This window comes from Sporolactobacillus sp. BBK16-2 (genome assembly GCF_059878335.1).
In genome coordinates this window covers 1,151,108-1,208,778 of sequence record NZ_CM187611.1, presented here as the reverse complement: position 1 = coordinate 1,208,778, position 57,671 = coordinate 1,151,108, and the positions used below count along the sequence as shown (strand labels likewise).

51 protein-coding genes, 2 pseudogenes and 1 riboswitch (2 of these 54 running past the window's edge) are annotated in these 57,671 nt (G+C 43.1%); of the genes and pseudogenes, 13 read left to right on the top strand and 40 right to left on the bottom strand.

Going from position 1 to position 57,671, the window contains the following annotated elements; genetic code table 11:
• On the top strand, nucleotides 1-115 hold the final stretch of the coding sequence (locus tag AC6F33_RS06075) for an ABC transporter ATP-binding protein/permease (protein WP_480947519.1). Its footprint begins 1,826 nt before the window's first position; 115 of the gene's 1,941 nt are visible here — the last part of the coding sequence; the start codon falls outside the window, past its left edge; it ends in the stop codon at nucleotides 113-115.
• A 52-nt stretch (nucleotides 116-167) separates the two neighbouring features.
• Nucleotides 168-353: pseudogene (locus tag AC6F33_RS06070) on the top strand (GNAT family N-acetyltransferase); the annotation flags it as partial.
• Nucleotides 354-417: 64 nt separating this feature from the next.
• Here AC6F33_RS06070 and AC6F33_RS06065 read toward each other — a convergent pair.
• Both AC6F33_RS06065 and AC6F33_RS06060 read right to left on the bottom strand, forming a co-directional pair.
• Complete coding sequence (locus tag AC6F33_RS06065) at nucleotides 418-714, bottom strand: YggT family protein (protein ID WP_255746989.1); 297 nt, start codon at nucleotides 712-714, stop codon at nucleotides 418-420.
• 218 nt (nucleotides 715-932) lie between these two features.
• On the bottom strand, nucleotides 933-2,288 hold the full coding sequence (locus tag AC6F33_RS06060; RefSeq protein WP_255746987.1) for a glucose-6-phosphate isomerase: 1,356 nt from the start codon (nucleotides 2,286-2,288) through the stop codon (nucleotides 933-935).
• Between the two features lie 211 nt (nucleotides 2,289-2,499).
• Here AC6F33_RS06060 and AC6F33_RS06055 point away from each other — a divergent pair, with 211 nt between their 5' ends.
• Complete coding sequence (locus tag AC6F33_RS06055) at nucleotides 2,500-2,730, top strand: DUF378 domain-containing protein (protein ID WP_255746985.1); 231 nt, start codon at nucleotides 2,500-2,502, stop codon at nucleotides 2,728-2,730.
• A gap of 64 nt (nucleotides 2,731-2,794) precedes the next feature.
• Here the strand turns inward: AC6F33_RS06055 and asnB are convergent, their stop codons facing one another.
• The gene (asnB, locus tag AC6F33_RS06050; RefSeq protein WP_255746983.1) at nucleotides 2,795-4,681 is read right to left on the bottom strand and encodes an asparagine synthase (glutamine-hydrolyzing); all 1,887 of its coding nucleotides are present in this window, start codon (nucleotides 4,679-4,681) and stop codon (nucleotides 2,795-2,797) included.
• A 172-nt stretch (nucleotides 4,682-4,853) separates the two neighbouring features.
• Nucleotides 4,854-5,066 carry a helix-turn-helix domain-containing protein gene (locus AC6F33_RS06045; RefSeq protein ID WP_255746981.1) on the bottom strand — a complete coding sequence of 71 codons (213 nt, stop codon included), beginning with the start codon at nucleotides 5,064-5,066 and terminating at the stop codon, nucleotides 4,854-4,856.
• 168 nt (nucleotides 5,067-5,234) lie between these two features.
• Between AC6F33_RS06045 and AC6F33_RS06040 the strand changes: the two genes are divergently transcribed.
• A complete protein-coding gene (locus AC6F33_RS06040; RefSeq protein ID WP_255746979.1) occupies nucleotides 5,235-5,597 on the top strand; it encodes a helix-turn-helix domain-containing protein in 363 nt (120 codons plus the stop codon).
• 305 nt (nucleotides 5,598-5,902) lie between these two features.
• Here the strand turns inward: AC6F33_RS06040 and AC6F33_RS06035 are convergent, their stop codons facing one another.
• From AC6F33_RS06035 to AC6F33_RS06000, 8 genes and pseudogenes are all read right to left on the bottom strand, one after another.
• Entirely contained in the window at nucleotides 5,903-7,120 is a 1,218-nt protein-coding gene (locus AC6F33_RS06035; RefSeq protein WP_480947521.1) for an NAD(P)/FAD-dependent oxidoreductase, read from the bottom strand.
• Nucleotides 7,121-7,563: 443 nt separating this feature from the next.
• On the bottom strand, nucleotides 7,564-8,121 hold the full coding sequence (locus AC6F33_RS06030) for a YfbU family protein (RefSeq protein WP_255746974.1): 558 nt from the start codon (nucleotides 8,119-8,121) through the stop codon (nucleotides 7,564-7,566).
• Between the two features lie 133 nt (nucleotides 8,122-8,254).
• Nucleotides 8,255-9,663: pseudogene (locus tag AC6F33_RS06025) on the bottom strand (IS3 family transposase).
• Between the two features lie 205 nt (nucleotides 9,664-9,868).
• A complete protein-coding gene (locus AC6F33_RS06020) occupies nucleotides 9,869-10,237 on the bottom strand; it encodes a TIGR02328 family protein (RefSeq protein ID WP_255746972.1) in 369 nt (122 codons plus the stop codon).
• 111 nt (nucleotides 10,238-10,348) lie between these two features.
• The gene (locus AC6F33_RS06015) at nucleotides 10,349-10,714 is read right to left on the bottom strand and encodes a HesB/IscA family protein (protein WP_255746969.1); all 366 of its coding nucleotides are present in this window, start codon (nucleotides 10,712-10,714) and stop codon (nucleotides 10,349-10,351) included.
• A gap of 70 nt (nucleotides 10,715-10,784) precedes the next feature.
• A complete protein-coding gene (gene dapF / locus AC6F33_RS06010; protein ID WP_370645937.1) occupies nucleotides 10,785-11,657 on the bottom strand; it encodes a diaminopimelate epimerase in 873 nt (290 codons plus the stop codon).
• A 54-nt stretch (nucleotides 11,658-11,711) separates the two neighbouring features.
• On the bottom strand, nucleotides 11,712-11,942 hold the full coding sequence (locus AC6F33_RS06005) for a hypothetical protein (protein WP_255746964.1): 231 nt from the start codon (nucleotides 11,940-11,942) through the stop codon (nucleotides 11,712-11,714).
• A 39-nt stretch (nucleotides 11,943-11,981) separates the two neighbouring features.
• Complete coding sequence (locus AC6F33_RS06000; RefSeq protein WP_255746961.1) at nucleotides 11,982-12,299, bottom strand: DUF1462 family protein; 318 nt, start codon at nucleotides 12,297-12,299, stop codon at nucleotides 11,982-11,984.
• Nucleotides 12,300-12,477: 178 nt separating this feature from the next.
• Between AC6F33_RS06000 and AC6F33_RS05995 the strand changes: the two genes are divergently transcribed.
• Complete coding sequence (locus AC6F33_RS05995) at nucleotides 12,478-12,699, top strand: NifU family protein (protein ID WP_255746959.1); 222 nt, start codon at nucleotides 12,478-12,480, stop codon at nucleotides 12,697-12,699.
• 57 nt (nucleotides 12,700-12,756) lie between these two features.
• On the opposite strand, the gene AC6F33_RS05990 is transcribed toward AC6F33_RS05995, so the two are convergent.
• The 3 genes from AC6F33_RS05990 to AC6F33_RS05980 all read right to left on the bottom strand — a co-directional run bounded on the left by AC6F33_RS05990 (nucleotide 12,757) and on the right by AC6F33_RS05980 (nucleotide 15,258).
• Nucleotides 12,757-13,719 carry a YutH/CotS family kinase-like spore coat protein gene (locus AC6F33_RS05990; RefSeq protein WP_255746958.1) on the bottom strand — a complete coding sequence of 321 codons (963 nt, stop codon included), beginning with the start codon at nucleotides 13,717-13,719 and terminating at the stop codon, nucleotides 12,757-12,759.
• Between the two features lie 376 nt (nucleotides 13,720-14,095).
• Nucleotides 14,096-14,863 (bottom strand): 5' nucleotidase NucF, encoded by a 768-nt coding sequence (nucF, locus tag AC6F33_RS05985; RefSeq protein WP_255746957.1) that lies wholly within the window; start codon nucleotides 14,861-14,863, stop codon nucleotides 14,096-14,098.
• Between the two features lie 104 nt (nucleotides 14,864-14,967).
• Nucleotides 14,968-15,258 (bottom strand): YutD family protein, encoded by a 291-nt coding sequence (locus tag AC6F33_RS05980; RefSeq protein ID WP_255746956.1) that lies wholly within the window; start codon nucleotides 15,256-15,258, stop codon nucleotides 14,968-14,970.
• Nucleotides 15,259-15,516: 258 nt separating this feature from the next.
• Here AC6F33_RS05980 and AC6F33_RS05975 point away from each other — a divergent pair, with 258 nt between their 5' ends.
• The gene (locus AC6F33_RS05975) at nucleotides 15,517-16,509 is read left to right on the top strand and encodes a M23 family metallopeptidase (RefSeq protein WP_500777978.1); all 993 of its coding nucleotides are present in this window, start codon (nucleotides 15,517-15,519) and stop codon (nucleotides 16,507-16,509) included.
• A gap of 37 nt (nucleotides 16,510-16,546) precedes the next feature.
• Here AC6F33_RS05975 and yunB read toward each other — a convergent pair whose 3' ends face one another.
• From yunB to AC6F33_RS05900, 15 genes are all read right to left on the bottom strand, one after another.
• Nucleotides 16,547-17,368 carry a sporulation protein YunB gene (gene yunB / locus AC6F33_RS05970; RefSeq protein WP_255746952.1) on the bottom strand — a complete coding sequence of 274 codons (822 nt, stop codon included), beginning with the start codon at nucleotides 17,366-17,368 and terminating at the stop codon, nucleotides 16,547-16,549.
• Between the two features lie 127 nt (nucleotides 17,369-17,495).
• Nucleotides 17,496-17,798: a YunC family protein gene (locus tag AC6F33_RS05965; RefSeq protein WP_500777977.1), complete on the bottom strand. Its 303-nt coding sequence runs from the start codon at nucleotides 17,796-17,798 to the stop codon at nucleotides 17,496-17,498.
• A 55-nt stretch (nucleotides 17,799-17,853) separates the two neighbouring features.
• Complete coding sequence (locus tag AC6F33_RS05960) at nucleotides 17,854-19,230, bottom strand: bifunctional metallophosphatase/5'-nucleotidase (RefSeq protein ID WP_255746949.1); 1,377 nt, start codon at nucleotides 19,228-19,230, stop codon at nucleotides 17,854-17,856.
• 194 nt (nucleotides 19,231-19,424) lie between these two features.
• Nucleotides 19,425-20,828 carry a Fe-S cluster assembly protein SufB gene (sufB, locus tag AC6F33_RS05955; RefSeq protein WP_255746947.1) on the bottom strand — a complete coding sequence of 468 codons (1,404 nt, stop codon included), beginning with the start codon at nucleotides 20,826-20,828 and terminating at the stop codon, nucleotides 19,425-19,427.
• A 140-nt stretch (nucleotides 20,829-20,968) separates the two neighbouring features.
• Complete coding sequence (gene sufU, locus AC6F33_RS05950) at nucleotides 20,969-21,424, bottom strand: Fe-S cluster assembly sulfur transfer protein SufU (protein ID WP_255746945.1); 456 nt, start codon at nucleotides 21,422-21,424, stop codon at nucleotides 20,969-20,971.
• On the bottom strand, nucleotides 21,414-22,634 hold the full coding sequence (locus AC6F33_RS05945; protein WP_255746943.1) for an aminotransferase class V-fold PLP-dependent enzyme: 1,221 nt from the start codon (nucleotides 22,632-22,634) through the stop codon (nucleotides 21,414-21,416). The genes sufU and AC6F33_RS05945 overlap by 11 nt, the downstream gene beginning before the upstream one ends.
• A complete protein-coding gene (gene sufD / locus AC6F33_RS05940; protein WP_255746941.1) occupies nucleotides 22,634-23,941 on the bottom strand; it encodes a Fe-S cluster assembly protein SufD in 1,308 nt (435 codons plus the stop codon). Before sufD ends, AC6F33_RS05945 begins: the two co-directional genes overlap by 1 nt.
• Before the next feature lie 27 nt (nucleotides 23,942-23,968).
• The gene (sufC, locus tag AC6F33_RS05935) at nucleotides 23,969-24,751 is read right to left on the bottom strand and encodes a Fe-S cluster assembly ATPase SufC (RefSeq protein WP_255746939.1); all 783 of its coding nucleotides are present in this window, start codon (nucleotides 24,749-24,751) and stop codon (nucleotides 23,969-23,971) included.
• A 265-nt stretch (nucleotides 24,752-25,016) separates the two neighbouring features.
• A complete protein-coding gene (locus tag AC6F33_RS05930; protein WP_255746937.1) occupies nucleotides 25,017-25,856 on the bottom strand; it encodes a MetQ/NlpA family ABC transporter substrate-binding protein in 840 nt (279 codons plus the stop codon).
• A gap of 73 nt (nucleotides 25,857-25,929) precedes the next feature.
• Nucleotides 25,930-26,595, bottom strand: a complete 666-nt coding sequence (locus tag AC6F33_RS05925; protein WP_255746936.1) for a methionine ABC transporter permease — start codon at nucleotides 26,593-26,595, stop codon at nucleotides 25,930-25,932.
• On the bottom strand, nucleotides 26,588-27,607 hold the full coding sequence (locus tag AC6F33_RS05920; RefSeq protein ID WP_255746934.1) for a methionine ABC transporter ATP-binding protein: 1,020 nt from the start codon (nucleotides 27,605-27,607) through the stop codon (nucleotides 26,588-26,590). Before AC6F33_RS05920 ends, AC6F33_RS05925 begins: the two co-directional genes overlap by 8 nt.
• 152 nt (nucleotides 27,608-27,759) lie before the next feature.
• Nucleotides 27,760-27,873: riboswitch (SAM riboswitch) on the bottom strand.
• A gap of 141 nt (nucleotides 27,874-28,014) precedes the next feature.
• Entirely contained in the window at nucleotides 28,015-28,959 is a 945-nt protein-coding gene (locus AC6F33_RS05915) for an anti-sigma factor domain-containing protein (RefSeq protein WP_480952867.1), read from the bottom strand.
• Nucleotides 28,960-28,984: 25 nt separating this feature from the next.
• Nucleotides 28,985-29,743, bottom strand: a complete 759-nt coding sequence (sigI, locus tag AC6F33_RS05910; RefSeq protein ID WP_255746930.1) for an RNA polymerase sigma-I factor — start codon at nucleotides 29,741-29,743, stop codon at nucleotides 28,985-28,987.
• A 308-nt stretch (nucleotides 29,744-30,051) separates the two neighbouring features.
• On the bottom strand, nucleotides 30,052-30,432 hold the full coding sequence (gcvH, locus tag AC6F33_RS05905; protein ID WP_255746928.1) for a glycine cleavage system protein GcvH: 381 nt from the start codon (nucleotides 30,430-30,432) through the stop codon (nucleotides 30,052-30,054).
• 105 nt (nucleotides 30,433-30,537) lie between these two features.
• Nucleotides 30,538-30,906 (bottom strand): Spx/MgsR family RNA polymerase-binding regulatory protein, encoded by a 369-nt coding sequence (locus AC6F33_RS05900; protein ID WP_255746926.1) that lies wholly within the window; start codon nucleotides 30,904-30,906, stop codon nucleotides 30,538-30,540.
• A 163-nt stretch (nucleotides 30,907-31,069) separates the two neighbouring features.
• Here AC6F33_RS05900 and AC6F33_RS05895 point away from each other — a divergent pair, with 163 nt between their 5' ends.
• From AC6F33_RS05895 to AC6F33_RS05875, 5 genes are all read left to right on the top strand, one after another.
• Nucleotides 31,070-31,348, top strand: coding sequence for a hypothetical protein (locus AC6F33_RS05895; protein ID WP_255746924.1), 279 nt, complete (start codon nucleotides 31,070-31,072; stop codon nucleotides 31,346-31,348).
• Entirely contained in the window at nucleotides 31,348-31,683 is a 336-nt protein-coding gene (locus tag AC6F33_RS05890) for a spore coat protein (protein WP_255747088.1), read from the top strand. The genes AC6F33_RS05895 and AC6F33_RS05890 overlap by 1 nt, the downstream gene beginning before the upstream one ends.
• Before the next feature lie 173 nt (nucleotides 31,684-31,856).
• A complete protein-coding gene (locus AC6F33_RS05885) occupies nucleotides 31,857-33,842 on the top strand; it encodes a S9 family peptidase (protein WP_500777976.1) in 1,986 nt (661 codons plus the stop codon).
• 1,051 nt (nucleotides 33,843-34,893) lie between these two features.
• Nucleotides 34,894-35,703 (top strand): CAP domain-containing protein, encoded by an 810-nt coding sequence (locus AC6F33_RS05880; protein WP_255746920.1) that lies wholly within the window; start codon nucleotides 34,894-34,896, stop codon nucleotides 35,701-35,703.
• A 292-nt stretch (nucleotides 35,704-35,995) separates the two neighbouring features.
• Nucleotides 35,996-36,628: a GDSL-type esterase/lipase family protein gene (locus tag AC6F33_RS05875; protein WP_255746918.1), complete on the top strand. Its 633-nt coding sequence runs from the start codon at nucleotides 35,996-35,998 to the stop codon at nucleotides 36,626-36,628.
• 203 nt (nucleotides 36,629-36,831) lie between these two features.
• On the opposite strand, the gene AC6F33_RS05870 is transcribed toward AC6F33_RS05875, so the two are convergent.
• The 8 genes from AC6F33_RS05870 to gltB all read right to left on the bottom strand — a co-directional run bounded on the left by AC6F33_RS05870 (nucleotide 36,832) and on the right by gltB (nucleotide 51,491).
• Nucleotides 36,832-37,461, bottom strand: coding sequence for a YpjP family protein (locus tag AC6F33_RS05870; protein ID WP_255746916.1), 630 nt, complete (start codon nucleotides 37,459-37,461; stop codon nucleotides 36,832-36,834).
• Between the two features lie 188 nt (nucleotides 37,462-37,649).
• Entirely contained in the window at nucleotides 37,650-38,630 is a 981-nt protein-coding gene (gene nrdF, locus AC6F33_RS05865; RefSeq protein WP_255746915.1) for a class 1b ribonucleoside-diphosphate reductase subunit beta, read from the bottom strand.
• A 63-nt stretch (nucleotides 38,631-38,693) separates the two neighbouring features.
• Nucleotides 38,694-40,799: a class 1b ribonucleoside-diphosphate reductase subunit alpha gene (gene nrdE / locus AC6F33_RS05860; protein WP_255746913.1), complete on the bottom strand. Its 2,106-nt coding sequence runs from the start codon at nucleotides 40,797-40,799 to the stop codon at nucleotides 38,694-38,696.
• Complete coding sequence (nrdI, locus tag AC6F33_RS05855; RefSeq protein ID WP_255746911.1) at nucleotides 40,762-41,145, bottom strand: class Ib ribonucleoside-diphosphate reductase assembly flavoprotein NrdI; 384 nt, start codon at nucleotides 41,143-41,145, stop codon at nucleotides 40,762-40,764. Before nrdI ends, nrdE begins: the two co-directional genes overlap by 38 nt.
• A 281-nt stretch (nucleotides 41,146-41,426) precedes the next feature.
• Nucleotides 41,427-43,580 (bottom strand): RNA degradosome polyphosphate kinase, encoded by a 2,154-nt coding sequence (locus AC6F33_RS05850; protein ID WP_255746910.1) that lies wholly within the window; start codon nucleotides 43,578-43,580, stop codon nucleotides 41,427-41,429.
• A gap of 4 nt (nucleotides 43,581-43,584) precedes the next feature.
• Nucleotides 43,585-45,102: a Ppx/GppA phosphatase family protein gene (locus AC6F33_RS05845; RefSeq protein WP_255746909.1), complete on the bottom strand. Its 1,518-nt coding sequence runs from the start codon at nucleotides 45,100-45,102 to the stop codon at nucleotides 43,585-43,587.
• A gap of 323 nt (nucleotides 45,103-45,425) precedes the next feature.
• Nucleotides 45,426-46,886, bottom strand: coding sequence for a glutamate synthase subunit beta (locus AC6F33_RS05840; protein WP_255746908.1), 1,461 nt, complete (start codon nucleotides 46,884-46,886; stop codon nucleotides 45,426-45,428).
• A 54-nt stretch (nucleotides 46,887-46,940) separates the two neighbouring features.
• Nucleotides 46,941-51,491 (bottom strand): glutamate synthase large subunit, encoded by a 4,551-nt coding sequence (gene gltB / locus AC6F33_RS05835; RefSeq protein ID WP_255746907.1) that lies wholly within the window; start codon nucleotides 51,489-51,491, stop codon nucleotides 46,941-46,943.
• A gap of 185 nt (nucleotides 51,492-51,676) precedes the next feature.
• On the opposite strand from gltB, the gene gltC reads away from it, so the two are divergent.
• Nucleotides 51,677-52,582 (top strand): glutamate biosynthesis transcriptional regulator GltC, encoded by a 906-nt coding sequence (gltC, locus tag AC6F33_RS05830; protein ID WP_480952841.1) that lies wholly within the window; start codon nucleotides 51,677-51,679, stop codon nucleotides 52,580-52,582.
• A 45-nt stretch (nucleotides 52,583-52,627) separates the two neighbouring features.
• Here the strand turns inward: gltC and lipA are convergent, their stop codons facing one another.
• Complete coding sequence (gene lipA, locus AC6F33_RS05825) at nucleotides 52,628-53,557, bottom strand: lipoyl synthase (RefSeq protein ID WP_255746905.1); 930 nt, start codon at nucleotides 53,555-53,557, stop codon at nucleotides 52,628-52,630.
• Nucleotides 53,558-53,596: 39 nt separating this feature from the next.
• The gene (locus tag AC6F33_RS05820; RefSeq protein WP_255746904.1) at nucleotides 53,597-54,418 is read right to left on the bottom strand and encodes a lipoate--protein ligase family protein; all 822 of its coding nucleotides are present in this window, start codon (nucleotides 54,416-54,418) and stop codon (nucleotides 53,597-53,599) included.
• 618 nt (nucleotides 54,419-55,036) lie between these two features.
• Here AC6F33_RS05820 and AC6F33_RS05815 point away from each other — a divergent pair.
• Nucleotides 55,037-57,671 carry the 5' portion of a DEAD/DEAH box helicase gene (locus AC6F33_RS05815; RefSeq protein WP_500777975.1) on the top strand. Its footprint extends 440 nt past the window's final position, so 2,635 of the gene's 3,075 nt are visible here — the first part of the coding sequence; it begins with the start codon at nucleotides 55,037-55,039; its stop codon lies off the right edge, out of view.

Genomic DNA, 57,671 nt, shown 5'->3' with positions numbered 1-57,671 from the left:
CTTTGTCCTTTTCGGATTAATGATAAGCATACTGATCAGTGTCATTGCCGGCCTTGCCCCTTCTTCTAAGGCAGCCAACCTTGATCCGGTTGAATCATTACGTAAATTTGATTAACGGCTTCAATACGATCCCCTTTTATTTAAGGGGATTTTTTGTTACACTGTTTGCCTGGGCTGATCAACAAGGGATAAAAAGAATCATGTTGAATGTGCTTGAAACCAACACTAACGCCATTACTCTGTATAAAAAAATGGGATTTGCTGTTGAAGGCGTGCTCAGAGAAGACAAAAAGCTTTCCGATGGCAACTACTACAGCACTATAATTATGGGACGATTGAATAACCATCATTAATTGCGAGCAAAAGGTTGCACGTAAAAAAACGGAGCACCTACGCTCCGTTTTTCAGCAGTTATTCTTATTTTATTTTAAGGATGGCCAAGATCTTTTGGATCCCGAATCCGATAATGCTATACACAATTAAAGCGAAGACTGCAGAAAGATCGAGGCTGTGCTCATTAAAGACAATTGGATGAAAAATGCCTTGAAAAGGCTTAAGTATCGGCTCACTCAGACTGTTAAGCAGATTCACAAAAGGTGTCGGATTTGCACCGAAAAATTGCAGCAAGATATATAAAACAATGACAACTTGAACGAATGTTAAAAGGATGCTGATCAATTTGGGAAACATTCCGGTAGAGTTTCTTCGTTTCACGTGTCCTATTCCCTTCCTTTCCGAATCGTTTACAAAGCATGTCCGTCAAGGCATCACTGCACTATATGTTAAGGGATAATGTGACCTTAGTCAAACCCCAAACCGTTAATCACCTTTCCACCTTACACGAACAAACAGTCTATAACATACGGAATATCTCCAAAAAAAAAGAAGCTCCACCCCTTTATGAGGCAAAGCTTCTTATATTATCTGGAAAATCAATGATTCAATCGTGCTTCAAGTGTTGCTTTTTCTGCTTCATAGCCAGGCTTGCCGAGCAGTGCAAACATATTCTTTTTATATGCTTCAACACCCGGTTGATTAAATGGATTCACGCCGAGCAGATATCCGCTGATCGCAACTGCTTTTTCGAAGAAGTAAATCAGGTAACCAAAGTGATAGGCATTCAGTTCAGGAATGGTCACCACGAGCTGCGGCACTTGACCGTCCGTATGTGCAAGACGCACACCTTCAGCAGCTTTTTTATTAACGAAATCCATCGTCTTGTCAGCAAGAAAATTCAGGTTGTCCAAATTTCCTTTTTCTGCTTTGATCGTCACATTCTTTCTTGGTTCGCCTACAAGCACTGCCGTTTCAAACATTACGCGACGGCCTTCCTGTACAAATTGTCCAAGTGAATGAAGATCCGTACTGAAATCAGCTGAAGAAGGGTACAATCCCTTGAAGTCTTTGCCTTCACTTTCTCCGAAGAGCTGCTTCCACCATTCTGAGAAATAGTGCAGATGCGGTTCAAAGTTGACAAGCATCTCAACCGATTTGCCCTTATTGTATAGAATGTTACGAACCGCTGCATATTGATAAGCAGCGTTTTTGCTCAAATCAGGTTCGCTGAAGTCATTCTGTGCATCTCTTGCGCCGGTCATGAGTTCATCAATATCAATTCCGGAAGCAGCAATTGGCAGCAGACCGACTGCCGTCAGCACTGAAAAGCGTCCGCCGACGTCATCCGGAATAACAAAGGATTCGTACCCTTCGTTGTCAGCAAGAGTTTTTAACGCACCTTTTGCTTTATCTGTGGTCGCATAGATTCTGCCCTTTGCTTCTTCTTTACCGTACTTATTTTCAAGAAATTCACGGAATACGCGGAACGCGATCGCAGGTTCAGTCGTTGTTCCTGACTTAGAAATAACATTAACCGAAACATCCTTATCCTTGAGCACATCAAACAATTCATTCAAATAGGTTGAACTAATGCTGTTGCCTGCAAAGAATACCTGCGGTGTTTTGCGTTCTCCTTTCGGAAGAATGTTATAAAATGAGTGGTTAAGGGTTTCAATTGCCGCGCGGGCACCCAAATAGGATCCGCCGATACCAATAACTACTAAAACATCCGAATCTGATTTAATTTTCTCTGCTGCTTTCTTAATCCTGGAGAATTCTTCTTTATCATATGCAGTTGGGAGATCAAGCCAGCCAAGAAAATCATTGCCTGCTCCGGTTTTTTCATGAATTGCTTGATGAGCAGTCGATACTTGCGCTGTCAGATAATCCAATTCATGTTGTGCAAAAAATGAAAGTGCATTGCTGTAATCAAAAGCAACTTTCTTGCTCATTTCATCGGCCTCCAATACTCAAAATAATTCCTCCTTAACTGTACAAGACCATGAGGGCAAATTCAAGTCATGATTCCCTTTTCTTTCATCAAATTGCAAACGATTTCACAGATCATTCACTAATTATATTTTATTCAATCATCATTTTTATGAATAGATGTGGGAAAAAAAGCCATGCTAGTCATGCACGCACATAAAAGGAGGTACGGTTATGAGCGGTTTGCAGAAAACATGTCTCGTACTACTTATCATCGGCGGAATAAATTGGGGGTTAATCGGATTTTTTCGGTTTGACCTTGTCTCTGCGATATTCGGTGGATCAGGAACTGCACTTTCACGCCTCGTGTATGGGATTGTCGGCATTTGTGCCCTGTATTGCCTAACAATCTTATTTAGACCAAACGAAGGTCTGGAGCGCGAACGGGAAACTCAAACCCATTAAGCTTCAGCAACACAAAAAAGGATCCTTGCCCTAGATGCAAGGATCCTTTTTTCATTTCAATTTTTTATGATTGGAGCGCAGGCTCATGCTCCACACTTACTGTTTTCTCAATATAAATCTGATGCCAGAGCATGAACATTAAAACGGTCCAAATTTTTCTACTGTTATCGATTTTCCCACTGCAATGATCATCCAACAATTTAAGCACATATGACTTATTAATATAAGTATCCGTATCGCTGTCATGGATAATTTTAAGCGCCCAGTCATGCATTTCATCCTTCAGCCAGATGCGGATCGGTACTGGGAAGCCAAGCTTTTTTCTAAATAGAATCGAATCCGGAACAATACCACGCATGGCTTCACGGAACGCATATTTCGTTGTTCCCTGTGCAGTTTTAAGCGAGGCAGGCAGCGAGCGGGCAACATCAAACACATTTGTATCCAAGAATGGAACACGCAGCTCCAATGAATGCGCCATCGTCATCCGATCAGCAACCACAAGAATATCTCCGCGTAGCCATGTTTCAATATCAACGAGCTGCATTTGGTCCAATTTGTTGTTCCCAGAAGCTTTTTTATAGATTGGATTCGTGATATCCGTAAATGAAGTGTTCTCAGAAAAAGTCTTCAGTACATATTTCTTCTCTTCTTCATTGAAGATAAACGCATTTCCAACATATCGTTTGGAAAGCGGTGTCGTTCCTCTAAGCAGGTAGCTACGTCCTTTTAACGTATCAGGAAGTCTTGACGCAAGTGCGTGAAGCAAGTTTTTCCCAAGTTCAGGGACGGAGTCAAACCATTTCAGAGAAAGCGGTTCTCGATAAATATTATAGCCGCCGAACAGTTCGTCAGCTCCTTCTCCTGAAAGGACAACCTTCACTTGTTTTCTTGCCTCCCGGGCAACAAAATAATTCGGAATTGCTGCCGGATCGGCGAGCGGGTTATCCAAATGCCAAACGATCTTCGGCATCTCTTTCATACACATTTCGGGTGTAATCTCAAGCGCGTAATTTTCGACACCAAGCTTTTCCGCAGAGTCTCTTGCAACATCAACCTCATTGTAGCCTTTGCTTGCAAACCCTACTGTAAACGTTTTAATCTTTTCATTAAAACGTTTAGCCAAAGCAACAATTGATGTTGAATCAATACCGCTGGATAAGAAGGCACCAACCGGAACATCGCTTCTCATGTGTATTTTCACCGAATCAATAAGCACGTCCTGTATTTTCTTTTTTGCATCATCAATTGACTGATTGACAGGAGCAAACGTTGGATGCCAAAACGCCTTATTCTGCAACGGCTTGCCATTTTTTTTAATAAGGTAGTGTCCAGGCTCCAGACTTCTTACATTTCCCGCAAGCATATTGGGCTCAGGAACAAATTGAAAGGTGAGATAATATTGCAAAGCCTTCTCTTCGATCGGATGCGTCTCGTCGCTAATGAGCAGGCTTTTCATTTCGGAAGCGAAGAAAATCCCATTGTCCTGCTCCATATAATAAAATGGCTTAATACCAAAGTGATCACGTGCAGCAAATAAGGTTTTGTCCTGCTTATCCCAAATAATAAAAGCAAACATTCCTCGCAAATAGTTGACACAATCTAAACCGCGATCAGCGTATAGAGCGACAATGACTTCCGTGTCCGATGTCGTTTCAAAACTGAAACCTTTCATAATTAATTCATTGCGCAATTCAACGTAATTATAAACTTCGCCATTAAAAATAATGTAGTAACGATCATTTTCATATGGAAGCGGCTGATGTCCACCTGCAAGATCAATAATACTCAATCTGCGAAAGGCTAACTGTACCTGATTATCCGTATAATACCCCACATCATCGGGTCCCCTGTGATTAATAATCTCTGCTCGTGAGGTCATCGAATTTTGTTCATGATTATCCGGTTCCAAATGAGGATTTCTTGCGATATATCCGCAAAATCCGCACATTAAAAAGTCTCCTTTCAGAGATGGCTGGTGAATGACTCACAAGCAACATTCCCCGTCTCAACATCGAGTATAATTCCGATACTAAGTTTAGCATTGACTCGTACAAATTCAAAGTTTTGACTGGTTTCATTACTTGTAAACTTTCCCATCTTCTTAAGAGACCATCATCGTATCAATTTTCCGCCTGGTCAGTAAAGAGCTCTTGAATCGGTACATCTAGTACCACTGCCACTTTAGCGAGTGTCGCAGCACTTATTTTACTTCTGCCGCATTCAAGATAATAGTAACCATTGGCGCTTTGATATCCGATTCGTGTGGCCATTTCTTGCAATGACATTTTTGATTCTCTTAACTGTCTCATTCTGTTCAGGTCAACAGTCAGCATAGTGATCCTCCTCATTACCTTATTGGTAATTTTAGTTAGAATTATAGCATTAAGATCTAAATATCATCAATCATTTTTCCTATTTGTCAAACAAAACACTATTAAAAAGGGAACATGATAGAATTTTCTTGTTTAGTGATAAAGCAAAATGTAGGAGGATTACTCCTGATGGTTAACACGTTGGGCAGCAGAATCCGTTTCCTGCGCGATGAAAAAAGTGTATCGCAGCTTGAAATGGCGCGTCAATTAAATATTTCCAATGCGCAGCTGAGCCGCTACGAATCAGGAGATCGCAAACCAGATCCTGAAATGATTGTGCAAATTGCGGATTATCTTCGTGTTTCTACAGATTATTTACTTGGTCGCACTGGTTTGATAAATGAGTCTGCATTAGGGTACGGCAGTCAAGAAGATAAGGAATTACTTATGAAGGTCAAAAAGATTCCGGAACTTGACCATCTGATTGATCAAATGAACGAGAATCCTGAAAAGGCAAATCGGTTAATGCAAATTTGGAAATGGCTGAAATGAGCAACAGGAAGCTCATCGTAAATGCCTTCAATTTTAATAGAACTCATTATTTTCATGCAATACACCCTTCAATGCCCCCCAACCATTGCACTCTATTTTTCGTGTCTTCAATCAATCCCTTTACTTCACAAATGGTTAATTTATGAGCAAGAAACGTGTTGCCAGAGACAATCGGACTTTCTTCATAGGTCTCTATTAACTACTCTATGTAAACACATCATTTAAAAAAATAATAGTCCCTCCGGCTGGCAGATTTGCTTATCCGCCAAACTAGAGAGACTATAATTATTTAATCGGCACAATGCTTAAAGAAGATTTAATTTGCCCTTCTTCAGCACGAGTGGAACACCGCCAAGCATGAGCAGGTAGCGATCATCAATTACCTTTTTCATTGCCGCTGCAGGCTTGCCAGTCAATTTATGGTCAAACACGACACCGATCGCCTGTTTTTCACCAAGTGATGCCACTGTACCCTTAGGCTTGTATACAAACGGTTCAGTCGCTTCACCCTTAAGGATATGTTTCATATTTTTCGCCAAATTTTCGGCTTCTTGAATGGCAATCTGAGCCGTTGGCGGATAAGGACGTTCCGCATTAGGAGGGAAGACAACAGCGACATCTCCGATTGCGAAAATGTGATCGTCCTCTGAAGCACGAAGATCTGCACTTACCTGGATTTTGCCGCGGTTCGTTTCAAATCCGGATTCAGCAGGAATGTGGTTAGCTTTGACACCGCCTGTCCAAACAACGGTACCAGCCTGAATTTCTTCCAATTCTTCGCTGTCCTTCTTTTGAACCTTAACGCCTTCGGAGGTCGCTTCTTTAATAAACGTACTTAATTTAAATTCAACGCCTTTACTTTCCAAATAGTTTTGCGCATAATTTGCCAATTCCCGATCAAACGGAGGCAGAACAAAAGGCATACCTTCAACATCCACAATTCGTACTTTACTAGGATCAATATCATATTCCTTGCAAAGTGCCGGAATCCGGTCAACAAGCTCTCCCAAAAATTCAACACCGCTCAATCCAGCACCACCGACAACAATAGTCAAGTCGCTGTCTTTTGCATCCGGATCACTGTTGTAGCTTGCAAACCGATACTCGATGTGTTCGCGAATCTTACGTGCCGTGTTTACACTGCGAATAGCAAACGCATTTTCTTCCAATCCTTTGATACCGAATGTATTCGACTCAAATCCGAGTGAAATGACCAGATAATCATAATCAATCTCACCGTTTTTGAGCAATACTTTGTGATTCTCACGGTCAATAGACTGAACAGAATCTTGCACAAAATGTACACGTTTTGTGTTGATCACATTTTTAATCAACATTCTTGTGCGATCATGGTGAATCGTTCCCGCTGCAGCTTCGTGCAGCCAAGTTGTTTGATAATGATAATTATGCTTATTGACAAGCGTAATATCCGCATCTTCCACACTTAATTCTTTTGTGAGGCGCACGGTTGCCATCATACCGCCGTATCCGGCGCCAAGTATAACGATTTTCGGCTTACTCATGGTTGTTCACAGCCACCTTTTTCTTTTTATAAAAAATATAAATACAGTTATTAGGTTGGTTTGCCGATGCATAACATCGGCCGACTAATATGCTCACTCTCGTTGAACTGAATCCAGCAAGCAAACCATCAATGCAATTGAAGTTGATTCGTTTTCCTCTTAATAATATGTCTTTTTTGTTAACAATTCAAGGATAATTTGTGTCAAAAATATTTATAATACGAAATGGACAAATCTTCCTCACGGATAACAATACGCGTCAAAATGTACTTCATCAACCAATTTGATTGTCATCCATGTATTGCTAAAAAAATCCAAATTCCTCCATTGATGGATATGAAAATTTCCAAATTAAGATACAATAAAAGCACCTGAATGAACAGATGCCGTTAGGTTGCCGTCAAATCATCAGACAGCTTCTATAATTAAATTGATCTCTAGGTTCAGAAATTATGTCCCAAGACATAATTTAGTTCATCTACTGTTAGGAACACATTTTCAGATGAACTAAATTGTCCTTCTTTTTTAAGCGTGAACCATCTTTCTAAGAGTTGATTATACCGTGGCAATGTAGGAAAATGTGAATTCAAATCCTCTAATTTTTTATTTTTAATCAGCTCTTTTACTTCATTAAATTGATCGTATTTGTTAATTAAGCATTCAGTAAAGGCGTAATGCGAAGTTTCGTTATTTCCATCGAACCCACTAAAAACAACTTCACTTTCATCAATGCTATTCCGATCATCAACAGCTAATTGTTGATAGCTCGAATACAGACTTCGAAACATACTCAAGACATTAATTACTTTTTTCTCAATGTCTTCATCTATATTATCGTTTACATAACTAAAATAATCATTATAGATATATGGATATCCATTGATCAATGCTTCAATTATGCCATCAAACTCTGCCGTTGAATGGGTATCCAATTTTCTTAAGATGATATATTGATTAGCTAAAATGAGTCGTTCAGTTTTTGACAGCTTTATTTGTTCCATTGTTTACCATCTCCATTTTTGCAGGATATGATTAGTCATTCAACAGAACTTGAAATAATTCCTGCTTCATTCGAACGATCGATATTAAAAAAAAAGCACCTTTTGATGTGAACCCCAAAAGTTGGACATAGTTTTAAGCTACTTGCTCGGTGGTTGAAATCCGGTATTCAATCGGACTTAGACCCCCGAGTTTTTCTTTGATTCTAGACTCATTATAGTACTTAATCCACACACGCATCGCAGTTTCTAGCTCCTCATGTGTCTGATAGTGGTGTGAGGATACGGTTCCGGCTTTCATGAGATGGAAGAAACTCTCCATTTGGGCATTGTCCAGACAAGTCGCCTTTCGAGACATACTCTGACAAACACGATGCGATTTAAGTTCCTTGCGCCAAAGGTAATTTTGGTACTGGAAACCTTGATCTGTATGAACGTACGTGCGATAGTGATGTTCCGTTAGGCGTTCTAGAGCCTCATGAAGCGGTTTTAACGCAAAGGCTACTGTCGGATGATCACTTATATTAAAGGATAAAATTTCATCAGAATAAAGATCCATAACGGGTTCAAGATAAAGACGTTCGTTGGTTGTTTGATGTCCCCAACGAAATTCGGAAACGTCAGAGACAAGTTTTTGATAGGGTCGATCCGTCATGAACCGACGGTTCAAATGATTCTTAGCGACTTTGCCAACCGTACCTTTATACGAATTGTACTTACGGATTCTTTTGCTATAGGCCGTCGACTGAAGGCCTTCCGTTCTCATGATGCGCTGGACCTTTTTGTGATTCACTTTTAAATGGTGGCGTCGAAGTGTCAGGACAACACGACGATAGCCATAAGCTGGATTCTTCTGTTTTACAGCCTTTATTTCAGAGATCACAGGGTCCTCAGTATCTTTTTGCGCGCACTGTTTCTGATAGTAATAGACACTTTTCGGCAGGTTCACAACCCGTAGAATGTCATTCAGAGAGTGGTTCCGCCTTAGTTCAGTAACTACTTGCGTTTGTTCCGCTCGCGTTGCTCTCTCTGGCGAACTAAGGTGTCCAATTTTTTTAAGTACTCATTCTCAATCCGAAGCAGCTCATTTTCCTTCTCAAGATCCTTAAGCCGCTCCTGTTCAGGCTGATCAACATTTTTCAACTTGTCGTTCTTTTTAGCTGTACGCTTTGTAGGTTCATGTTTCCCCATAGGTGGACGTCCTCGCTTCGTTTTTAATCCATCCACACCCATTGATTCAAACCGCCGATCCCATTGATAAATCGTTGATGGCGAAGAGATGTTGAAATGAAGGGCTGCACGTTCGAGTGATGAATGGTTCTCCTTCATCCACTTTAATACGTTCAGTTTAAAATTGCAGGTATATTCCGGCCATTCATTCAATTTTTTAATGCCTGCAATGCCGTTTGTCTGGTAGCGATGCACCCAATTCAAGAGCGTTTGATGAGATCGAATCTGATACTTATGGCACAAGGAGGTGCTCCCCATCCCCTTAAGGTACTCACCGATCACCTTCGTCTTAAAATCAGTTGAGTATTTGGTCATAGTAAAACCCCCTAAAGTTGAATTTTATCGTCCAACTTTAGGGGGTCAGTTCATTTTAGTGATGAATCACTAAAAGGTGCTCGAAAAAAAAGACAGCCGCGAGTTTTTAGCTTTCCAAAATGAACGAAATCAATAGTCATTGTGAAAACCTAAAGAGCAGCTGACTAGGAATTGATTGATACACAATTTAATTTGCAAACTTTAGTTAAAGAGAGAGTTCAATACCTTTATTTTTCAAATTTAACAGGCAGGATTTCAAATAATCCTCATCATGCTCTGGATAAATAGGATCTTTTAAAGGTACGCATTCAAGTTCACTGTATTTTAAGCATTTTTTCCCACGAAAAAACGGATCTGCCCATTGCATATCAGGATTATATCCACGTTTCTTCATTTCTTTAATTACAATCATGTGAAACTGAAAAAGTTTGTATGGAGAATACTTAAAAACATAGTTAACGGTCGCATGCGGTCGGCCCCATCCATTTCCTCTTAGAGCTGCACATTCTCGATGTTGTCCTAGCAGTTGCTGTCTCGGTAAAAAGGGAATGAGTTTTTGATGCCAAAGTCTCAAGGGATCACGAACCTTTAAAGCAGTTTGCTGTACGTTTTAGAATTGAAAAGATAAGTCGCACCGTATTTAATAGTTAAATTTGCTAAATATGCTTCTAAGTAATCTGTTTTTTCAGCAGTCACACTGTTTTGCAGGCTGTCCTTCGTTGTCTGCAGTTTTAAATGAATGACCGCAGCCGCATGAAGAAATTGCGTTCGGATTATCGATTGTGAATCCGCCGCCGTCAAGATTTTGTTTGAAATCAATGGTGACTCCGTCGAGCATTGGCGCGCTGTTCTGGTCGACAACTACCTTAAAACCTTGGCCTTCAAAAGCGAGATCGCCGTCAATCATTTTATCATCGAATCCCATTCCGTAAGTCAGTCCGGAGCAGCCGCCGCCACCGACACCAACGCGGAGGAATAAGTTTTCTCCCGGTTCGTTCTCAATCATTTCCTTGACGCGAAAGCTGGCAGCATCAGTCAATGTAATATTCATTTCTTTCAGCTCCTTTTATGATTTAGTAACATTATATCGTGATGTGACCTGAATCACAAATAAACATCCTTTATGCCTGAAAATAGACCCCTTCACAAATCGTTTTTGCTTCACCGGTCATCATCACATGATTCGTATCGTTTCTCCATTCAATCTGTAAATCGCCGCCTTCAAGATGCACGGTTACCGGCACATTCTTTGCGACACGCTCTTCCAAAACAGAGGCAACAACACACGCGCATGCACCTGTACCGCATGCTTGAGTGATTCCTGATCCGCGTTCCCACACACGGTAGTTCACTTCCCGATCTGTAATCGGTTCAATGAAGCCGATATTAGCACCATTTGGAAAAAGAGGATCCGTATCGGCAAGCATCGCGCCAAGCTTGTGAATCGGCGCCTTAGCAATATCTTCCACAAAAAATAAGGCATGCGGATTTCCCATGGATACGGCAGTGAATGTATACCCCTTATCCTCAACGGATAGGGGCTCGCGAATAACCTTTTGTCCGCGTTTGTCTCCTGCTACAGGAATCCGCTCTCGTTCAAGAATCGGTTCTCCCATATCTACGGTCACCTCATCCACAACACCGTTCTGCACATGTACAACGGCCCATTTATTGCCAGAGCGGGTTTCAATTGCAAATCGTTTTGAATCGACCAGTTGATGCTCATAGGCGTATTTTGCGACACAACGAAGTCCATTCCCGCAATTCATCGCTTCGGAACCATCCTTGTTAAAGATACGCATTTGCACATCAGCGACAGTCGACGGCAAAATCAGAATTAAACCATCAGAACCAATCCCTTTATAAGGATCGGAAACGTGCTGTGAAAGTTCAGGAAAGGACGTGATCGATGATAAATCCCGCGTGATCCCGTCCAAATAGATGTAACAATTGCCAAGGCCATGCATTTTTGTAAACTGAATTTCCTGTCCCAAATTCATCACTCCAGTCCTATGTAAGCCGCTCAATATGATAGCGGTATGTCAGCGTCAGCGTAATACCTGTGTTGCCCAGATGTAATCACGATCCATCGTTTCAATAACGATTTTTTCATGACAGCAAGGCATAATTAGATTTGCTTTAATTCCCTCGAAAGCACCGTCAACAGCTTCTTTTTTAATCGAAAGCAAAACCGGCGATTTATGACAAAATGGACACTCTTCAAAATAGAGGTCGTTCGCAACCCTCTCATAGGGCCAGCTGTGATGAAAATCGAGCATATGATGTCCTCCTTTTTATCTGATCGATCGTGCGTATGCTTATTGGTTTGTTTGCCGAAGACACATACCGTGCTCAATTAAGTAGTGTACAATCGGCTTGAGTGTGATAAATCCCTCGCCAAGCACCTTCCCTTGTGATACCACAAGCGGATAAAAATAGTCATCGTCAAGAATTTTAGCACAATAGGCACGGTCTTCAGCTGTTTCCGGTTTATTAAGATCAATGTAACGGACTGAAATCGTTCCGTCAAATTTACGTGAAAGAGCTGCCTCCAGCCATTCAGCAGTTGCCTTTGCCGGCGGTGCCTGAACGCAGCTTGCGCAGACGGCTTCAGCTCCGTATACTGTTAGTTCCAATCCGTTCACCTCAAGATCACATGTAATTTACTAATTAATATAGCAAATTCACACGGCTGCGTCACTGATTTGATTTTTGACAATCGCTTCAGTTGTTGAACTGGTATGACTTATCAATAGATTTTCCAGATAAAAAAAGCTATAATGAGTCTAAATGCAACAGTGGAGGAGTGTGTGTATGTATAATCAAGTCGAAGAGGTACTGGAGAAGCTTCGTCCCTACCTGCTGCGCGATGGCGGAGATGTTGAATTGTTGGACGTGGAGAACGGCATTGTACGTGTCCGATTACTCGGCGCATGCGGCAATTGTCCAAGTTCGACACTCACGCTGAAAGCAGGCATCGAACGAGCACTCGTTGAAAATGTTCCCGGAATTAAAGAGCTTGAACAAGTCTTTTAAATAGAACTGGATAAAGCTGAGCACCGTTTGCTGAATTTGCGAACGGTGCTTTTTTTGTCATAATGGACGGGACAGCCATTCTGGGGCATAGAATCGATTTTTATAACGGTCTGCAAGAAATGAAAGCAGCCGCTCTTGATCCCTCACTTTTTCTTCTCCCTGGCGCAAAACCAATTCAAGGTCACGTTCGTTGGCATTTACGGAACCAGTAAAATATCGCTCACAGCATTCTATGAAGGTAAGCGGATAGAGAAGGCGTCCATACATCTTGGCAATTGCGGGCTCACTCAACGGAAAGCGCGCTTCGTAATCATCTAAAAAAGCTTTGGCTGTCAGCTCCGGATCACTTCGCACGCTTTGCCAAGCAAGTGTGCGAAGCCCTTCCGCCAAATCCCTGGATCGATCGTCAACAACCCAAAGAGCAGGATTATCTATAGGAAAACGTTCGTAATCGACAAATTGATCGTGTCCGATACAAAGCGGTTCCGCATTGGGGGAGTTGATGGATTCATCAACAGCCATCTGAATTGCATTTTCTGCACAGCCTGAAAAGTATGGAAAATGATCTACGAACACTTGCTCAAAAGACGAGCGCTGCCCTTCATTTTGACAAACATCATATTTTTTTTCCAATGTATCAAGTCGTTTCTCTAAGTTTTCTGTTCTCGATTGCCCTGTTGATTCGGGAAATGACGCCAAATCGACACCTGATGTCCGCGCGTGAAATTCTGCAAGCATTGCCCCGGCTGATCGTTCCAGCCGATCCGTTTGTAGTGGAGAATTCATCAGGACCCATGACTCTCCATTCACTTCCGTATCATAGCGGCCTTCACGGTTTCGCACCATTCGGCAGACCGGTAATCCGGCTTCGATCGCTAAATAATCCGCCCATCGTGCCAGCTGTTCTAAATTATGGTGATAAAATTGATTTATGGGATAAAAATAAAGCCTAATGGGTCCGTCTGTATTCTGCATATCGTAATCTTTGGCCACTACCGACCGCCAGTCAGGCATATTCATAATACGGCCGCCTCCATTGTCAGACTTCTACTTTATCCATTCTATTGATCAAAAGTATATTTCATCACCCGAACAAGCAATGATTTCCATAAGAAAAACCGAGCAAAAAGCGCCCGGTCTTTAATCTCCAGCCATGTGTGATTGGTTTGTGTCTTTACAGTGTTGAATCATCGCTTCGGTTGCTCGCTTGCCGCAGGCGTCTCGCACCTCCGCTTTGATTCTCGGTCAAGACACTGGTTTATTCGTTTAAATATGGGGTAAAATCTTATACTTTCTTTACTTGTTAAAAAACCGCATTAAAAATGCGGCCATATAAGCGGTTATTCAGTTAAAGAATTTGTTAAAAAATCATGATAATCGTCGTTATTAATGGCACTTATTCAAAGTTCCATTCACTTAGGGACTTTAATGCATACGAAGGCTGTACGGTCTTCGTCTTCAAAACTTCAGCAGACGTTACGCCAGTGTGAACAATGAGGGTATCAAGGCCCGCATTAATTCCTGCCATAATGTCTGTATCATAATTATCTCCGATCATGAGTGTGCGCTGCTTGGTTGTACCTAATTTCTCAAGCGCCAAATCGATGATAATCGGCTCCGGTTTCCCGATAAATACTGGCTTTACACCTGTGGACACAGTGATTACGGATGTCAGCGCTCCGTTTCCCGGTACCAGACCGCGTTCATTAGGAAGTGCGACATCCGGATTTGTGGAAACAAAGGCTGCACCGGAACGGACTGCCAGACATGCCTTCGCATATTTTTCATAGGTAATATGCCGATCCATACCAAATGCGACAAAATCAGGGTGCTCCTCTTCATAGGTAAAACCAGCGGCTTGCATCGCTTGCTGCAATCCTTGCTCACCAATGTAGAGCACTTTTGCGTTAGGCTTTTGCGCTTTTATATAGCTCGCTGTTGCAATGCTCGTTGTCAAGACGTCATCCGGCGTGCACGGAATACCAAACCCGGATAATTGATCGGCAACGGCTTCTTTCGTGCGCGTCGAATTATTAGTTACAAACAAATAACGCAGTCCTTTGCTTTTTAACGTCTTCACAAAGGTTACAGCTTCCGGTATTTCTTCTTTTCCCCAATAAACGGTACCATCAAGGTCAAGCAAAAATGCATCATACTTTTCCAACCGTCTCTACCTCCATGTTGTTTTACATTGCATCTTGTCTTTGAGCAAAATCAGACTTATCAATTGTCTGATTTTGTGCACACTAACAGACAAGGTTCATACGTTTATTTACCATCAATTTTTTTCAGTACAAAATAGGCACAGCCAAAGCTGCAATATTCAACAATGTAATCAACAAGTGTGCTTATTTTCGTATCAAAGGTTGATTTCGGATTATGGTTTTCATAGAAGCCGCGAAGCCTCAGCTGCTCATAACCCCAATCGCCGACTATGTAATCGAATTTGTTCAGGATTTCGCTGTATCGCTTTAAAAAGGCTTCCTCATTCCAGCCGTTCCGAACATCTTCTACAACTTCATATTTATGGTGTTCAACAGAAACGATTGAACCGGTCAATGGGATAACCTCCCCTCTTGATTGCCGTATAGCACATCATGGCATCTGCCCGCTTTTGGATGCAAAGCAGAGCATCATATCCGCATACTGTCCATTATAGCAGATCACGCGGCTTTCGTGAAAAGTGCAAAAACAAATCAATTTTACACAAAATAAGAAAGAAAAAAATTAAAGGAATGTAGTCTTCGCCTTCGCCAGAGGCTTGGCGAAGCCAAGTTTGCTAATAAAAATGAACGATGAAAGGATCGTTGTTAAATCATGTCGCTGCGGTCACGAATTATCTATAGCTTACTCATTATATTTTTTGTATCATCGCAAACCGTTCACGCACAAGTAAAGCCGGATACACAAGCTCAAGAGCGAAAGGCACTGTATTTAAAAACTGCATTGCTCACTGATGTTCCTTGGAATGTGCTTGCCGGATGCGACCAATATGCACGCAATATAAACGCGTTACGGCTTGAGAAAAAAAATAAAAATGAACTAATCAGCATTACCTTTCCAAAGCGCGTATGGGCAGGTCTGCTCAATCCTGATCTCAATGATGAGAATCCGAAAACCATTGCCTTATTCGGCGGTGTGGGTAAGGACGGGAATGGCGACGGCCATGCAAGTCTTGAAAGTCCTGAGGATCGGCTCTACACATTTGCCGAACAAATTGTTCAATCCGGACCAGGTGAAGAAAACATACGAATTGGCCTGTGGAACATCTATAACAGAGGCAAAGCCGTGGACCTTATCGAAGATTTTGCCCGACTCTTTGACTATGCAACGCCAGCTAAATTGGAACAGCACGCTTTTCCCGTCCCGACAAATTACAATTATGATTATGCCTCGACATGGGGCGCAAAGCGAGGATGGGGCGGAAATCGAATTCATGAAGGAACCGACATCTTCGCCGATTACGGAACACCAGTCCGTGCAACCGCTTATGGTGTCATCGAACTGATAGGCTGGAATAAATACGGTGGTTGGCGGATCGGCCTACGCGATCTGCATGGAAACTACCATTATTTTGCCCACTTGAACGGCTATGCACCCGGAATTCATCACAATGTTATTACGAAGCCAGGACAAGTCATTGGTTATGTCGGAAGCTCGGGATACGGTCCAAAAGGAACGATGGGAAAATTTCCGCCGCATTTGCATTATGGGCTGTACAGAGATAACGGACATGCAGAGTATTCTGTTGATCCGTACCCGGCATTAAGGATATGGGAACAGCAGGCAAATAAGAACGAATCCAAATGAGAACGCAACACTTGAGCGTGACTACGAGTGTTGCGTTTTACTGACCACTTTTCTTTTTTTCTTCTTTTTTAGGTGTCTCAATCGGTACTGCGGTCGAAATGCCGGATCCATTTGAGCTGTAATAGTAAGGAACACCGGGACTGAGACCTTTGCCGCCAAGCGGTATATGTTGCACAATTGTTTTCGTCTTCATTTCAAACGGAACAATAACATCAACCTTAATTTTGACATCAAGATACAACATAAACAGCGTGTTATTGATGCCCTCATTCTTATAGTTCCAACGGATGTCGCTCTCGACGTTACTGACCACATCCATTTCAACAGGAACACGCGGTCCGTAATTACTCAGCAATGCGTTATTTAGTACCTGCCCCAAAGGGATGTCGGCGATCAAAGCCTCACCATTATGATGCTTACTGTACACCAGATCATCGGCGTGACCATTAGTTAAGGAAATACGCCCTTTTTCAGCCGCTCTTAAAAACCAAAGAATTCGATTAGAAATAATTCCTTTTAAACGATTAGCTTCCTCAGTATTCAGATCGAAATCACTCACCGTATTCTCATCCGTACGGTGAGTGAGAATCAGTTTAGAGGGATCTATTTTCGGTAATTCATTAGGATCATTTTTCTCATTCACGTTGCTTAATACATTTTGCCCAATTCCATAATTGATCGCATAATTACTGATTTGTTCCGTTTGTGTGAGTGCGATACTCATTACGGCGGGTTTCATTTTCTCATTGACAATCCAAATTGCTAGGGAAACGCACAGAAAAAAAATGAAGAGTGAGAGAAACAGCGTATGCTTAATCGACATGTTCTTTCTTCTGTAGCGTCGGCTCGGTTTAAACATGACAACCCTCCTCCACATCATTTATATGACTGTGAAGGAGGGTTAAGTCTTTTTTCTATGGAAAACTCATGGTACATCATACATCTGAATGATTCCGCAAAATCTATTCAGATTTTGATTGAAGAAATTAGGCCATTTTTTTCAAAGCGTCAAAACCAATGGTACCTGCATGAATGCCAAGCTTTTCCGCACCGACCGTCACTTCTGCCAGTGGTGCATGCAGAAGATCGTCCAGAGTGCGGACACCGACTGCCTTTCCGGCCAGCACGTTTCGATCAGCGAGCTTATCATTAAGCAAATTCACATCCAGTGCACCACACATAATGTAGCCATTTTTCCCAGCAATCACAAGCAAAGTCGTTTTCGGTAATGAGACACTGATCCCTTGATACAGAATGCCATCAATTGTATAAGGTTGCACGTCAATCATTATTAAGCCTCCCTCCCCACCTATCCTATGGGGAGAGTGGGCAATGGGTGAATTGTCATTTTTCTTTAAGCAATTGACCGAGCCGCCATGCAAGCAGATCGCGCAATGTTTCCGGCAAATAGAAGCGCTGCTCAGCTTTGACAATCGGAGGAAGAAATGAGCCTAAGGTAAACATATCGATCGTACCGACACTATATCGCCTTAAGTTATCAATCGGCTGCCCGTGTATTCGGACATTAACCAGTGAATCTGAAATTATTTCATACGAAAGTCCGCTAAACACAAGCCGGCCAAGCATTTTACCGCGAAATCCGAATCCTTTTAATTCAAAGGTTTGAAAGTCTTTTTTCCGTCCGAGACGAATCATTTCAACAATTTCTTCCCCCGTCACTTCGACGCGGCATGGATTAATCGGGTGAGGACAGATGCGATGAATCATGAATCGCGTAACAGGACCTTTCAACAGGTGATCCAGTATAACACCCGCATTCACCATTCCGATATCTGCATCACACCACTTGCGAAGCGCATCAGCCATTAAGTCGGTTAATTCTGATTTTGCAAACCAGTCGACCGGATAATCGTGATCGAGCACGGCAATAACCTTCTGCATATTTGCAATGCCTTTTTGAGTCAGTTCGCGCACCTCATTGTTCGCGCTCTGATCAGATGGTTCACGAAGCGTTACAAGATCTGCACCTTTATAAACAACCTTTCTCTTTAGTTCATCATAATCAACGACGATATGACCGACGTATTGAAGAAACTTTCCGGTTTGGGCAATTAACGTACCGCTTACTATTTTTCCCTGTTCAAGCACATGATGCGTATGAGCACCGATAATAACATCGATTCCTTCAATTTCCCGTGCGACCTTTTCATCAAACGGCAAACCGACATGAGACAATAAAACGAGAACATCGACCTTGCCGCGTATCTGTGTCACCAGGTTCGTTAATTCGGAATATGGATCCTTAATGGTCCAACCAAGCTGGCTGTAAAAATGAGGAAAAGCAGCTGTCAACCCGATCAGACCAACCTTCACGCCCTGCATCTCCTGAATCACGTATGGCATGCACCATTGCGGACGCTTTCCGGTTTGCTGATCATAGAGATTGGCGAGCACAATCTTAAAACGTCTCATCAGATACGCAATGCTGAGTTGCTCTTTCGTAAATGTAATCCCCTCATTATTGCCAATGGTCACGTAGTCATAGTGTGCATCATTTAATAATTTTACGTTTCCTGTTCCGAGCAGCCCCTCTGTCATTGGATTTACACGGTCCATATGATCGCCTAAATCTAAGGTCAGAAACGGCTCTCCAGCTTCATTAAGGCGTTCTCGTTCCTGATTCAAGTAACGTACCAAGCAGCCCCACGAATCAAGATGGCTGTGAATATCATTTGTATGTAAAAAATGGAGTGTGATCAAACGTAAACCTCCCATTAAGAAACAAACCATGCAGCTTTTTAAAGCTGACATATCTATTTTATCCTCTGCAGCTTTTATTCTGTCAAGGAGGAGTCGCCTTTTTTAAATTTCTTTACCCAAAAAACACAAAACCTTTCAAACCGTCCGAAGGCGGATTGAAAGGTATCAATACTTGACTTGATCATCTATGCTTGTTAGCCGATCGAGCCTTCCATGTTATATTTAATCAGCCGGTTCATTTCGACTGCATACTCCATCGGGAGTTCTTTCGTAAACGGCTCAATGAAGCCCATAACGATCATTTCCGTCGCTTCTTGTTCGGTTAACCCTCGGCTCATCAAATAGAAGAGCTGTTCTTCGGAGACCTTGGAAACCTTCGCTTCATGTTCCATCGAAATATCCTTATTCAATACTTCATTATAAGGAATCGTATCCGATGTCGATTTATCATCCATGATCAAAGTGTCGCATTCAATATGGGCGCGGGAATTCTTCGCATTCGGTGCAAAATGAACCTTGCCTCGATAGGTTACATTACCGCCATTCTTAGCGATGGATTTCGAGATGATCGTTGATGATGTGTTCGGAGCCAGATGCATCATCTTTGATCCGGAATCTTGGTTCTGTCCCTTGCCGCCGATCGCGATTGTCAGCGTACTTCCCCGTGATCCTTCACCTTTTAGTACGACGGATGGGTACTTCATCGTAACGGCGGAACCGATGTTTCCGTCTACCCATTCCATCGTCGCATGTTCCTCACAGATCGCGCGCTGGGTAACAAGATTGTACACGTTGTTTGCCCAGTTTTGAATCGTTGTATAACGACAGTAAGCATCTTTGCACACATAGATTTCAACAATACCGCTGTGCAGTGAGCTGCTGGAATATACAGGCGCAGTACAGCCTTCAACATAATGTACAGAAGCACCTTGATCGACAATGATCAGCGTGCGTTCAAACTGACCCATGCTCTCTGAGTTAATGCGGAAATAGGCTTGAAGCGGTGTCTTGCAAACCACACCCTTCGGAATATAAACGAAGGATCCGCCGGACCAGCATGCTGCGTTCAACGCGGAAAATTTATTATCAGCAAAAGAAATCACTTTGCCAAAGTACTGTTTAAACAAATCTTCATGCTTTTGAAGCGCGGAATCTGTGTCAAGGAAAATGACACCATCTTTTTCAAGATCTTCCTTCATACTGTGATAGACAACCTCGGACTCATATTGCGCAGAAACACCTGCAAGGTATTTGCGCTCAGCTTCCGGGATACCCAGTTTATCAAAGGTATCCTTGATTTCACTCGGTACTTCATCCCAGGAACGGCCTTGGTTTTGTACCGGCTTCACATAATAGGTCAAGTCATCGAAGTTCAGTCCGCTTAAATCTGCGCCCCATTGCGGCATGGGTCTTTTATAAAAATGATGCAGTCCTTTCAAACGATAATTAAGCATCCATTCCGGTTCGTTTTTTTTCTTGGAAATTTCGCGTACGATGTCCTCAGTCAAACCACGCTTTGTTCGAAACACAGACACGTCTTTTTCCCGGAACCCATACTTATATTCTTCAATTTCGGGCAGCTGCTGTTCTGTAGCCATCGCGATATTCCTCCTTTTTCATCTTACTCAACGATACATCTGTATCGCCATTTATAATCACAGATACTTACTGATCTTAGTCAACAGTTGGCATGAGCAATTGCTTAGATTCAGTTTACCACAATTCACAGAATTGTTGATTATTGACGACTTTTTTCCTTATCCGCCTCACGTAATGCTTTCTCAACAGCTTTCCATGCTAAGGTCGCACATTTAATTCTAGCCGGGTATTGAGAAACACCGTGAAGTGCTTCAGCATCTCCGAGATCCAAATCATCATTATGCTCGCGCCCTTGAACCATTTCAGAGAAATCAAAGGTAAGCTGATGAATTTTATCAATCTCCAATCCCTTGATCGCCTCAGTCATCATAGAGGCGGAGGATTGACTAATGGCACATCCGGAGCCTAAATATTTTACATTGACAACCTTGTTGTCTTCTATTTCAAGTGACACTTGAATTTTATCGCCGCATGACGGATTATTCATGTTTACCGTCACACAGTGATTTCCCTCAAGTTCACCTTTGTTTCGTGGTTTTTTATAGTGATCCATAATAACGGAACGGTAAAGCTGGTCAAGATTATTAAACAACATGTCCAAAGAACTCCTTCGTTTCTTTAATTCCTTTGGCTAGTGCTTCAATTTCGTCCTCAGAATTGTAGAAATAAAAGCTTGCACGAACCGTTGATTCGCATTTTAAGCAGCTCATCAACGGCTGGGCACAGTGATGACCGGCACGAACAGCGATGCCCTCCGAGTCAAGCGCAGTCGATACGTCATGAGGATGTACGCCCTCAATATTGAATGAGATGAGTCCGGAGCGTTCGCTTGGCCCATATAATGTGACCCCTTCAATTTCTGAAAGCATATCGTAAGCCTTCGCTGTTATCTGTTCTTCATAATGCTGAATCGCATCCATACCGATACTCTGTAAGTAATCGATTGCCGCCCCAAGTCCGATTGCTCCGGCAATATGCGGCGTTCCGGCTTCAAGCTTCCAAGGAAGCTCTGCCCAGGTCGCACTCTGAAAACCAACTTCATCAATCATTTCTCCCCCGGTCTCAACCGGTTCCATGGCTTCAAGAAATTCTTGTTTGCCATACAGAATGCCGATGCCTGTTGGTCCGAGCATTTTATGTCCTGAAAAAGCGAAAAAATCCGCATCGAGATCTTGAACATCCACAGTCATATGCGGCGTGCTTTGCGCGCCGTCTACAACCATAATTGCGCCATGTTCATGAGCGATTTTCGCAATCTCTTTTACAGGATTAACAGTTCCCAGTACGTTGGAAACCTCCGTTACCGATACGATCTTTGTTTGATTCGTAATCGTTTTGCGGACTTTAGCAAGATCTAAAGTGCCGTCAGCTTCCATTGGAAAATAACGGAGTACAGCTCCCGTTTTCTTAGCAACCTGCTGCCAAGGAATCAGATTTGCGTGATGCTCCATTGGCGTGATCACAATCTCGTCTCCCTCGCTCAACCGCGCAAGACCATATCCGTAGGCAATCAAATTCAGGCTCTGAGTTGTACCCGTAGTATAAATGATTTCTTTTTCGCTGCTCGCATTGATAAAGCGGCGGATTTTTTCCCGTGCTTCCTCATAGCGGTCCGTTGCAATTGTACCCAACGTATGCACGCCGCGGTGTACATTGGAATTATAGGTCTCGTAATAATTAACCATTGTCTGAATGACGGAGACAGGTTTCTGAGAGGTCGCCGAATTATCCAAATAGACCAAATTGTGTCCATTGACTTGCTGCTTCAGGATAGGAAAATCTTGACGAATTGATTGAATATCCATTAGCCGACTTTCCTTTCAATTAAAGTTGTCAATTGTTTGCGCACACCTTCAATAGGAAGCAAATCAACAATCGGTGCAAGAAAACCTTCAACGATTAGTTTTTCCGCTAACTCCTGTTTAATGCCGCGGCTCATCAAATAGTAAAGCTGATCCGGATCTACTCTGCCAACAGATGCCGCATGTCCGGCGATAACGTCATATTCATCAATGAGCAGGATCGGATTCGCGTCACCGCGAGCTTCATCGCTGAGCATCAGGACACGCTGCGTCTGTTCACCATCGGCACCCGATGCACCATGTTCGATTTTCGTTCTTGCATTAAAAATGGAATTTGATGCATCTTTTTGCGCGGCACGGACAAGCAGCTGGCTTTGCGTTGCCTTACCCACATGACGCACATAATTATCGAAATTCTGTTTTTGAGACCCACTTCCGATACTTACTGCTTTAATGTCTGCAGCTGCTCCGTCTCCTTCGAGATTCGTTGCGTTCTCCGACAATGTGTTTCCGTCGTTCATCTGGCCAAGTGCCCATTGGATACGTCCGTCCTTTGCTACTTCTGCTTGGCGGCTGACATATGTGACAATCTGATCTGTAAATTCATCGACCGCGCCATATTTCACCTGTGCATTTTCACCTACAATAACTTCATTAACCAAGTTCGCCGCACCTTCGCCAACTGAGTTGTCGGAAAGATAGCTTTCTACAAAAGTAACCGAGCTGTTCTGTTCTGCAACGACTACCGTATGTGCCACGAGGCCGGAAGATGGGGCATCCTGATAATAAACAGCTTGGATCGGCTGCTCGATCACAACATTCTTTGGAATATAAAGAAAGGTACCACCATTAACCAGAGCTGCATTCAAAGCTGTCAGTTGATGTTTATCTATCGGTGTTGTCTTAAAATAGTAGTTCGCAAGCAAGTCGCCATGTTCCCGAATTGCTGTTGCCAAATCGGTATAAATAACGCCCTGATCAGTCAGTTCTTTTGAAAGTCTGCTGTAAACAGCAGAACTGTTTACATGAATCAGAACATTGCCTGCTTCTTCGCCGTTTTTCATCAGATTTTGAATACTATCAGGCAGCTCGCTTAATTGATTTACAGCACTGCTCCCGATCTGATAATTAAAGTTGGTAAAATTCCAATCTGCAATTCGTGTTTTTTCCGGCTTTGGAAGCGGAAGTTCTTCGGCTAGGCTCAAACCTTTTAACCGTGTATCTGAAAACCATTTCGGTTCTTTTCGTTCTTCAGCAAATTTTGTTAGTTCTTCCGCGTCGAATGGAAGATTTTTCAATTGCATGGACATCGTCACCCCTCCTCACATATGAAAACTTTATGCCTCAACCGTTTCATCATCAGTGATCCCAAGTTCAGCCTTCATGCCGTCATAACCCTCTTTTTCAAGTTGCAAGGCAAGTTCAGGTCCGCCGGTTTTCACAATACGTCCATTCATCATAATATGAACAAAATCAGGTTTAATATAATTTAGAAGCCGTTGATAGTGTGTAATAATCAAGCACCCGAAGTTTTCCGAACGCATTGAGTTAACACCTTTAGCCACCCATTTCAGAGCGTCGATATCCAAGCCGGAGTCAATTTCATCGAGTATTGCAAATTTCGGTTCGAGCATCATCAGCTGCAGAATCTCATTCCGTTTTTTCTCACCGCCGGAAAATCCTTCATTGACATAGCGTTCTGCGAAAGACTGATCCATTTCCAGCATCTGCATTTTCTTGTCCATCGTCTTGATGAACTTCATCAGCGGAATTTCATTGCCCTCTCCGCGTCTCCCATTGATCGCGGTTCTCAAGAAATCAGCATTGCTGACCCCGCTTACTTCGCTCGGATACTGCATGGCGAGAAACATTCCTGCCCTTGCGCGTTCATCAACGGCCATATCAAACAAGTTCTGATCGTCAAGATGTGCCTGTCCTGAGGTGACTTCATATTTCGGATGTCCCATCAATGCAGAAGCAACGGTTGATTTTCCGGTCCCGTTCGGTCCCATCAGGGCATGTATTTCTCCGCCCTTCATATTCAGATTAAATCCTTTAACAATGGACTTGCCTTCAACAGAAACGTGAAGATCGTTTATTTTTAATTCCGGTACAGTCATATCAAAACCTCCAATTTAAAAAGTCTAATTGCAGATTGAAATCCGTTCTCAATCTATTCTCATTATCATATTATATCAGATGTAAATAGATAGCAACCCAAAGGATAGTCCACAATTTACGAGTAAGTATGTATCCGTATTATACCGCTATTTTCAATTATCATAATAGAAGAATGAATAAAATATATAATATAATTTTTCCTGAACTAAATGAAAAATCGTCCAACAATTGCTGCTGGACGATTTTTTATTGTTCTTTATCTATTTATTCGGAAACAGGTAGAACCGCGCCTTTATATTTCTTATTGATAAAATCTTGGATCGTTTTAGAATGCAGCACATTGACTAGTTCTTTAATCGCTTTTTTATTTTGATCGCCTTTTCGCACGGCAATAATATTCGCATATGGAGAGGAAGCTCCTTCAAGGATCAAAGCATCTTTCTTTGGCTGCAATTTCGCTTGAAGTGCATAGTTTGTATTAATTGCATACAAGTCTGCCGCGCTGTTCTCATAAGCTTTCGGCAGAATGGCCGGATCGATCGGCTGCAAGAATTTCAGATGTTTGATATTGTCGAAATCCGTATAGTTCCCGTTTTTCTGAGCAAGTGTAGCAGCAATTGGATCAATACCGGATTTAATCTTCAAAAGTCCTTTTGATTGAAGAAGCAGTAAAATGCGTCCTTGTTCCGACTTGTTATTGCTGATCTGAACCGTTGCTCCGTCTTTCACTTCATCAACACTCTTGAATTTCTTGGAATAGATACCAAATGGTTCGATGTGGATTTTTCCTGCATTAACCAAATCCGTATTGTTTTGCTTATTATAAAGATCAAGGAATGGAACATGTTGGAAATAATTAGCATCCAATTGTTTTGATGCGAGTGCTTTGTTTGGCAGCACATAGTCCTGGAATACTTTTACCTTCAGGGTAATACCTTTCTTTTTTAACAATGGTGCGGCTTGCTTGAGAATTTCAGCATGAGGCACTGCCGACGCGCCAACAGTCAATGTTTGATTTTTCTCCGACTTTCCTGTTGATTGTCCGCATGCGGTAAGAATGAGAGCAAAAGCAAGAACTACAGCAAATACGATTGATTTTTTCATATTAACTCCCCCAAGTTCTGTTTGATTAATTTTAGTTACCATCATTTGTTTAATAAGTCAGCTTTTATGCTGTCTATCTCTTGTCAACACGGCGAGTAATATGATCGCCGACATACTGAATAATAAAGACAATCACTAGAATAATCACGGTCGCGATAAACGTAATTGTATTATTATTTGCTTGAAAACCTTCATTATAAGCAATAGTACCAAGTCCTCCGGCACCAACGACCCCGGCCATTGCCGTGTTGCCAATCAGTGCAATCAGCGTAACGGTCATTCCGGAAGATAGTGACGGCAGTGCTTCAGGAAGAAGTACTTTCCAAACAATGTGCCACTTGGTTGCACCCATTGCCTGAGCCGCTTCAATGACTCCCTTATCTACTTCTCTTAAACCGATCTCAACCAGCCGGGCATAAAACGGTGCCGCTCCGATAATGATCGAAGGCAGTGCCGCACTCGCTCCAATCATGGTCCCAATGATAATCACCGTAAGCGGGATCAAAAGAATGATCAAAATAATGAAAGGGATTGATCGAAACACATTGACGAATGAAGCAATAAACCTGTAGATAATCTGATTCTCATAGAGTCCGCCTTTTGCCGTTAAGTAAAGTAAAAGCCCTAAAGCGACTCCTAAAAAAAATGTAAACACACCGGAGATAGCTGTCATATAGAGCGTTTGACCGGTAGACAGCCACATACTTGGCCAATCAACATTTTGTAACCACTCAAACATTTTCCTTTGTCACCTCAACTCTCACGCCTTCTGAACGCAGAACGTTGATCGCTTTTCTAATGGATTCTGAAGCCCCTTGAATGGAAACGATTGTATGCTCCGATTGAGTGTTCGCTCCGTATGCTAATCCAAGCACCTTTACCGATAGGTTCGTGTTCCCGAGCAGCCGCGATAAGCTGTGTTGAAACGTGGCTTGGTCAGCAGCCGAAAGACTGATTACAGTTCCCTCAGTATGTATCACATCGGAAACTTTGATTTGAATCGGTGTACTTTTCCCAGTATGGTTGCCTACGAATTCTTGAGTAATGGTTTGTTGCGGATTCGAAAACACAGACTCAACTGTTCCTTGCTCAACAATTTTACCGCCGTCAAGCACAGCCACACGATCGCATATTTTTCGAATTACAGTCATTTCATGAGTAATCAGTATGATCGTCAGTCCAAGCGTCTTATTAATTTCCGACAGAAGGGTAAGAATTGAATCGGTTGTTTTTGGATCAAGTGCCGATGTCGCTTCATCACAAAGAAGGACCTTCGGATTGTTAGCCAGTGCTCGTGCAATGCCTACACGCTGTTTTTGACCGCCGCTCAGTTGTGATGGATACGCAGACTCTTTGCCTTCAAGTCCAACCATCCGAATCAATTCGGCAATCCGATCTTCTCTTTGTTTCTTTTTCAGCTTCGTTAATTCTAATGGGAAAGCAATATTCTCAGCAACAGTCCGCGACCACAGCAAGTTGAAATGCTGAAAGATCATTCCAATTGACCGACGTTCTTCACGCAGCTGGCGCTCATCCAAGTCTGTAAGACTTCGACCATCAATCGTGATCGTTCCTGACGTCGGTTTCTCAAGCAGATTAATCATCCGAATGAGTGTGCTCTTGCCGGCACCGCTATAGCCAATAATGCCGAACACTTCCCCTTCCTGAATAGCAAGGCTAACATCCGATAGTGCACGCACCGGACCCTGATCAGTCCGAAACGTTTTTTCAACATTGCTTAATTGAATCAACTTCGTTCACCGCTTTCAATTATTACAGTCGTAAAAACTTATCCTACGTTTTTACTTGGCATTTAATCTGTATTCTACTTGGTGGCATCCCTCTCTCCGATTTTTGTTTCAACCAATAAAAAAACCCGCCTTGAGAGAGGTGGGATTCGCCTCTCTCATCTGTCAGAAACATTTGTTTCTGAAGGAATTAGCACCTTTATTGCAACGATCTGCAATTAGGTTGCCGGGCATCATCGGGCCAGTCCCTCCGCCTCTCTGGATAAGAGTTTTTCTATTCAATTGAGTGTTAATAATTTACCACGCATAACTCAAGCTGTCAAACCATTTTTTCTCTTAACAGATACCCGATTATGCATATTAAAAAATCCAAGCAGATGTTTCTCTGCTTGGATCTTCATAGACAAAAATCAGGCATAACCCGCTATTCGAGTGTTCAAATAATTATAGCTGCTGTTCTCCCTGCTTTTAGCCGCCTCACCGACCTGAAAAGGATTTTGAAAGAGCGGTTTAAGTTGATTGGCCCTAAAGGACGCTTGCTCCGTAGATGGTCTGCTTCCTTGAGTATTATTCCGTTCTCTAATCAACGAATGCCATGGCAGTGAAACAGCTCCTGATACTTCGCGCATCTTCTCAGTGGATAATTGTTGGGCATCTTCAAGCGAGAGCGTCTTGCCGTACGCATTCGCTTGCAAATAAAGCAGATACTTTCCAACAGACAGGCCTCGTGCTTCGGCATCCTTTTTTCGTTCAAGAGATGCTTGAAGCCACTCAATTCCAATTCCGTTCGCTTGAAGGGATTGACTTGCTCCGCGATTAAAAGATGCGGTCAAGCCCTCTGTAAATACTGATTTTTGCGAGCGGCCGATTTGATTCGTCAAAACTGTTGTAACTAAACAAAGCGATCGCTTATCTGAAACGCCTTCGTTCCTCAGTTTTGAGAAGAGTGCTGAACTGAACTGCTGAAGAGGCATCTTTTGGACGACAGGGATACTCTGAAGCAGTTGTCTTGCTTCACTGTTTAAAGGCTGTACAGAGATAACCTGCATATTACGATCTACACTCGCTTCGATACTTGCCTTTAAATCAAAATACACATATGCAGCTACCGGCCCAGGAGGCGCATAAGTACTATGCGACAACGGAATAAAACAAAGCAGCGAAAATCCAAGTGCGATGATCGGCGTCAGTATCGATTTGGGAAGAAAGTTAAATCGGGCAAGGTGTTTGGAACGTACCGTTTGTCCAATAGAAAGATCAGCCATGCGTCTGAGCCTGACCGATTTGAAGTCGCCTTCATCAGTCAGAATGACAGCACGCCTCCCCTTTTTGGACACGAGTACACCCTGATTAATCAGTTTTCCTCCCCACCTTTCTCGGTCACTGAACCGTTTCTAATTCCGGTTCAATATATGACTTTAATGCACTGAACCCGCCAATATAGATCAGCGACAATGCTATTATATATTTTCGATTCCTTTCAATCGTTTTGCGGCTACACGATACAAATTGTAACAAATCTTTTATCGGCAGCTGCTTCTTTTTCTTTAAATAAGTTACTAATTCCTTGTGCTCAACCAGCCTTTTTGCCGATACTTTTGCATTTTCACGCGCATCCGCATGCTTCGGGCAATGCTTGCTCAACACATCAAATGTAATACCGTATTCGAGCAGCAGTGTTTGATAGCTTTCGATTTGCTCCATACGCTCGTTAATCCGCCGCTGCTCTTCAAAGTGATCAATAGCAGCTTGCTGTTCGATGAAACTTTCTTCCATCGTGTTTTCATCGGTCTGTTTTGTCTGATCCAAATAAATATGGCGTACTTGGCGGGATTCTTTGCGAATGAAATCAATAATTCTGCGTCGAATGACCATGTCTGCAAAAGTCAAAAACTTACTTCCCTGCCCTTTTTGGTACTGGTTAATTGCTTCGTTAAACGCAACTAAACCGATACTGAATTCATCCATTGTCTGATCTATAAAACGATTGCATACTTTAGAAACAACCTTTTTAATAAAAGGCTGGTATGATTCGATAATTGAGTTTCGCAAGGATTCATCGCCTTGCTGTACCTGAAAAATATTCGTTTCAAGCGAAATATTAAACGCTCCGCCTAATGTTAACTGGTTTGCGCTCATCAAAACACTCACCTCTCGCTTTGGTCTTTAAGTCTTTGATCAATTCCAAATGGTAAAAATCAAATCTGTTGACCATCTTTTTTTTACAATAACATGTCCCATGGAAATGTAGGACTATTGTCAAAAACTTTTGTTAATGTCCCATTGTTCGAGGATTTTGTCGAAAAAGCAAAAAACCCTTGCCTCATTTATACCATGCTTCCCTATTGAAAAGAAAGCGACAATCTGGTAACAAAAAGATGACAAGGATTATTAAACTATTTTGTGAGTGACTTTATAAGTGCCTTATTGCCTGCATATGCCTTTCGTTAACCGATCAATTTCTCATATGCTGCAGCATCCAGAAGATTATCAAAGCTTGACGCATCAACAGATTCGAGTTCAACCATCCAAGCTTTTTCATAAGGCGATTCATTAACAAATTCCGGTGAATCTTCAAGTTCCTCATTAATTGCTGCAACAACGCCGCTTACTGGCGCATAGAGTTCAGAAACCGTTTTTACCGATTCCACACTGCCGAATGAATCGCCTGAGCCAAGTTCCGCACCAATATCCGGAAGTTCAACAAAAACAATATCTCCGAGTTCTTTTTGAGCAAACTCTGTGATACCGATACGGACTTTACCATCCGCTTCTTTCTTAACCCATTCATGATCCTTTGAATACAGCAAATCTGTAGGTACACTCATTATTTTGCCTCCGTTTTCAGGTACTGGATATTCCTTACATCTTAACGATACTTCTATTATAGCGTAAAATTTGGCAGATAAAACAAATGAATTTCATTCACATTTTCAACGTTTCATCCATTCGTTTTCAAACAGTGTTTCGCTGAACCCAACCGTTGCTTTATTTTTGTCATAGACAAGCGGTCGTTTGATCAGCATACCGTCTTCAGCAAGCCATTCAAGCCATTTTTCTTCTGGTTCATTCTTCTTACGATTTTTAAAATCGCCTTCACGATAGTGCTTTCCGCTCGTGTTGAAAAATTTTCCGATCGGAAGCCCGCTTTTGTCAACCAATTGCCTCAGTACATCGTAGTCGGGCGGATGATCGGCAATATTGATTTCTTCATATGGAATTGAATGTTCATCCAGCCATTTCTTCGCTTTTCGGCACGTTCCGCATGGCGGATAGCTATACATGGTCAGCACTTTACTCATCCTTTCTCTTCCCCTAAATGATCTTCTTTTATTATACCTGCCGTCATGAACCATGCAAAAAACAACACAAAAAAACAGTTGCTTCAACCAAATTTTTTGATGCCGACCGGACATACTAACAGAGAGCACCGCCACCACAACTATATAGGAGTGTGAAAAACACATGAACATTCAGCAACAGAGCGGGCAGACTCCAATGAATTTCGCACAACCACCTGCGATTTTATCGACAAAGGATTTTCTTTACATTGAAGACATCCTGTCTTGGAACCTCGAGATCATTAAAAAAGCAAATGCTTACGCTTCATTGTGTCAGGATCAGGATGTGATTCAGGCGATGAATCGAACATGTCAGTTGCACATGCGTCATTATCAAAACATCCTCAATCATTTGGGTAAACATGTTCAAGCAACTGCGATGGCAGGGGGAATGGCACGATGATGGAAAAACAACCGGTACAATCCATGCCAATTCAAAACACAGAGACGCAAGTTCCTAAGACACCGCAGATGAATGATCGCGATTATCTGAATGATGTACTTCTTACGGAAAAATATCTGTGTACCTCTTACGTTCATGCGCTTCAGGAAGCCAGTCACCAATCGTTGTATCAGGATGTCAAAGGGGTTTTTGATCAGACATGCGATCATCAACGTGACCTCTTCAATTTGATGTTCAACAAAGGCTGGTACAAAATGGAGTCGCAAGATCCACAGAAAATCCAGCAGACACAGCAGCAGTTTATGCAGTATGCACAACAACAGTTTCCTAAATAAGCATTAATCAAAGCATGATCAAACCATCCTGATCTTATTCAGGGTGGCTTTTTTTCAAGCATGGAAAAGCTGACCAAAATAAAAGTTATGATGAAATCTTCTGACAGCTTGTTAAAAAAGGATGTCGTTTTATCGCTAATCACCTATAATTGAATGAAAGGAGGGGAATCAATTTGAGCAAGCGACTGATAACGATTGACGATTTAGCGGCATTTACTTTTGCCGGTTCTCCTGCACTTTCAGCGGATGGAACTCAGGCGGTCTATGTCGTAACGAAAACAGATGTAAAACGAAACGGATATTCTTCATCATTGTATTGTACAGATGGAGAACATGCCCCTAGACCACTGACCCATGCCTATAACGGAACGGGTTTAGAGAAACATCATAGTCCCTGTTTCTCCTCGGATGGAATGTATGTCTATTATCTTTCGAACCGAACAGGAACTGATCAAGTGTGGCGAATTCCTTTTTTGGGCGGAGAATCGGAACAAATCACCGATTTCGAAGATGGCACAAATGATTTTGCACTTTCCCCTGACGGGCACAAACTTGTCTGTCAAACAACATTAAAAGATAAGAAAGGCTCTGACAATCCGGATGTCACGGTGGTTACGCGACTCAGATATTTGCAGAACGGCAAAGGCTTTGTTGACGGAACAACAGCTCTGTATCTCCTCTCCATCGTAGACAAGCATAAGGAACTGATCACAAACCCACATTGCGACGCAGAACTTCCTGCCTTTTCACCAGACGGGTGCCGACTGTACTTCTGCATGGGTAATTCTCATCCGGATCAAAATGATTATCTTTTGGATTTATATGCTTATGATTTTTCCACGCGGACAACGGAACGCATTTATAAAGCACTAGGTTACATTGAGGATGTAAAAGTTTCACCGGACGGACAAATGGTTGCTCTCGCAGGAAATGAAGATGGAGAATGTACTCCGGAAAATATCAGTATTCTACTTGTGCCCGCAGCTGGTGGACCAGCAAAAAATCTAACTAAAAACGAACACCTGTCACTCGGCAGTTTTATTGGTACTGACGTTCGTTTTGATGCCGGCCACAATTTGATTCAATGGGCAACAGATGGTCAATCCCTAACATATCTCGTTCAAGACGGTGCAATCAGCGGATTAAAATCAATAACTTTAAATGGTGCAGTCTCTACCGTATTCATGCGTAAAAAAACTGTAATGACCTCATTTTCGATGAGCAATGACAAAATCATCGCAATTCTATCGACACCTCTTTCGACAGGAGATCTCTATTTCCTGGGAAATGGCGACACGATTCGACAAGTCAGCAATCATAATCAAGAGCTTTTCAAACAATTAGATTTGAATGAGCCGATTTCGTTTACATATGACGGTGCCGACAACTGGAAAATCGACGGCTGGGTGCTTATGCCCCCCAAAACCGCCAGAACTTCAGAAAAAGTACCGGTTGTTTTGGAAATTCACGGCGGACCGGCAGCTGCCTACGGCGACTCGTTCAACCATGAATTTCAATGTTTGGCAGCGCAGGGCTTCGCCGTCGTCTACACAAATCCGCGGGGGAGCCGCGGCTACGGTGCTGAATTCTGTGCCGGATGTTATGGTGACTGGGGCAGAAAGGACAAGATGGATATTCTTAAAGGACTCGATCACGTATTAGCGAATTTTCCGGAATGCGATCCTGATCGTCAATTTGTAACCGGCGGAAGCTACGGCGGATTTATGACGAATACGATTGTTGGGACAACGAACCGTTTCCGTGCAGCAGTCACACAACGATCCATCTGCAACCTCTATAATTTCTATGGAACGAGTGATATCGGCTATTACTTCCTTACTCGTTATTTTAATGGTGCTGATCTGTGGAACAATGAGGAAATGCTGATGCAACTTTCGCCGATTCGACAAACAAATCGAGTCAAAACACCGACTTGTATTATTCACAGTGAACAAGACCATCGCTGCCCGATTGAACAAGCAGAGCAATGGTATATCGCACTGCGCCGACTTGGTGTCGAAACACGCTTTGTACGAATAAAAGGAGAAAATCACGAGCTTTCACGAAGCGGAAAACCAAGAAATCGGCTTACTCGTCTTCAAGAAATCATCGATTGGTTTCAGCACTATAATTCGATTGCTTTGTCTCCCATTAAGTGATTGCCCCTTTAGCAAGACTTCATCGGAAGCAGCCGTCCGATCCACATCGGGCGGTTGTTTTTTTACACAAATAGGAAACATTCATGTCCCCCTTGAAGGGTGCTGGACACCGCTTAAATGAAAATACCATTGTGCTAAAGTACGATGATTACGTACAAAAGTATAAAATTATGCCGTGATGGCACTACGATTAGCGGCATTTCAGCACTAAGTTCATTTCAGACACGTAAGTGCGAGAGGCCTGCGGAGCGGCTCTGTTGATCGCAGGCCAAAGGAAACCCGCAGATATCAGCATGTCTGAGGAGGTCCTGAACTCCCGACAAGCGAGCAGCTGAAGTGTCGCTCAAATCACAAGGTTGATGGATCAAAGCTCCATTTGGAGTGAAGGAGCTTTCGCTAGTGTAAGGAACTTTCGCTAAATACGCATACGTCCTGTGAAAGTAGGTCCTGTATGCAACACGAAAGTCACCGCGTCCTGCGGAAGTAAGGATCGGGCTGTGCCCGGTTTTTCTTACAAGTAAAGAAAGTATAAGATTTTGTCTTGCTGGTATGATGATCAGCGTCATAGGATTCGGTTGGACGATCAGGTAAGCGCCTAATCTGAGAAATAAACGGAGAAATTCCGCTTAATTTGAAAATGAACGAAAAAAAAGCTTAAATAGACGGAGAAATTCCGCTTATCGAATCGAAAAACGTAAACATGGTAGGGTTTTGATTTGCATAAGCGGAAAAATTACCCTTATTTACCGGCGAAACAAGTGCCATGATGCATATAACCGGAAATTTTCCGCTTATTTTACTAATGAAGATCAGAATGCTTAATAGAAATAGAGGCGAGATGTAAGAACTTTCGTATGTTAGGACCGGGCGCTTTTTGCCCGGTTTTTCTTATATACTTAACTATTTCTTCTATAAAATGTCTGCAAAAAATAGGTTAACCAAACTCATGGGTAGATCTTCCACAAATCTGGTAACATCATGTAATTCAACCTTTTACCCCACTACCAATCTCCTAAACCCGAAACCTATTGACCAAGGAGGGAGTTACACAATGAAAAAGAAAGTAGTTGGTTTAACCATCGCAGGGATGCTTGCCCTGCCGCTCGTTATGGGAGGTGGCCAGGCACATGCGGCAACTCAAACAAAAGAAGAAATCTGCAAAGCTGCCGCAACAGACCTGCTCAACCCATGGAAATTGAAGGAGCAGCAAAATCCGAATTTGGAAGAGCTGCTGAAGAAACTCGGAATCACATTGGATTTCAGCCAAATTCAGGAACAGCTGGTGAATTTACCAGATGCAGATGCAGCTGAAAAGGCTGAAACTCCAAAGAAGGACGAAGACGCTCAAGCAGAAAAACCAGAGCAAGCGAAGCCTGCTGAACCGCAGCAATCTGAAGCACCGGCAAATTCTGAGAAACCTGCAGCCGATCATTCAGAAAAACCTTCGGACAACCAATCCTCAAACAGCGAAATGAACGCGTATGAGCAGAAGGTTGTTGATTTGACAAATCAGGAACGGACAAAAGCCGGTCTTCAGCCACTGAAGGCAGACAATAGCACTCTATCAAAAATGGCACGTGCCAAATCTCAAGATATGAGTGATAAAAATTACTTTGATCACCAGTCACCAACTTATGGTTCACCATTTGACATGATGAAAAAATTCGGTATCTCTTATAAATCTGCCGGTGAAAACATTGCCGCCGGTCAAAAAACACCTGAAGAAGTTGTACAAGGATGGATGAACAGTCCGGGCCACCGTGCAAATATTTTAAATGCAAGCTTTACTACAATCGGTGTCGGCTATGTTCAGGGCGGCTCCTACGGCTCCTACTGGACTCAGGAATTCATCGGTAACTAATCAACATCTATCACCACATTCAATAATCAACGATCCCAATAGAAAGCAGCGTTTCACTGTGTTTCACATGTGGACGCTGCTTTTTGCTTTGCTCCTTTTTACCTTCACCTAATCCGCCAGCAGAACATGTTCTGAAATCATGAATACACTGGTAAAGAAAACTTGCCGAGGCCGAGTCGTCGGATGCCAGTCGAACTTTGGCTTTTCTTATATTAGATTTCTGCTCTTAATTAGCTTTTATACTTTCTTTTTGTATATCAAAAAGACAACTTGTGAGCAGGAGGTGATCAAGTTGCGTTTGCATCCGCTTTACGTTGCTATTGGTGATTCACTAACTGTCGGAATTGGATCAACTTTCTTTCAACCGAACTTTGTTAAACTCTATCACCGCACACTTGAAGCCTATTATCAGACGCAGATTGAGCGACGTGTTTATGCAAGAAATGGAGCAACAACTGAGGAGATTCGTAATATACTTTCTCAGCCTGAAGTAGCTGAGTCGGTAAGTAATGCTTCATTCATTACATTGACCGGAGGAGGCAACGATTTTCTGAAGGCAGGAAGAATGTGGATGCGAACAGGCGATACGTCACCCATTATTGAGGCCTCTCAGGAGAGTCTGATCCATTTCGACCAGATGATCCAACGTATTGATACGCTCCATGCAAGCAACCCCAGCCCATTTATCGTTCGTGTGTTGAATTTGTATAACCCCTTGTTTTACATTCCAAATACCAATCACTGGCTGGAGGAATACACTAAACGGCTCACTGGTCTTGAACGCTATCCGTTTGTTCGCGTTGCCGATATATATCGTGCTTTTTCAGGACATGAACCGCAGCTACTCGGCTTCGACCACATTCATCCAAATCCAATCGGTTATCGCATCATGGCACAGATCACCGCGAATCTGGGCTTTGAATAGTTTCAATAACTTTTTTTCCGGCTGCTCATTCACAAATCCATTGCTTTCGGCTGATTTACATTAGAAAACTTGGCTTCGCCAAAACTTTGACAAAAGCGAAGACCTAGTATCCGGGTCGCCACAGGACGTGGCGTTATCCCGGATCGCTTATACTTTTTTATAGTACAAAAAACCGGAGCAATGCCCCGGTTTTTCCATTGGATTCATGCACGCCATTTTGGCGGCATATTCTTGCCCCAATATATCGTTTTTATCTCATGGTGCTGCTGAAAATCATCCAACGCCGTGTGATAATGAAAGTTAAAATAATAACCGTCAAGCGGCGGATGATCGCGCCGAACATGAAGTTTCAGGACCTCTTTGCCTGATTGCTTATTATACACATGCATGATCCGCTCGCCAAATCCCTGAGAAGGTGCATGAGTAACATCCAGTTCGCGAATCCATGCAAGGCTATGCACATCACCGATCTCCTGCAGTGCTTGAGCAAATGCAGGAACAATTTGTTCCGTGTATTGTCGATTAATTCGTTCCGTGATCCGTGATCCGAATTTAGTCGCACCCTGCTTTTCAGCTTCGCGTGCTGCGTAGCTTGAAAATCCGTCAAGCAAGTCTTCTTTGGAATCTTTCAGTTTCCAAGAATTATGACTCTCTTTTTTTGTTGCTAGTTCGGTTTCAAAACCAGAAGCTGCAACATCATTTCCTGCTTTTTGGACATTTTGCTTATCATTTTCCTTATCAAGGTAATGAGCAGGAAGAGTTGGGATAACCGTACCAAAGGTTAAGACCGCAACACAGGCGACCAAACTCTTTTTTATCCATTGAGGGATCACAGAACCAACCTCCAAACCAAACTTAGCTACACCTTATATTTCAGTTATTCGAATGCCGAACAACGAGTAGGTCAGTCACATAAAGATAAACTCAGTGCGAACAATTCCTAGTTCTTATTATACTAGAAATTTCTATTTTTTTCTCTAATATGAAAAAAGCCCCGAACACAATGGATCGGAACTTTTCTTTATACATTATCGAAATTGAAATCTTCATTAGTCAATGGTTCAATGTTCAGCGGAACAACATAATCGCCTTTTGTCGAGAAGAAGTCATGATTAATCGTGCTTGTATCGATTCCATTTAATACGATTTGACTCACCGGACGATGATCGTACTTGTCATCATAGCCTAAATTCTGCAAGGCACGGTTCGCGTTATAATATACATAATCCATCACTTCATTGGTTAACCCGATCTTCGTATAGATCTTTGCTGTATATATCTTCTCAACTTCAATTAATCGGTCAAGGAGCTCTTCTCTCTCATTGTCAGCTTTTTGGCGCTCTTCATCTGTAAGATCCTCACGATACAGACGTTGTGCGACCATACCCGTGAAGCTTCCGTGAATCGATTCATCTTGGATAATCTTGCGGATAATTTCACCGCTGGCGATCATGCGGCCCTGTCCTGATAAGAAGACCGGATAAAAGAAGCCGCTGTAAAAGGAAAAGCTCTCAAGAAAAACAGAGGCGCACATCGCCATATACCGTTTAAACGGTGTCACATTTTCCCGCTTATCGTAAAGCTGATTATACCAGTGTGCAATCAGACGGTATTTTTCCTGAAGTTCAGGTTGATTGTTCACCCACTCGCCTAAGTAATAATCCGTTTCCTTTGACGAAATCAACGTTGAAAAAATATGCGAATAGGATTTTGCATGAATATGCTCCATCATCCCCATCCAAGCAAAAACTGCTTGCTCATGCATATTGTCATGGTGAATGGCCACAAGCGGCATTCCGTTATCGCCTTGCTCACGATCAAGACCGGTGAGTCCGGAAAGCACTTCAACATAAGTTGCCCGCTCATCCTCATTCATTTTCGACCAGTCTGAAAGATCACGCGATACCTTAAACGCTTCCTCTGTCCAAAACTGGTTAATGTTTTGCTTCCAGTATACCTTTGCGATTTGATTGTCGCTGCTGTTCCAATTAATTGCCTTCATCGTAAATAATCCATCCTTCAATTGAACTTCTTGATCGTTAAAGCCTTAGAACGCTAATTGTGTTTAGACTGAGCAAGCCGTGCATTCTTCAGGCGACAAGAGCTGTGTTCGAGTATAGTAGAGAGATTTTAATCCCTTTTTGTGTGCATAGACATACAATCTTGCCAGTTGACGCGTGCTGGTCATGCTGTCGACATAAAGAATAGTCGATATTCCTTGGTCAACATGCGCTTGAATTTCAGCAATCATATCGATCACGCGGAACTGATTCGTTTGATACGCCGATTTGTAATACCACATGGTCTGCGGCGACAAGAACGGCATTGGATAGATTGTTTCACTGTTTCCGTATTTACGCCGTTCAATAACATTCACAACTGGCATGACCGAACTCGTTGCATTTTGCACATAACTGATCGATTGCGTTGGAGCGACTGCCAAACGATAGGCATTGTATAAGCCGTATTGCCCGACCTTTGCTTTGAGTTCTGTCCATTCTGCAGGAGTAGGAATATGAATACCCTTAAAGAGCTCCGCTGCTTTCTCTGTTTTCGGGCCGAAGAACTCATGCTCATATTTGGCAAAATACGTACCATCAGCGTAGTCCGATTTTTCGAAGCCCTTAAATGTTTTGCCGCGTTCTTTCGCGATCAGCATTGATTTTTCAATTGAATAGAAATTAACAAGCGAGAAGAACGTACGTGCAAAATCTCGAGCTTCTGCTGATTCATAGGCAAGCTGATTTTTTGCAAGATAGCCGTTTAAGTTCATCGCACCGAGACCGACAGAGTGCAGTTCACGGTTGGCAAGACTTACTCCCGGGGCGTTCGCAATTTCGGTCATCTCACTGACCTGAGTCAGTGCTTCAATACCTGCGTGTACCGAATCACGGATTTTTCCGGTCTCCATTACATTCACAATATTAAGTGAGCCGAGGATGCATGAAACATCGCGGCGAATGTCGTCAGGAACATTATAATCGTTAATTGTTGATGTCTCCTGCAGTTGAAAAATTTCAGTGCAGAGGTTCGACATCTTGATATCCCCTAGACGATGGAGCGGATGATTCTTGTTTGCATTGTCTTTATAGAAAATATAAGGATATCCGGATTGCATCTGCATTTGAGCAATCAAATTCAGAAATTCGCGTGTATCCGCGCTCTTCTTTTTAACAGCAGGATTAGCAACAAGCTTATCGTACATTTCATCCATATTCATATCATCAAGATGCTTTCCATATTCTTTGAAAACGGTGTAAGGTGCAAACATATAAAAAGGTTTGCCTGCCTCGGCAAGTTCAAAGAATTTACCCGGAACAATCAGACCAATCGACAATGTCGAGAGACGAATATCTTCATCAGCATTTTCTTTCTTTGTATCAAGGAATTCCGGAGCATCCCAATGAAAGATATTCAGATATGCTGCACCCGCGCCAGGCCGCTGTCCCAACTGATCCGCATAGGAGAATCCGAGTTGTAGCTTGCGTGCGACCGGAACTACACCTTTGGCGACACCCTCAACCCCTTTAATCGCTTCACCGCGTGCACGTATCTTTGAGAGATTAAGTGCAACACCGCCGCCGATTTTCGACAGCTGTTGAGAGGTACTCTCTATGTAATTAATAGAATTGAGCGAGTCATCCGCTTCGATCAAAAAGCAGGAAACCATTTCGCCGCGGCGTGCTTTTCCTGCATTAAGAAAAGTTGGCGTTGCCGGCTGATAGCGCTGCTCCATCATCGCACGCATCAAGCGAACGGCTAAATCATAATTTCCGCGCGCTAAGAACAGAGAAACAATGGCAACTCGTTCATCATAATTTTCAAGATAGTGAGATTTGTCATTGGTTTTCATCGCATAGTCACGATAAAATTTACTCACTGCCATGTAGGATTTGAACTGGAACTTATAGGCGACAGCCATCGAATGAATCTGTTCGATTTGCTCATCACTGTATTCAGCAAATACGTCATAATAATAGTGCTCGTCAACCAAATGGTGAAGCCGATCAAGTATACCATTAAAATGAATCGTCTTCGCGTGCACTTCCTCCATATAGACCTCAATAGCCTCTTTGTCTTTATCTAAACGGTAAAAACCGTCATCTCCGCGTGTCAGCACCTCATTGTTCAATTCAGTGTAAGACTTTGACTTTATCGCTTCGTTCGGCAAGTGCCTTCACCCTCTCTCGAAATTCATTGACATCTTTCTCAGTACCACCAAGCTCGAATTTATATAAAACTGGTACGTGGAACAACTCTGCAATTACATCTGCCGCATGTGCAAAATTATGACCCCAGTTTCGATTCCCGCTTGCTGCCACAGCAATGAGATATCTTCCGTTTCTTTTTAAATAGTCTTTCACTTGATCCGGAGCGTCACCAAATCCAATAGTATTTGTCACCAAAACATAAGGTTCATCAATAGGATCAGCACTGCTGATCGGTTGATGAGCGAGTCCTGTTTTAGCGAGAAACCTTTTGACGTTTCCTGTCATTGTTGCATATAAGATGCGCAAGCGAACGCTCCTCCTTCTATCAATGCAGTGAAGGTTTCAGCCACAAAAACCACTACATATAGTTTATGTTAAATAACATACCACAATATATAGTTATTTTTCAAGTGCAACGATCTATTACTTTAAAACGATATCTTTAATCATACGGCATGTCTCTCAGTGATTCAACACGTAAAAAGCACAGAAAAAGAGAGTACATTAATCTTGTTTGGCAAAAAAGCACCAGTGACAAGGGAAAATGCCTCTCGAACATTTTAGGATATTTTTTTATTTTATTCTATTTACTCATCTTCCGGATCAATTGATTCGTTCGTGTGCCCTTTAATTGGTGTAAAGGTTCGTTTTTCTCGAAGCGAATGATCACGACGAATGGTTCGCTGCTCTGCAAGTTTTGCCAGATGCTCCTGAACATTGAACGGAATTTTCCCTCGTCGATCCGGCTTCTCATAACGATGGTCACTGCCAAGCACACGCGTCTTCACATTGTCTCTCATCATTAAATCAAACAGGTCAATAATTGTTGTTTTAATTTGCTCATCCTCGATAGGAAACATTAGCTCGACACGTCGATTTAAGTTTCTCGGCATCAAATCTGCGCTTGCAAGAAAGGCCAGAGTCTCGCCTCCGTTGCCGAATAGATAGATTCGACTGTGTTCAAGATAACGACCAACGATCGAATGAACTTCTATCCGGTCGCTCACACCTGGTATACCTGTTCGAAGGCAGCAGATACCTCGAACAAGCAACTGAATGTCCACGCCTGCTGCCGATGCTCGATATAAGGCTTTGATAATGCCTTCATCCGACAATGCATTCATCTTTGCACGAATAAACGCAGGTTTGCCGCTTTGCGCATTCTTGATTTCCGTATCAATTAAATCGAGCAGACTGTTACGCAGCCATAGAGGTGCAATCACCAATTTATGAAAATAAGGAGGTTCTGAGTAACCGGAAAGCATGTTGAATACATTGGATGCATCAATACCCATCTGCTCGTTGCAAGTCAAAAGGCCCATGTCGGTATAAAAATGAGCAGTGATATCGTTATAGTTGCCTGTTCCAAAGTGCATGTAACGTTTAATACCGTCTTCTTCTCTGCGCACAACGAGCGCCATCTTGCAATGCGTTTTCAATCCGACCAGTCCATAGATAACATGACAGCCGGTTTTCTCCAGCTTCTGTGCCCAGTTAATATTATTTTCTTCGTCAAATCTCGCCTTCAGTTCAACGAGTACGGTCACCTGCTTGCCATTCTCAGCTGCCTTTTCCAAATAACGAATGATTGGAGAATTTCCTGAAACACGGTACAGAGTCATTTTAATGGCAAGCACGTGACGATCTCTTGAGGCTTGCCGAATCAGCTCAATCACCGGATCAAACGATTCGTACGGATGGTGGAGAAAAATATCTCCTGCACGCATGGCATGAAAAATGGAATGCTCCAGCAATTCATAGTGGACAAACGGACGATGCGGCGGATAAACCATGTCGCCCGGCTCTTTGATTTGTCCGGCAAGCTTTGATAAAAAGGTAAGGTCGATGGGACCGTTAACCCGATATACATTGTCAGCGCTGACTGAAAGCCGATCAAACAGCTTGGTCACGAGGCGTTCACTGATTCCCGCCTCCACATCAAGATGAATGACATTGCCTCGTTCACGAAGCCTTAGCTGTTTCTCAATTTCTTTCAGCAAATCCTCCGTGTCCTCTTCATCCACTTCAAGATCCATATCACGCATAACGCGGTAACATGATGCTTCATCAAGCTCATAACCAACAAAGAGCTGATTAAGATGCCTTCGAATGATGTTTTCAAGCAAAATAAAGCTTGTATGTCCTTCGCGATCCGGAAGCTTAACAACGCGCGGCAGCACGTTTGGTACCTGAACAGTAACAAATTCGCTTTGAGACGCTTTGCTGTCCTTTTTATGAATAAACGCCGCGATGTTGATACTTTTATTTAAAATCAGCGGAAAAGGACGCGACGAATCGACTGCCATCGGTGTCAGAACCGGATAAACTTCTCGGTTAAAATAATGGTCAATAAAATCAAGCTGTTTCTGGGAGAGTTCGTCTATATCCAGAATATGAATCTTATTCTCGTTAAGCATCTTCTTCAGCATTCGATTATAAGTCGTATACTGTTGATTGATCATTTGATGAGCCTTGGCGCTGATCGCTGACAACTGCTGATCTGCCCTTAAGCCAGAGGCATCCGGTTTGTTATAGCCTACGTTGACCATATCAATCAAAGACGCGACTCGCACCATAAAGAACTCGTCCAAATTACTTGCTGTGATTGATAAGAATTTTATCCGTTCGAGCAGCGGATTATCTTTATCTCTCGCCTCCTCAAGCACTCGCTCGTTAAAAAGCAGCCAGCTTAACTCACGATTGCTGAAATATTCCTCACGATCAAAATTATCCATTGCCATCCACCTATCCTCTTAAAATCGGTTTCAATCCAAATACTTCTTCAAAATAAGCCGCTTTTTCTTTAAACGTCTGCTTTTCCAGTGAAAGGTCATCATCAGAGCGGGCAGTAATTGTGACTTGATCGTTTTTCAATGAAACAGCGATACGCTCCACCTTTTGCTGACGGCTGTCATCCAGTGCATCAGCAATTCTTAACAGCGCCGCAAGCTTTGCAGCAATCAGTCTGCTTGTCGTAGGAAGCTTCCGAAAAGCAGACGAGTTGCTCGACGGCGTCTCCGCGCTATGATAGCGCGCGATATTAGCAATGATATCCCGTTCATTTTCTGAGATGCCGATGATTTCCGACGATTGAATAATGTAGTAAGAATGTATATAGTGGGCGTTCATATCAATGTAACTCCCAGTATCTTGCAAAATTGCAGCAAGCTGTAAAAGAAGTCTGTCCCTTTTATTCAGACCGTGCAGCCGTTTCAACCGATCAAATAAGTGAAGGGCAAAATTTTCAACACTGTTAATATGCTCCGTGTCGCAATTATAGCGTACAGAAATATTTCGAGCAGAAACAATGATGTCCTCTGTAAACGAGTGATCCAAAATATTCTTATGCATTTGTAATAATTCATGAACAATAATCCCATCGGCCAGATCGGCATCCGAAAGAATAATGCTTTCGGCTCCTGTAATCTCCAGTGTCATCTTCAAGATCATAGCAGATGGAAGCAGCTGCGATGCTGAATCGTAGGGCAACGTAAATTCCTTGGCCAACACCTGAGGAGGAATGGTCAAGATATGCTGATATAAATCATCGAAACGTTGACGGCTGATTATCTCGTCGCTTCCGCTCATAAACGCTTGTTTAAACGCGAGCAGATCGGTACCGACCAGCACAAAGTTGCGAATTGCGACTCCTTTTGGGGCAAATTGATGATAACCATCAATTTTACTACGAATATAATCCTCCATAATTTCCACAAAATCACCGGTTTTACTTTCCAAGTCACCAAGCAATTCACGGATACGAAGCGGACCAAGCTTGATATTTCGAGAAAAAATAAAATGGCCAGCATTATACACGGTCAATTGCATGCTGCCCGATCCGATGTCGATCATCATGGTGCCTTGTTGGATCAAGTCGCTGAACGTATCCGTGTTATAAGCGACAGCCTGATTATGAAGAAAACGCTCCTCAGCATTCGCCAGCCATTCAACATTGAGGCCGGTTTTAATTCGGATTTGTTCCTTTACATATTCAGCGTTTCTCGCCTCTTGAACCGAACTTGCTGCGACAGCACGATAATTGGTAACGCCGTAATCATCCAAAATTTGTACAAATCCGGCCAATTGACGGCAAGCCTGATCAACCGTTTGAAATTCAATCATCCTGTGGTTATAAATATCCGCGCCAATTGAAACGTCAGCTTTAACGTACTCAACGATCGACATTTTGGTCAGATCGGCAATTTTTAGAACAAGCGTCTGCAGCCCAACTGTGATCGATGCGAACAGTTTATGTCTCGCCACCGTCCTCACCCCATAACCTTAATCTCTTTTTCCAAATTCAAACACTTATTTCTTATTATACGGTATATTTCACTCTGTATGAGGAGCCGTTTCTATAATTTACAAAAATTTTACGTCGAAACAATGCGAAATTTGTCGCTTCAAAATAAAGATCAGATATTTTTGAATTAGGTTTTAAAGGATTTTGTTGTTCATACAATTTATTGGTTTATTCATGAACGGTAAACAACATAGTCGTTTCACATCACATGAATTAGAAAAAAGCCGACAAATGTCGGCTTTTATGAATGATGAATTTCACAATGAACTATTTATGAAATGATTTATTTGTGAAGCAAAGACAATTTCTTATCCAAATAAAGATCAACGGCAGCCGCTGCTTTGCGCCCCTCTTCAATCGCCCATACAATCAAGCTTGCTCCACGGCGAACATCGCCCGCTGCAAAGATACCTTCCTGGCTTGTCTGGTAGCTGCGTGAATCCGTTTCGATCACACGGCCTGAGGCGTCTTTAGTTACTTTGAAATCCTCAAATATTTTGTCTTCAGTGCCTTGGAAACCAATGGCGATGAGCACAAGATCGGCCTTCCAGCTTTTTTTAGCTGCATCATCCGTATCTTTCTTAAATGAACCGGTGATCAGCTCCTGCACATGTCCATCGGAATTTCCAATAAATTTCTGCGTTTCAACATAGTATTCACGCGGATCCTTTCCAAGTACCTCTTCAGCCTCTTCATAAGCATAATCCACCGAGAAAACATTTGGATGCTCCGGCCACGGATTATTGGCCATGCGTTGAGTTGGAAGCTTGCCGTGTTTGCCAAACTGAACAACACTTTTGCATTCTTGACGAATTGCCGTTGCCACACAATCTTCGCCTGTATCTCCGCCACCGATCACAATCACATGTTTTCCCTTTGCATCGAAATCAGGCTTTAGCGCTTCGCCATAGAGCAGGTGACGATTGCTTGCAGTCAAATACTGCATTGCCGGTGAAATACCCTTCAATTCGCGACCCTCGATCGACACCTCACGATGCTTGCCTGCGCCTGTGCAGAGAATCACTGCATCATAGTTTTCTTTTAGCGCTTCGACGCTGACTGTGTTTCCTACATCCGCATTTGTTCTAAAAAGAATACCTTCTTCTTCAAGCAAATGAACGCGACGGTCTACGACATCCTTTTCAATTTTCATGCTTGGAATACCATACATCAGCAAACCGCCTGGACGATCCGATCGTTCAAAAACAGTCACCTCATGACCAATTTTATTTAATTGGTCTGCGCAGGCGAGCCCCGCAGGTCCTGATCCGATCACAGCGACCTTTTTGCCCGTACGCCGTTTCGGCGGTTTCGGTACGACCCATCCTTCTTCAAAGGCACGGTCGATAATTGCTCGCTCTATGGATTTAATCGAAACCGGATCACTGACAAAGCCTGCGGTACATGATCCTTCACATGGAGCAGGACAGGCTTTCGATGTAAATTCAGGAAAATTATTTGTTTTCGCCAGACGGTCATAAGCTTCCTTCCAAAGCCCATGATAAACAAGGTCATTCCACTCAGGAATTAGATTGTGGATGGGGCATCCGGTTGTACCTCTGTTTATTGTGGTACCAATTTGACAGTAAGGAATACCGCAATCCATGCAGCGTGCCGCTTGCTCTTTTGCATCCTTTTCCACCAATGGAATTTTATATTCGCCCCAGTCATGCACACGTTCAACCGGCTTGCGTTCTTTTTGATTCTTTTTCTCTATATTCAGGAAACCCATTAATTGTCCCATAGGTAAACTTCATCCTTTCAAAATTTGTCCGCTGCAAAAGTCGGCGTCTTGAACTCAAACCGGTAAATAAGTGGAATTGCGCACACTTAAATTTCCTTGCTTTTTCAAGTAGAACGCTTGCTCCTTGGCTTGTTCTCCGGTCAATCCCTGCGATTCATACCGCGCAATTTGTTCAAGTATTGCTTCGTAGTCGCGCGGAATAATCTTGATCATTCGTTGGATGGATTCTTTCCAGTTCATGAGTACTTTTTTGGCTTTCGGACTGCCGGTATGATCCAAATGATTCTTAATCAACTGATAAACCTCATCCTGCTCCTGCTTATCCGTGAGCGGTTCGATATTTACCAATTCCTTATTAATTAGAGGAATCAGCTGATCACGTTCACCATCAGGAAGAACATAAGCAACACCGCCGGACATTCCAGCAGCAAAATTTCTTCCGATTGCACCAAGGACGACAACCCTGCCTCCGGTCATATATTCACAACCGTTCTCGCCGACTCCTTCGACAACAGCCTTAGCCCCGCTGTTGCGCACGCAAAAACGTCCGCCGGCGGTACCGCGCACATAAGCTTCACCGCTCGTTGCGCCAAACAAGGCAACATTTCCCATCATTGCTTGGGAATCTGAATCAACACCCTCAAGCTCTTCTGACTTAATAACTACTTTTCCTCCCGACAGTCCTTTGCCGACATAATCATTGGCATCTCCCGTCAAGATCATCGTTACACCTTTCGGAATGAATGCCGCAAAACTCTGTCCGGCACTCCCGGTAAAGGACAAAGTAATAGTGTCTTCAGGCAAGCCCTTACCTCCGGTCGAACGTGAAATGAAATAGCCAAGTGTCGATCCGACGGTTCGGTCGGAATTCTTTAATTTATAGACAAGTTGCACCGGACGCTTGTTTTCAATCGTCGGCAGACAGGTGGCAACCAAATTACGTTCGTCAAAACGGCGCTCGACGTGGTGCTCTTGAGCGCGGGCGAAGTAGCGTTTGGAAACATCGCTTTCTGCCTGATAAAGCAGGTCGGAGAGATCCAATGTGCGTGCTTTCCAGTGACTGTGTACTTCTTTTTTAATTCTGAGCAAATGCGCCTGTCCAATGACTTCATTAAGCGAACGATATCCCAGTTCAGCCAATTGTTCACGAATATCCTGAGCAATAAACGTCATAAAATGAACAATGTGATCCGGATTGCCCATAAAATTCTTGCGCAATTCCGGATTTTGCGTTGCGATGCCGACAGGACATGAATCAAGGTGACACGCGCGCATCATCAGGCAACCGAGAACCACAAGCGGTGCCGTAGCGAAACCGAACTCTTCCGCACCGAGACAAGCAGCAATCAAAACATCGCGCCCCGTCATCAATTTCCCATCAGTTTCAAGACGAACACGATCACGCAGACCGTTTTTCATCAAGGTTTGATGCGCTTCGGCAAGTCCGATTTCCCATGGAAGTCCGGCATGCTTAATACTTGTTTTGGATGCTGCGCCAGTCCCGCCGTCATGTCCGCTGATCAGAATTACGTCAGCTTTCCCTTTAGCAACACCAGCAGCAATGGTACCGACTCCGCCTTTCGCAACCAATTTAACGCTGATTCTCGCCTTTGGATTACTAGACTTCAAGTCATAGATCAATTGCGCCAAATCTTCAATTGAATAGATGTCATGATGCGGCGGCGGTGAAATTAGAGCAACCCCTGTTGTTGCATGACGGGTGCGGGCGATCCAAGGATATACTTTGCCGGCAGGCAGCTGTCCGCCTTCACCGGGCTTTGCACCTTGTGCCATCTTAATCTGCAGTTCGTCTGCTTCAGAGAGGTAATAGCTTGTTACCCCAAAACGTGCTGATGCTACTTGTTTTATTGCGCTGCGGCGCCAGTCGCCGTTCTGATCATGCGTAAATCGATCGGCATCCTCGCCACCTTCACCACTGTTGCTTTTCCCGCCGATACGATTCATTGCAATCGCCATTGCTTCATGTGCTTCTTTGCTGATCGATCCGTAGGACATTGCACCGGTTTTAAACCGTCTCAGAATGTTTTCAACAGGTTCAACCTCTTCAAGAGAGATCGGCTTTCGATCCTTTTCAAAAGTCAGCAAGCTCCGAATGGTCGAGAACGGCGCTTTGTCTACCATTTTTTTATAGTCTTTATACAATTGATAATCGTTTGTCCGTGCTGCCTGCTGAAGCGTATGCACAATCAGCGGTTCAATTTTATGCTGTTCCCCGCCTTGGCGCCATTGCATTGTACTGCCTGGGTCCAATGGCTTCATTTCTCCTTGTAGGCATTCCTCAACAGCCTTTTTATGGCGCAACAAGGTTTCCGTCTCAATTTCTTCCAGCCCAATACCGCCGATCTGTGATACCGTGCCCTTAAAATATTTATCAATAAGAGCATTTGACAAACCAAGCGCTTCAAACGTCTGCGCTCCACGATAACTTTGAATTGACGAAATGCCTACTTTAGACATGATTTTTACGATACCGCCAACGAGTGCTTTAATGTAATTTTGCTCCGCTTTTTCCTCGGACAGATCCAAATGATTCGATTTAATTAAAGAATGAACGGTATTAAGTGCCAAATACGGATGAATGGCATCGGCTCCATAGCCAAGTAATGCGGCTACCTGATGACTGTCTCTCGGTTCGCCTGAATCAACAATCAAACTGATTTGCGGCCGTGTTCCCTGATTGATTAAATGATGATGCAACGCACTGACCGCAAGAAGAGACGGAATCGGCAAATGATTTTGATCCACATCCCGATCCGAAAGAATAATCAACGACACATCATCATGGATCATTTCGTCCACATGCAGAATCAGCTGATCCACTGCTTTGGAAAGTCCGAATTTGCCCTCTTCGGCAAGATAAGTCAGTGCGACCGTACGCGTTTTTAATTCTTGGTGTTGAAGATCCTGAAATGCCTTTCGATCAAGGATTGGGTGCTTCAACCGAATTTGCGATGTCACATGCTTGCTTGGTTCAAGTAAGCTGATTTGCGGGCCAAGCCATGTTATTTTCGACATCACCCGTGCCTCTCGAATGGCATCGATCGGCGGATTTGTTACTTGTGAGAACCACTGCTTAAAGTAATCAAATAACAATTGCGACTTATTGGACAAGACCGCGAGCGGTGTGTCATTGCCCATCGAACCGGTTGGTTCCTTTCCTTGTTCCGCCATAGGCTGAATGGCTTTCGTTGCGTCTTCATAGGTATAGCCAAACACTTTTTGTTGAAAAAGACGCTTACTGTCGGGAAGAAGTACCCCGGTTCCATGCTGTCCGTTTAGCTTGATTACCGATTTTTTCAGAAGATCCGCGTAATGAATCGATGAACAGATTTCTTTCTTCAACTCATCGCTCGGTACAATACGCCCTTTTTCGGTATCGATGAGCAGCAGCTGGCCCGGTTTCAGATGACAGCGTTCTCGAATGTTTTCTGGTTTCAGATCGGCGACACCTACTTCAGACGAGAATACAACTTTATCGTCATTCGTGATGTAATAGCGTGCCGGTCTGAGGCCGTTGCGATCGAGAATTGCTCCAATTTGTTTTCCATTACAGAATCCAAGTGCCATAGGACCGTCCCATGGTTCCATCGTTCTGCTATGAAATTCATAGAAGTCACGCAGATAATCAGGGAGTCCGTTATCTCCCTCCCAAGGCTCAGGTACCATCATCATTACCGCATGTGGAAGTGAAAAACCATGATAGGTTAAAAATTCGAGTACATTATCAAAAATAGCCGAATCACTGCCCTCAGGATCAATAATCTGAGGAAGTTTTCCGTCATTTAAACGTTTCGCTTTGGCATTAAACCAGCTCATATTGCCGCGAATTGTATTGATTTCTCCATTGTGTACAATCATCCGGTTTGGGTGGGCTCGTTCCCAGCTTGGGAAGGTATTTGTGCTGTACCGTGAATGGACTAAGGCAAGCGCTGAAACAAAGCGTTCATCCTGCAAGTCTGTATAAAAAGCCGAAACCTCTTTTGCCCGAAGCATACCTTTATAAACAAGAGTTTGGCTTGAGAGGCTGGCAACATATATTTCATCATTAAGTTTTGCTTCAATGGCTTTTCTAAGCAAATACAATTTCGAATCCAGTACCGGCCCTGCGTCTTGATTCGCCGTGCCGATAAACATTTGGTACATATATGGCGCCTTGCTTCTTGCCAAACGGCTGATTTCGTTTTCGTCGATTGGAACATCGCGCTCGCCGTATATTCTTAGATTTCGTGCAGCAATGCAGGCTTTAATTTTGCCGATTGCAACCAATCGGCTCGAACGATCCTGGGGCATAAAAAACATGCCGACACCATAATGTCCTACAGGGGGAAGCTCAAAATCGCATACTTCCTGAAAATAACGGTCGGGAATTTGAACCAAAATTCCGGCTCCGTCGCCTGTTTTTCCATCGGCAGCCTTACCGGCTCTGTGATCGAGCCTTGCCAGCATCTCCAGCGCAGTCTTGACAATCTCATTAGACGCACGCCCTTTAATATCCGCGTACATACCGATTCCGCATGCATCATGTTCAAATTCCGGGCGGTAAAGTCCTTCCGGTTTCTCTCTCGTCTGAACTTTGCTCATCATAAACCTCATCCTTCCTTCTGTTCGCAATCACGCATCATATCTGTGTGAGTTTTCTGAAAACGTATTTTTTATCTCTTTATTAGGCCAAAAGTATGGTGATTTAATTTTACTCTTTCAATATCAATCTTTACAATATATAATTTAGAATAAATCAATCTCAATTTTAGATGAATGGTGTGCGAATAATGGAATTAAGGCAGATTCAATATTTTATAGAAGCGGCAACAAGGGAACATATAACACAAGCATCTGAAGCTTTGCATGTCGCGCAATCCGCGATCAGCCGTCAGATTGCGCTGCTTGAGGACGAACTCGGCGTTGCTCTTTTTTCGCGCAAAGGGCGCAACATTCAACTTACGCAAGCAGGAAAAATATTTCTGCAACATGCGGAACGGGGATTAATTGAATTTGAAAAAGCTCAAAAAAAGATTAAAGAATACCTTAATCCTGAAACGGGCTTGATCCGACTTGGAATTTCAACAAGTTTGTCGGTACACACCTTGCCTATTGTTTTGCAAAAATTTCATGACATACACCCAGGCATTGATTTCCAGCTCCATCAGGGCACGGTCCCCTACCTAATTAAATTGATTGAACAGGGCAGCATCGATCTTGCCTTTGCTTCGCCGGTTCCGAAGCACCATGACGTTGTACGCAGCAGCATCCTTTATACGGAGCGAATGGTTCTTCTCATGCCGAAACAGCATAAAAAAGCCGGACATGGATCAATTCCGCTGAGCCAACTCAAAAACGAACGATTTATCACATTTCGCAGCAAGCTTTCCCTTCAAGAATTATTCCGTGATGCGTGCAGACAGGCCGGATTTACTCCGAATATCGTTTTTGAAGGTGAGGACATGGACACAATTAAGAGCCTAGTCTCATCCAATTTCGGTATTGCCTTAATGCCTGAAAATGCTGCCGCATATAATCTTCCGGACGACGTCACTGCTCTTGCACTCAGCACTCCGAAAATATCGCGTTCCGTTGGCGTGATACGGCCGCGCGATCGTGATCTCGCTCCTTCCGAGCAGCTTTTTTCATCCTTTATTGACGACTTTTATGAACGATTGCATCGTTTCGGGCAATAAAGTGCCGCGTCTGAAGTAAACAAGACGCGGCGCTCTGATGTATTATTATTCAGTTCCGGTTTCTTTTTCAGATTGACGAATCAATTCGTCATGACGGCGACGTGAATCCTCTCCAACTTGTTCATCAGCATGATAAGATGAACGGGCCAGAGGTCCCGCTTCACAGTGTCTGAAACCTTTTGCAAGTGCGATTTCCTTAAGCTCATCGAATTCTTCCGGTGTATAGTAACGGATGACATCCAGATGCTTTCGAGTCGGCTGCAAATATTGGCCGATCACCATGATATCCACATGATTCGCAAGCAAATCATCCATTGCCTCAAGAATCTCTTCTTTAGTTTCACCAAGACCGACCATAATACTTGATTTTACAGGTGTATTTGGGCTCAGTTCCTTTACCCGTTTCAAAACCGCGAGTGAGCGATCGTAGGTGGCGATTGCACGAACACGTTTCGTAAGTCTTCGAACCGTTTCAATATTGTGATCGAAAATATCCGGTTTTGCATCCATGAGCGTCAGAATACTTTCATCATCGCCTTTCATGTCTGAAGGCAATACTTCAATGGTGCAATAGGGTGCCTTTCTTCGGATCGCACGAATAGTTTCTGCGAAAACAAATGCACCGCCATCCTTGAGATCGTCTCGGGCCACTGCGGTCACAACGACATGACGCAGACGCATCTTGCATACTGAATCTGCGACACGTTCCGGTTCGCGGAGATCCAGTTCTGTCGGTCTGCCGGTTTTGACCGCACAAAAACGGCATCCTCTCGTACATACGTCACCTAGAATCATAAATGTCGCAGTCCGGCGGGTTGCCCAGCATTCATGAATATTTGGGCATTTTGCTTCCTCACAAACCGTGTGCAAGCTCTCTTCCCTCATCAGATGTTTAATACCGCGATAGTCCTGATTCGTATTGATTCGTATCTTGAGCCAATCAGGTTTTCTCAAATAGGATCCGTGCTTTTCCACTGTTATTCCCCCTCGCGTTTTTCAATGACCGCTTTGCGCTTACCTGGATTTATTCCATTGGTCTGTTTCATACTTTTGTTCTGCCAGTGCCAAGACGTTTCGCTCATCGTCTTCAGTCAGTATCAGTGGCTGAAGCTTGATATCCAATCCTTCTTCAAAACCGTGATGGAAGGCCTCTTTGACTTCCTCTAAGTCAACGCTTCGCCCCAGTAGATCTTCCAGTGCAACCGCCTTACCGGAAAAGGCCCGTTTTGCCCGCTCCTTCAGCTTGGCGTTTGCATAATAAAAACAATCAAAGAGTTCGTCTTCATTAACTGAGATCGGAATTGATCCATGCTGAAGGATCATTCCCTTCTGCCTTGTCTGTGCGCTTCCTGCAGCCTTCCGTCCTTCAACGACCAGTTCATACCAGGATGCTTCCTCAAAGCACACTGGTGAATGGGCACTGCCCGGCTTTTTTTCGGGGATGGCAAGATCCGCACTTAATCCCATCGCTCTGAATCCTTCGAGCAATCCTTTGGACAAAACCCTGTAAGCCCCGACAACTGAGTGCGGCATGTCCGGATCATTTTCAGGAATAATGACACTATAAGTGAGTTCATTATGGTGGAGTACAGCGCGCCCACCAGTCAAGCGACGTACGCATTCAATGTGATGTGCCTTTGTTCCTTCCCAATCAATTTTTCCATCAGTCTTTTGAAAGTAGCCAATGGAGAGCCCCGGAGGATTCCAGCCATAGAAACGAAGGACTGGCTGCTTCCTGCCCTTTGCACCGCATTCAAGCAGATATTCATCAAGTGCCATGTTATACGCCGGTGAATTGACGCCTGAATCAATAAAATACCACTCTTTCTCTTTCATTTGCAATCCCGCCTTTACTTTCTGGCTCCAACACATCATTCCCGTGTTATTTAAAACACTCAATAATTAGAACTCATCGTTAAATCTGTGTACACAGAAAATGTTAGCGCTAACAATATTATGAACCTTACAAGTATAGTTTCATCACCATCTGTGCCATAATGTTATACAGCGCTCAATTAACTTCTCTGTTTATCATAACAAGAATTCAATAAAATTGCATGTGCCTATCCATCTCGTCAGCTGATTATCAGGAATTGAAGTATCTTCTTAATGATCGCTATGATACACTTATAGGATAGTAATTTTATGCAAATGCAAGCATTCAATGGTCTAAATCATTAAATCTATGGCCAGTTGTTTCTATATAATATAGAATTTTGATTTCAGTTTTTATTTTTGGCTTTGTTGCAGGATTTTGTTGTTCGTACTATATTATTGACCTATTCGTGAAAAGCCTAATTTGCTCTTCACATCTTTCAGCTTGCTGAAAAATATGCCGATTTGATGGCTCGAAGTATGAAAGCTTTTCCCCATCGTTCATCAACCCGGTGGTAAATGAGCCAATAAACAATATGATTGTTTAACATCACCAACTTTTTAAGGAGATCTTACTGGATGGATCGATTTCTTCAAATGACTTTTATTCCTCATATTGAGAATTCATGGAACTTTTTCATTTGGTTTACTGACATGAATGGTGAAGTCCTGCCCTTTCCGAACCGCTCCACAGACAACGCGGAGGTTCCCGAATGGCTGAGCGAAGCATCCTCATATCCTTTTTTCCCTTATAAAGCGAAGTTTATTGATGGTAAGAGCGACGCTGACGTTGACGGCGCTATTATGCCGATGACTGGCGTCTTTCGTTTGATCCATGACGGGGTTATTCGGGAAGATCAAAAGGGCATTTTACCCGGACTCACTGTACAATGGTTTCGCCAAATATCAGAAACTATAGATAGTCTATTAGAAAATGGACTTTTTTATCCCTTTTTCTATCATCTGAAGCGTGGAAAAGATGAGCAATGCTATTTCTGTCAATGGATACCCGATGCCCGCGTTCTCACTGATAGCGGGTTGTTTGCCGATTGGCTGAGCCGGTTGCCGCGCCTCGCATTCTCAATAGATGAGTTGCAGGATCAGAAGGTGCAGCAATGGGTTTACCTAATTGTCATCTATTGGCTGAACGCCATGATTCGTTCCAATCAAAAGACAGATTTAAGCAATCAGCTGATTGAGCTTGAGAATAGTGATCACGATTCATTTCTGAATCAATTCAAAAGCGGCAGTCCTCTTACTGGAACAGACAAACCATGGATGATCCTTCATGACCAGCAACAGATCGAACAAATGGATCAGTTAGAATTTGAACTTGCAGGATGGGTCCGCCCTGTTGCGTCTGCACAATCCGATTCATGGGAGCAGGCACTGTTGAACTATAAACGTGAACAAACTGAAGCCTATTTTGTTCCGGAAACAGCGAAAATAATCCTTAAGCCTGCGAATGCAGACAATTTGTTTTCTGCGTCATCCATTTGGGACTACACAATCAAAATTTCCGGCTGGCAAAATGGCAGGCTTGCAGAGCGTTCACCTGAAGAGACTGCCGGTCCGGTCTCGCTCACCCAAGAAAATTGGCTGTCCCAATGTTTCGATCGGATAAAAGGGCAAATACCGGAATCAATTGTTTCATTGTTCAAAGGCATTTCTGACGGCTGCATCTCAATACATGAGCTCTCGGAACTCTTTCAATACGAGCATATCCTTGCAGACGCCTCCATCCTTGTTGTTTTTCCGGAAAATGTTGCGATTCAAGATGCTCCGTCAGTAACTGTTGATTTGGATATTCATCAGAAAAAAAGCGGAAATGACGCATCACTATTCAGTTTAGATTCGCTGATCACTTATGATTGGCGTATTGCAATTGGAGACATTCAATTAAGTACCGACGAATTCAGACAACTTGTCCGCGCCAATCAACCGTTTATCTATCAAGGAAATCAGTGGATCCATTTGCCAGTTAATCAAATGATGAAGGCTTACGAAGAAATGGAAGATGCACTCAGCCTATTTGATAAAAAGCCGAGTGTTTCTGCAGCGATGAAAATTGAGGCAACCCGCCGCCGCAAACGAAACGGCCGAATCAATATTCATCTTGATTCGGAAATCGGCAATTATCTGAGCCAATTATTAAAAAAGCCTGCCCGCAGCGTTCAGCTGCCCGATGCATTTGTCGGCAGTCTGCGTTCCTACCAGAAACGAGGCTATACATGGCTCGTTAATTTGCGCCGCCAACATGTCGGAGGATGTCTTGCCGATGATATGGGACTGGGTAAAACGGTTCAAGCAATCGCCTATTTGGATTATATCAAGCAGCATTCCGAAGATTCACTTTCTGATTCCGCCCTTCCAAAAGGACCTGCTCTGATTATTTGTCCGACCTCGCTCGTTGCGAACTGGAAGCATGAATGCGCGACATTTTCGCCTCAGCTTGATCTGTATATTCATCACGGTACGGATCGTTTGCGCGGAAAATCGTTCCACGCGCGCCTTCGCGCATGCGATGTCGTCGTGACCAGTTATGCAATATACACAAAAGAAGCCAGCGAAATGCTGGGCTACAATTGGAGCTGTGTCATTCTTGATGAAGCGCAGGCGATCAAAAATCCGCACGCTCAAAAAACGCGTGCATTACGCCCGATTCAGACCGCACATCGTCTTGTATTGACGGGTACGCCTATTGAAAATCGTCTTGAAGAACTTTGGTCGATTATGGATTTCTTGAATCCGGGCTATCTCGGATCACTTGAACGTTTCCGAACTCAGTTTATTCATCCGATTGAGAAGAAAAACAACCGATCTAAAGGACGTCAGCTCACCCAAATGATTCGTCCTTTTCTCCTTCGACGTGAAAAAACAGATAAAAAGATTATTCGTGATCTGCCGGAAAAGGTTGAAGCAAAAAGGATCTGCAACTTGACAAAAAATCAAGCATCACTTTACCAATCCATAGTCAACAGATTGAAAAAGAACGTCGCGGAGACAGGCGGAATCCAGAGAAAAGGCCTGATTTTGTCGACGCTGACCAAACTGAAGCAGGTATGCGACCATCCTTCATTAGTCAGCGATCCGTCTGCAACCAGCGACCAGACGTCCGGTAAACTTGATTTATTGTTTCAAATACTTGATCCACTTTTTGAACAGGATGAGAAGGTTCTTCTTTTTACTCAATATGTAAAAATGGGGAAACTAC

Excerpts from the sequence above, each read along its gene's own strand:
- nrdF (WP_255746915.1), bottom strand. The coding sequence starts at position 38,630 with ATGAAGGCAATTAATTGGAACAGCAGCGACAATCAAATCGCAAAGGTA.
- asnB (WP_255746983.1), bottom strand. The coding sequence starts at position 4,681 with ATGTGCGGATTTTGCGGATATATCGCAAGAAATCCTCATTTGGAACCG.
- AC6F33_RS06030 (WP_255746974.1), bottom strand. The coding sequence starts at position 8,121 with ATGGAACAAATAAAGCTGTCAAAAACTGAACGACTCATTTTAGCTAAT.
- AC6F33_RS06045 (WP_255746981.1), bottom strand. The coding sequence starts at position 5,066 with ATGCTGACTGTTGACCTGAACAGAATGAGACAGTTAAGAGAATCAAAA.
- AC6F33_RS05945 (WP_255746943.1), bottom strand. The coding sequence starts at position 22,634 with ATGGATATTCAATCAATTCGTCAAGATTTTCCTATCCTGAAGCAGCAA.
- AC6F33_RS05895 (WP_255746924.1), top strand. The coding sequence starts at position 31,070 with ATGAACATTCAGCAACAGAGCGGGCAGACTCCAATGAATTTCGCACAA.
- sufC (WP_255746939.1), bottom strand. The coding sequence starts at position 24,751 with ATGACTGTACCGGAATTAAAAATAAACGATCTTCACGTTTCTGTTGAA.
- AC6F33_RS06005 (WP_255746964.1), bottom strand. The coding sequence starts at position 11,942 with ATGCTCGATTTTCATCACAGCTGGCCCTATGAGAGGGTTGCGAACGAC.
- AC6F33_RS05850 (WP_255746910.1), bottom strand. The coding sequence starts at position 43,580 with ATGGCAATGGATAATTTTGATCGTGAGGAATATTTCAGCAATCGTGAG.
- sufU (WP_255746945.1), bottom strand. The coding sequence starts at position 21,424 with ATGTTGTTTAATAATCTTGACCAGCTTTACCGTTCCGTTATTATGGAT.
- AC6F33_RS05975 (WP_500777978.1), top strand. The coding sequence starts at position 15,517 with ATGTCGCTGCGGTCACGAATTATCTATAGCTTACTCATTATATTTTTT.
- gltB (WP_255746907.1), bottom strand. The coding sequence starts at position 51,491 with ATGATGAGCAAAGTTCAGACGAGAGAGAAACCGGAAGGACTTTACCGC.
- AC6F33_RS06040 (WP_255746979.1), top strand. The coding sequence starts at position 5,235 with ATGGTTAACACGTTGGGCAGCAGAATCCGTTTCCTGCGCGATGAAAAA.
- AC6F33_RS06015 (WP_255746969.1), bottom strand. The coding sequence starts at position 10,714 with ATGAATATTACATTGACTGATGCTGCCAGCTTTCGCGTCAAGGAAATG.
- AC6F33_RS05925 (WP_255746936.1), bottom strand. The coding sequence starts at position 26,595 with ATGTTTGAGTGGTTACAAAATGTTGATTGGCCAAGTATGTGGCTGTCT.
- sufD (WP_255746941.1), bottom strand. The coding sequence starts at position 23,941 with ATGTCCATGCAATTGAAAAATCTTCCATTCGACGCGGAAGAACTAACA.
- AC6F33_RS05990 (WP_255746958.1), bottom strand. The coding sequence starts at position 13,719 with ATGAATATGCCTGACTGGCGGTCGGTAGTGGCCAAAGATTACGATATG.
- AC6F33_RS05965 (WP_500777977.1), bottom strand. The coding sequence starts at position 17,798 with ATGATTGACGTGCAACCTTATACAATTGATGGCATTCTGTATCAAGGG.
- AC6F33_RS06035 (WP_480947521.1), bottom strand. The coding sequence starts at position 7,120 with ATGAGTAAGCCGAAAATCGTTATACTTGGCGCCGGATACGGCGGTATG.
- gcvH (WP_255746928.1), bottom strand. The coding sequence starts at position 30,432 with ATGAGTGTACCTACAGATTTGCTGTATTCAAAGGATCATGAATGGGTT.
- AC6F33_RS06060 (WP_255746987.1), bottom strand. The coding sequence starts at position 2,288 with ATGAGCAAGAAAGTTGCTTTTGATTACAGCAATGCACTTTCATTTTTT.
- gltC (WP_480952841.1), top strand. The coding sequence starts at position 51,677 with ATGGAATTAAGGCAGATTCAATATTTTATAGAAGCGGCAACAAGGGAA.
- AC6F33_RS05930 (WP_255746937.1), bottom strand. The coding sequence starts at position 25,856 with ATGAAAAAATCAATCGTATTTGCTGTAGTTCTTGCTTTTGCTCTCATT.
- AC6F33_RS05890 (WP_255747088.1), top strand. The coding sequence starts at position 31,348 with ATGGAAAAACAACCGGTACAATCCATGCCAATTCAAAACACAGAGACG.
- AC6F33_RS05900 (WP_255746926.1), bottom strand. The coding sequence starts at position 30,906 with ATGAGTAAAGTGCTGACCATGTATAGCTATCCGCCATGCGGAACGTGC.
- sufB (WP_255746947.1), bottom strand. The coding sequence starts at position 20,828 with ATGGCTACAGAACAGCAGCTGCCCGAAATTGAAGAATATAAGTATGGG.
- AC6F33_RS05820 (WP_255746904.1), bottom strand. The coding sequence starts at position 54,418 with ATGAAAGAGAAAGAGTGGTATTTTATTGATTCAGGCGTCAATTCACCG.
- yunB (WP_255746952.1), bottom strand. The coding sequence starts at position 17,368 with ATGTTTAAACCGAGCCGACGCTACAGAAGAAAGAACATGTCGATTAAG.
- AC6F33_RS06055 (WP_255746985.1), top strand. The coding sequence starts at position 2,500 with ATGAGCGGTTTGCAGAAAACATGTCTCGTACTACTTATCATCGGCGGA.
- AC6F33_RS05995 (WP_255746959.1), top strand. The coding sequence starts at position 12,478 with ATGTATAATCAAGTCGAAGAGGTACTGGAGAAGCTTCGTCCCTACCTG.
- AC6F33_RS05880 (WP_255746920.1), top strand. The coding sequence starts at position 34,894 with ATGAAAAAGAAAGTAGTTGGTTTAACCATCGCAGGGATGCTTGCCCTG.
- AC6F33_RS05840 (WP_255746908.1), bottom strand. The coding sequence starts at position 46,886 with ATGGGACAATTAATGGGTTTCCTGAATATAGAGAAAAAGAATCAAAAA.
- sigI (WP_255746930.1), bottom strand. The coding sequence starts at position 29,743 with ATGAGCGCAAACCAGTTAACATTAGGCGGAGCGTTTAATATTTCGCTT.